Annotated in this window: 32 protein-coding genes, 6 tRNA genes and 1 riboswitch (1 of these 39 only partly in view); of the genes, 20 read left to right on the top strand and 18 right to left on the bottom strand. The window is 71.7% G+C overall.

The features are described from left to right. A partial coding sequence (locus ACZ5GT_RS18730) for a hypothetical protein (RefSeq protein ID WP_469024748.1) occupies positions 1-216 on the top strand: 216 nt, incomplete at its 5' end. A 275-nt stretch (positions 217-491) separates the two neighbouring features. Here the strand turns inward: ACZ5GT_RS18730 and ACZ5GT_RS18725 are convergent. Further along, a complete protein-coding gene (locus tag ACZ5GT_RS18725; protein ID WP_469024745.1) occupies positions 492-1,052 on the bottom strand; it encodes a MarR family winged helix-turn-helix transcriptional regulator in 561 nt (186 codons plus the stop codon). A gap of 139 nt (positions 1,053-1,191) precedes the next feature. Between ACZ5GT_RS18725 and ACZ5GT_RS18720 the strand changes: the two genes are divergently transcribed. Further along, positions 1,192-2,466 carry an MFS transporter gene (locus tag ACZ5GT_RS18720; protein ID WP_469024764.1) on the top strand — a complete coding sequence of 425 codons (1,275 nt, stop codon included), beginning with the start codon at positions 1,192-1,194 and terminating at the stop codon, positions 2,464-2,466. Positions 2,467-2,574: 108 nt separating this feature from the next. Here ACZ5GT_RS18720 and ACZ5GT_RS18715 read toward each other — a convergent pair whose 3' ends face one another. Continuing rightward, positions 2,575-4,287: an ATP-binding SpoIIE family protein phosphatase gene (locus tag ACZ5GT_RS18715; RefSeq protein WP_469024742.1), complete on the bottom strand. Its 1,713-nt coding sequence runs from the start codon at positions 4,285-4,287 to the stop codon at positions 2,575-2,577. 230 nt (positions 4,288-4,517) lie between these two features. After that, on the bottom strand, positions 4,518-5,927 hold the full coding sequence (locus tag ACZ5GT_RS18710) for an NAD(P)/FAD-dependent oxidoreductase (RefSeq protein WP_469024737.1): 1,410 nt from the start codon (positions 5,925-5,927) through the stop codon (positions 4,518-4,520). Positions 5,928-6,306: 379 nt separating this feature from the next. Here ACZ5GT_RS18710 and ACZ5GT_RS18705 point away from each other — a divergent pair, with 379 nt between their 5' ends. Further along, positions 6,307-7,065, top strand: a complete 759-nt coding sequence (locus ACZ5GT_RS18705; protein WP_469024734.1) for a TetR/AcrR family transcriptional regulator — start codon at positions 6,307-6,309, stop codon at positions 7,063-7,065. 770 nt (positions 7,066-7,835) lie between these two features. Here ACZ5GT_RS18705 and ACZ5GT_RS18700 read toward each other — a convergent pair. Further along, positions 7,836-9,935: an asparagine synthase-related protein gene (locus tag ACZ5GT_RS18700; protein WP_469024731.1), complete on the bottom strand. Its 2,100-nt coding sequence runs from the start codon at positions 9,933-9,935 to the stop codon at positions 7,836-7,838. Positions 9,936-10,619: 684 nt separating this feature from the next. Between ACZ5GT_RS18700 and ACZ5GT_RS18695 the strand changes: the two genes are divergently transcribed. From ACZ5GT_RS18695 to ACZ5GT_RS18680, 4 genes are all read left to right on the top strand, one after another. Next, entirely contained in the window at positions 10,620-12,044 is a 1,425-nt protein-coding gene (locus ACZ5GT_RS18695) for an MFS transporter (protein WP_469024728.1), read from the top strand. A 121-nt stretch (positions 12,045-12,165) separates the two neighbouring features. After that, positions 12,166-13,377 (top strand): L-2-hydroxyglutarate oxidase, encoded by a 1,212-nt coding sequence (gene lhgO, locus ACZ5GT_RS18690; RefSeq protein WP_469024725.1) that lies wholly within the window; start codon positions 12,166-12,168, stop codon positions 13,375-13,377. A gap of 362 nt (positions 13,378-13,739) precedes the next feature. Beyond that, complete coding sequence (trmB, locus tag ACZ5GT_RS18685; protein ID WP_469024719.1) at positions 13,740-14,624, top strand: tRNA (guanosine(46)-N7)-methyltransferase TrmB; 885 nt, start codon at positions 13,740-13,742, stop codon at positions 14,622-14,624. A 61-nt stretch (positions 14,625-14,685) separates the two neighbouring features. After that, a complete protein-coding gene (locus tag ACZ5GT_RS18680; RefSeq protein WP_469024713.1) occupies positions 14,686-15,990 on the top strand; it encodes a PrsW family intramembrane metalloprotease in 1,305 nt (434 codons plus the stop codon). 87 nt (positions 15,991-16,077) lie between these two features. Here ACZ5GT_RS18680 and ACZ5GT_RS18675 read toward each other — a convergent pair whose 3' ends face one another. From ACZ5GT_RS18675 to ACZ5GT_RS18665, 3 genes are all read right to left on the bottom strand, one after another. Continuing rightward, positions 16,078-17,091: a M23 family metallopeptidase gene (locus ACZ5GT_RS18675; RefSeq protein ID WP_469024707.1), complete on the bottom strand. Its 1,014-nt coding sequence runs from the start codon at positions 17,089-17,091 to the stop codon at positions 16,078-16,080. Positions 17,092-17,102: 11 nt separating this feature from the next. Beyond that, positions 17,103-17,260: riboswitch (cyclic di-AMP (ydaO/yuaA leader) on the bottom strand. A 277-nt stretch (positions 17,261-17,537) separates the two neighbouring features. Further along, positions 17,538-17,611 (bottom strand) — tRNA-Met (locus tag ACZ5GT_RS18670). 400 nt (positions 17,612-18,011) lie between these two features. Continuing rightward, positions 18,012-19,142, bottom strand: a complete 1,131-nt coding sequence (locus ACZ5GT_RS18665) for a dihydrofolate reductase family protein (RefSeq protein WP_469024700.1) — start codon at positions 19,140-19,142, stop codon at positions 18,012-18,014. A gap of 66 nt (positions 19,143-19,208) precedes the next feature. Between ACZ5GT_RS18665 and ACZ5GT_RS18660 the strand changes: the two genes are divergently transcribed. Both ACZ5GT_RS18660 and ACZ5GT_RS18655 read left to right on the top strand, forming a co-directional pair. After that, positions 19,209-19,724, top strand: a complete 516-nt coding sequence (locus ACZ5GT_RS18660; protein WP_469024697.1) for a MarR family winged helix-turn-helix transcriptional regulator — start codon at positions 19,209-19,211, stop codon at positions 19,722-19,724. A gap of 201 nt (positions 19,725-19,925) precedes the next feature. Then, on the top strand, positions 19,926-20,579 hold the full coding sequence (locus ACZ5GT_RS18655) for a GTP cyclohydrolase II (RefSeq protein WP_469024693.1): 654 nt from the start codon (positions 19,926-19,928) through the stop codon (positions 20,577-20,579). A 12-nt stretch (positions 20,580-20,591) separates the two neighbouring features. Here the strand turns inward: ACZ5GT_RS18655 and ACZ5GT_RS18650 are convergent, their stop codons facing one another. Continuing rightward, on the bottom strand, positions 20,592-21,134 hold the full coding sequence (locus ACZ5GT_RS18650; RefSeq protein ID WP_469024690.1) for an NADPH-dependent FMN reductase: 543 nt from the start codon (positions 21,132-21,134) through the stop codon (positions 20,592-20,594). A gap of 389 nt (positions 21,135-21,523) precedes the next feature. Between ACZ5GT_RS18650 and ACZ5GT_RS18645 the strand changes: the two genes are divergently transcribed. Then, on the top strand, positions 21,524-23,236 hold the full coding sequence (locus ACZ5GT_RS18645; protein WP_469024687.1) for a GAF domain-containing sensor histidine kinase: 1,713 nt from the start codon (positions 21,524-21,526) through the stop codon (positions 23,234-23,236). 222 nt (positions 23,237-23,458) lie between these two features. After that, entirely contained in the window at positions 23,459-23,941 is a 483-nt protein-coding gene (locus tag ACZ5GT_RS18640; RefSeq protein WP_469024684.1) for a DUF5994 family protein, read from the top strand. A gap of 24 nt (positions 23,942-23,965) precedes the next feature. Here the strand turns inward: ACZ5GT_RS18640 and ACZ5GT_RS18635 are convergent, their stop codons facing one another. From ACZ5GT_RS18635 to ACZ5GT_RS18610, 6 genes are all read right to left on the bottom strand, one after another. Further along, positions 23,966-25,159, bottom strand: coding sequence for a PP2C family protein-serine/threonine phosphatase (locus ACZ5GT_RS18635; protein ID WP_469024682.1), 1,194 nt, complete (start codon positions 25,157-25,159; stop codon positions 23,966-23,968). 17 nt (positions 25,160-25,176) lie between these two features. Then, positions 25,177-25,620: a DUF5994 family protein gene (locus tag ACZ5GT_RS18630; protein ID WP_469024678.1), complete on the bottom strand. Its 444-nt coding sequence runs from the start codon at positions 25,618-25,620 to the stop codon at positions 25,177-25,179. A 667-nt stretch (positions 25,621-26,287) separates the two neighbouring features. Then, a tRNA-Lys gene (locus tag ACZ5GT_RS18625) sits at positions 26,288-26,360 on the bottom strand. Positions 26,361-26,459: 99 nt separating this feature from the next. Continuing rightward, positions 26,460-27,995 (bottom strand): amino acid permease, encoded by a 1,536-nt coding sequence (locus ACZ5GT_RS18620; protein WP_469024675.1) that lies wholly within the window; start codon positions 27,993-27,995, stop codon positions 26,460-26,462. 210 nt (positions 27,996-28,205) lie between these two features. After that, a complete protein-coding gene (locus ACZ5GT_RS18615) occupies positions 28,206-30,362 on the bottom strand; it encodes a DEAD/DEAH box helicase (protein ID WP_469024672.1) in 2,157 nt (718 codons plus the stop codon). 949 nt (positions 30,363-31,311) lie between these two features. After that, positions 31,312-31,662, bottom strand: a complete 351-nt coding sequence (locus ACZ5GT_RS18610; RefSeq protein ID WP_469024669.1) for a metallopeptidase family protein — start codon at positions 31,660-31,662, stop codon at positions 31,312-31,314. Positions 31,663-31,747: 85 nt separating this feature from the next. Between ACZ5GT_RS18610 and ACZ5GT_RS18605 the strand changes: the two genes are divergently transcribed. The 4 genes from ACZ5GT_RS18605 (at position 31,748) to ACZ5GT_RS18590 (ending at position 33,682) form a co-directional block, all read left to right on the top strand. Continuing rightward, positions 31,748-33,319 carry a metallophosphoesterase family protein gene (locus tag ACZ5GT_RS18605; RefSeq protein ID WP_469024666.1) on the top strand — a complete coding sequence of 524 codons (1,572 nt, stop codon included), beginning with the start codon at positions 31,748-31,750 and terminating at the stop codon, positions 33,317-33,319. An 80-nt stretch (positions 33,320-33,399) separates the two neighbouring features. Continuing rightward, a tRNA-Glu gene (locus tag ACZ5GT_RS18600) sits at positions 33,400-33,472 on the top strand. A 37-nt stretch (positions 33,473-33,509) separates the two neighbouring features. Beyond that, positions 33,510-33,584: transfer RNA gene (locus ACZ5GT_RS18595), tRNA-Asp, on the top strand. A 24-nt stretch (positions 33,585-33,608) separates the two neighbouring features. After that, positions 33,609-33,682, top strand: a tRNA-Phe gene (locus ACZ5GT_RS18590). 160 nt (positions 33,683-33,842) lie between these two features. On the opposite strand, the gene ACZ5GT_RS18585 is transcribed toward ACZ5GT_RS18590, so the two are convergent. Then, complete coding sequence (locus ACZ5GT_RS18585; RefSeq protein WP_469024663.1) at positions 33,843-35,015, bottom strand: RNA-guided endonuclease InsQ/TnpB family protein; 1,173 nt, start codon at positions 35,013-35,015, stop codon at positions 33,843-33,845. A 168-nt stretch (positions 35,016-35,183) separates the two neighbouring features. On the opposite strand from ACZ5GT_RS18585, the gene hrpA reads away from it, so the two are divergent. From hrpA to ACZ5GT_RS18570, 3 genes are all read left to right on the top strand, one after another. After that, the gene (gene hrpA / locus ACZ5GT_RS18580; RefSeq protein ID WP_469024660.1) at positions 35,184-39,137 is read left to right on the top strand and encodes an ATP-dependent RNA helicase HrpA; all 3,954 of its coding nucleotides are present in this window, start codon (positions 35,184-35,186) and stop codon (positions 39,135-39,137) included. 93 nt (positions 39,138-39,230) lie between these two features. Beyond that, a tRNA-Asp gene (locus tag ACZ5GT_RS18575) sits at positions 39,231-39,305 on the top strand. 349 nt (positions 39,306-39,654) lie between these two features. Beyond that, positions 39,655-39,846: a DUF6274 family protein gene (locus tag ACZ5GT_RS18570; RefSeq protein WP_469024655.1), complete on the top strand. Its 192-nt coding sequence runs from the start codon at positions 39,655-39,657 to the stop codon at positions 39,844-39,846. Between the two features lie 495 nt (positions 39,847-40,341). Here the strand turns inward: ACZ5GT_RS18570 and bldC are convergent, their stop codons facing one another. Next, entirely contained in the window at positions 40,342-40,548 is a 207-nt protein-coding gene (gene bldC, locus ACZ5GT_RS18565; RefSeq protein WP_003949541.1) for a developmental transcriptional regulator BldC, read from the bottom strand. A gap of 607 nt (positions 40,549-41,155) precedes the next feature. Next, the gene (locus tag ACZ5GT_RS18560; RefSeq protein WP_469024652.1) at positions 41,156-41,998 is read right to left on the bottom strand and encodes a DUF8083 family protein; all 843 of its coding nucleotides are present in this window, start codon (positions 41,996-41,998) and stop codon (positions 41,156-41,158) included. Positions 41,999-42,221: 223 nt separating this feature from the next. Between ACZ5GT_RS18560 and ACZ5GT_RS18555 the strand changes: the two genes are divergently transcribed. Together ACZ5GT_RS18555 and ACZ5GT_RS18550 are read left to right on the top strand one after the other, a co-directional pair. Next, on the top strand, positions 42,222-43,319 hold the full coding sequence (locus ACZ5GT_RS18555) for a Leu/Phe/Val dehydrogenase (RefSeq protein ID WP_469024649.1): 1,098 nt from the start codon (positions 42,222-42,224) through the stop codon (positions 43,317-43,319). A 297-nt stretch (positions 43,320-43,616) separates the two neighbouring features. Further along, positions 43,617-43,874: a DUF3073 domain-containing protein gene (locus tag ACZ5GT_RS18550; protein WP_469024644.1), complete on the top strand. Its 258-nt coding sequence runs from the start codon at positions 43,617-43,619 to the stop codon at positions 43,872-43,874. Between the two features lie 67 nt (positions 43,875-43,941). Here the strand turns inward: ACZ5GT_RS18550 and purM are convergent, their stop codons facing one another. Then, a protein-coding gene (purM, locus tag ACZ5GT_RS18545; protein WP_469024638.1) for a phosphoribosylformylglycinamidine cyclo-ligase crosses the window boundary here: on the bottom strand, positions 43,942-44,147 show its final stretch. The gene runs 862 nt beyond the window's last position; 206 of the gene's 1,068 nt are visible here — the last part of the coding sequence; the start codon falls outside the window, past its right edge — the gene reads right to left on this strand; it ends in the stop codon at positions 43,942-43,944.

The following is a 44,147-nucleotide window of genomic DNA, read 5'->3' as shown; positions in this document are numbered from 1 at the left end:
GGCGTTGATTTTTGGCACGCTGTTGAGTTCTCAAGGAACGGTCGCTTCCTTTGTACTCACCCTCTCGGGCTTTCCTCCGGGCGCTTCCCTTCGGTCTTGCGTTTCCGACTCTATCAGATCTTTTCTCGATCCGATTTCCTCGGTGCTTTCCAGGTTCCCGCTCTCGCGTTTCCCTTTCCGGCGCTTCCGACTTTACCAGATCCTTTCGGCGTCTGATTCCCAGTCAGCGGGAGTTGTCTTCCCGGCCGTTGGGCCGTTCCGACGTCCGAAACCTTAGCGGATCCGGTCGGCAGGTCCTAATCGAGCTGCCGGCCCCCAATTCGAGCAGAATTCGAGAACGCCGAATTCATCCCGGCTGGGAAAGGTCCTGCTGTGGTTTGGTGCCGCTGGTGCGGCGGAGGTGCCGCCGCAGAAGCGTTACGCCCCGCGGCAACCCGAAGAACTTTACGGACTGCCGAGGGGGCTGTCAAGTGCCCTCTGTCAAGATCTTTTCAGTCGAGGTCGCTGAGACGCCCGCCGGCATCAGGCTGCGCGTGCTCGACCCTGCGCAGGAGGCGGGTGAGGACCTCGCCGAGGGCCGTGCGCTCCTGCGGGGTGAGGTCCTGGAGCAGGTCCTCCTCGAAGACCGTGGCGAGGCGCATCGCCTCGAGCCACTTCTCGCGGCCCTCCGCGGTCAGCTCGACGATCACGCGCACGCGGTTCGACTCGTCGCGTTCCCGGGTGACCAGTCCCTCGGTGACCATGCGGTCGATCCGGTGGGTCATCGCGGCCGGCGTCAGGCCGAGGCGCTTGGCGAGGTCGCTCGGGCCCAGGCGGTAGGGGGCGCCGGACAGGACGAGGGCCTTGAGGACCTCCCACTCGGCGTTGCTGATGCCGAGGGCGGCGGTCTGACGGCCGTAGGCGACGTTCATGCGGCGGTTCAGGCGGGACAGCGCCGAGACGATCTTCTCGACCTGGGGGTCGAGGTCCCGGAACTCGCGCTGGTAGGCGGCGATCTGCTCGTCGAGGGTCGGCTCGCCGCTGAGGCCGAGGGTGCCGGGTGTGTCGCCCATGGGCCAAGTATCGCACGGGGCCGGTTGGCGTTGAAGTCCTTCGAGATGTAATGTTTAGCTTCGAACTTTAGCTTTGAAGTCTTTGGTGCTAAGTACTGACCGCACCAACCATGTGAGAGAGGTGAACGTGACCAGGGCGATGGGCGCAGCGATGCGCCGGATCCACGTGGGCAACGCACTCAGCGCTTTCGGCCTCGGCTTCACGGTCCCCTACCTGTACGTCTACGTGGCGCAGGTGCGGGGACTGGGTGCCATGACGGCGGGACTGGTGCTCGCCGTGTTCGCGGTGGCCGCGCTGGTCGTGCTGCCGTTCGCCGGGCGGGCCATCGTCCGGCGGGGCCCGCTGCCGGTGCTGCTCGCCGCCCTGGTCACGGCCGCCGCGGGGGCGCTCAGCCTGGGGCTCGCGGGCCGGGCGGCGGCGGTCCTGCTGTCGGCCGCCGCGCTCGGCGCCGGGCAGGCCGTGATGCAGCCGGCGCTGGCGACGATGATCGTGGACTGCTCGACGGCCGACACCAGGTCGCGGGCGTTCGCCGTGCAGTTCTTCCTGCAGAACCTGGGGCTGGGCGTCGGCGGGCTCATCGGCGGCCATCTCGTCGACTCTACGCGCGTCGCGTCGTTCACTCTGCTGTTCTCCATCGAGGCGGCGGTGTTCCTGCTGCTGGCGGCCGTGATGGCGACGGTTCGGATGCCGCGCTCGCCGCGCGTCGAGGGCGCGCCGACGCGTTCGGCGCGGGGCAGCTGGAAGCAGCTGCTGGGCAACCGGGCCATGGTGCAGCTGTCGGTGCTGGGCTTCGTGCTGTTCTTCGCCTGCTACGGGCAGTTCGAGTCGGGGCTGGCCGCGTACGGGGTCGAGGCCGCCGGGATCTCGACGTCCGCGCTCGGCACCGCGCTGGCCGCCAACACGCTGGTGATCGTCGTCGCGCAGTTCGCCGTGCTGAGGTTCGTCGAGCGCCGGAGGCGGTCCCGGGTGATCGCGGCCGTCGGTCTGATCTGGGCCGTGGCCTGGGCCGTGGCCGGGTACGCCGGGCTCGGGCACGGCAGCCAGGAGATGGCGACGGCGGCGTTCGTCTCGACGTACGCCCTGTTCGGGCTCGGTGAGGCGATGCTGTCGCCGACGCTCGCGCCGCTGGTCGCCGATCTCGCGCCGGAAGGCATGGCCGGGCAGTACAACTCGGCGTTCGCCCTGGTGAAGCAGCTCGCGCTGGCCGTGGGGCCGGCGGTGGGCGGGCCGATGGCGGCCTCGTTGCACGGGCCGTACGTCGTGACGTTCCTGTTGTTCTCGCTGGGGATCAGCGTCCTGGCCGTGCGGCTGGGACGGCAGCTCAACCCCGTGCAGGACCATCCGTGGCGGGGCAGGAGCCGGGTGGTCACCCGGGGCGTGGCTGCCACGGAGGCCGTGGCCGCGGAGGCCTGAGCGGGCAGCGGGCCGAGCGGACGCGGGGCCGAGCGGACGGCGGCCGTCACCTTCGGGTGGCGGCCGCCTTCGCGTCCCGGTGCGGCGGCCGGCTCGGTGCGGTTCCGGTCAGGCCGCCGCCTTCGGCAGGACGAACTCGCACCAGACCGCCTTGCCGCCGCCCGGTGTCCTTCTCGACCCCCAGTTGGAGGCGATCGTCGCGACGATGGCGATGCCCCGGCCCGACTCGTCGCCCGGTTCCGCGCGGCGGCGGCGCGGAAGGTGGTCGTCGCCGTCGGTGACCTCGATGATCAGGCGGCGGTCGGTGCGGCGCAGACGCAGGCGCATGGGCGGGGTGCCGTGCTGCAGGGAGTTGGCGACCAGTTCGCTGGCGGCCAGGACGCCCAGGTCGTGCAGTTCGGTGGGGAAGCGCCAGCTGGTGAGGACGCCGGAGGCGAACGCACGCGCGCGTGGGGCCGCTTCCACCCCGCCGAGGAGTTCCAGGGCGGCGTTGCGGAACAGTTCGCTGTCCGGGCCCGAGCGGGCGGGGTGCTGCAGGACGAGGACCGCCACGTCGTCGTCGTGGCCCGCGGTGACGCCCGCCGAGCGGACCAGGCGGTCGCAGACGACCTGCGGGGAGCCCGTCGCGCCGGCCAGGGCGCGTTCCAGTGCCGCGATGCCCTCGTCCAGGTCCTCGTCGCGCCGCTCCACGAGGCCGTCGGTGTAGAGCACCGCCGTGGAACCGGGGCCCAGCGCGATCGAGCCCGACGCGTGCACCCAGCCTCCGGTGCCCAGCGGCGGGCCGGTCGGCTCGTCGGCGCGCGAGACGTCACCGTTCTCGTCGCGGACCAGGATCGGCAGGTGACCGGCCGAGGAGTACACCAGCCGGCCCTCGTTCGGGTCGTGGATGGCGTACACGCAGGTGGCGATCTGGTTGGCGTCGATCTCGATGGCGAGGCCGTCGAGGAGCTGGAGCACCTCGTGCGGGGGCAGGTCGAGGCGGGCGTACGCGCGGACGGCGGTGCGCAGCTGGCCCATGACGGCCGCGGCCCGTACGCCCCGGCCCATGACGTCGCCGATGACCAGGGCGGTGCGGCCGCCGCCGAGGGTGATGACGTCGTACCAGTCGCCGCCGACGGCGGCCTCCGTGCCGCCTGGCTGGTAGGTCGCCGCGATGCGCAGGTCGTCGGGCTGTTCCAGTTCCTGGGGGAGCAGGGAGCGCTGGAGGGTGACCGCCGTCTCGCGCTGCCGGCGCTCGCTGGCGCGCAGGCGTTCGGCGGCCTCGGCGTGGTCGGTGACGTCGGTCGCGAATACCAGGACACCGGGGCCACCGGGACCGCCGGGACCGCCGGGGCCACCGGACTCGCGGACCCCGTGGCCGCCCCGGCCCGCAGGGCCGCCTTGGCCGTCGCCCTCCGCCACCGGGGTGCAGGTGAAGGTGTAGGAGCGGCCGTCGGGGGCCTTGCGGGATTTCAGGGTGCGGGGTTTCCCGCTGCGCAGGACCTGGTCCAGGAGGGGCAGCAGGCCCAGCTCGTCGAGTTCCGGGAGGGTTTCGCGGGCGGGTGCGCCGAGGGGGCGGGCGCCGAAGGCCGCGGTGTAGTTGTCGTTGACGTAGGCGACGCGGTGGTCGGGGCCGTGGACCAGGGCGACCAGGGCGGGGACGCGGTCCAGGACGTCGCGGACGGGGAGTTCGTCGACGGCGGGCACGAGCGGGCGATCGTCGGTGAGGTGTTCGGCGCGGGCCGTGGGCACGGACCCCTCGCGGGTGATCACGTGGTCGGTCCGCGCTGCGGCGCGGCGCTGCGTTCCGGGGAGCCGGGCGCTCCAGCGCGTGAAGTTCACGAATCCTTGCCTCGTGTCGTCGTCTTCGGCGTCTTCGGCGTCATGGACCGGCTCCGGATGCGGCCTGGAGGTGGGGGGTTGGCGTCGCCGGGAAGCAGCACAGTGGAAAGCCTCTGGGTTCGAAGGGCGAGCGGATGCTCGCCCGAGCGGCGGGGATCAGTCTGGCAGGGTCGCCCACCGGGTCGACACCCGTCAGACGCCGACCCGGGCGCAGGAGTTCCTGGGTCCGGTCAGGACGACCCCTTCGGGTCCGACGTCGGGTCGGTAGGAGGCTTTCCACCGGCCGCGAGTTCGAACTCCGCTCGGGGATGTTCGAGCGATCCGAGGGAGACGATCTCCCGTTTGAAGAGGCCCGCCAGCGTCCATTCGGCCAGGACGCGGGCCTTCCGGTTGAAGGTGGGAACCCTGCTGAGGTGGTAGACGCGGTGCATGAACCACGCGGGGTAGCCCTTGAGCCTGCGCCCGTAGACGTGTGCGACGCCCTTGTGGAAGCCGAGTGAGGCGACCGAGCCGACGTAGCGGTGGGCGTACGTCTCCAGGGGCTCGCCGCGCAGGGAGTGGGCGATGTTGTCGCCGAGGACCCTGGCCTGGCGCAGCGCGTGCTGGGCGTTGGGGGCCGTCTCCTTGCCGGGTCCTCCCCCGGAGCCTTCCGCCGGGGAGGCGCCCCCGGCGGTGACGTCGGGGACGGCGGCGGCGTCTCCGGCGGCCCACGCGTGCGGGGCGCCCTCGATCGTGAGCTGAGGGGTGCATTTCAGCCGACCTCGTTCGGTGCGCGGGAGGTCGGTGGCGTCGAGGAGCGGGTGGGGTCTGACGCCGGCCGTCCACACCACCGTACGGGTGGGGAAGCGGGATCCGTCGCTGAGGACGGCGACGCGGTCGGCGCAGGATTCCAGCCGGGTGCCGAGGCGTACGTCGATGTTGCGCCGGCGCAGTTCGGAGACCGTGTAGCGGCCCATCTCCGGGCCGACCTCGGGCAGGATGCGGTCGGTGGCCTCGACGAGGATCCACTTCATGTCGCCGGGTTCCACGTTGTGGTAATAGCGCGTGGTGTAGCGGGCCATGTCCTCCAGCTCGCCGAGCGCCTCGACGCCGGCGAATCCGCCGCCGACGAAGACGAAGGTCAGGGCCGCGTCGCGGATCGCGGGGTCGCGGGTGGAGGAGGCGATGTCCAGCTGTTCGATGACGTGGTTGCGCAGGCCGATGGCCTCCTCGACCGACTTGAAGCCGATCGCGTGCTCGGCGAGTCCGGGGACGGGCAGGGTGCGGGAGACCGATCCGGGCGCGAGGACCAGTTCGTCGTACGTCAGCTGCGTGGGGCCCGTTCCCTCCTCCGCCGTGGCGAGAGTGGTGAGCGACGCGGTGTGCTTGGCGTGGTCGATGGACCGGACCTCACCGACGACGACGTGGCACAGGTCGAGGACGCGGCGCAGCGGGACGACGACATGGCGTGGGGAGATGGAGCCGGCCGCCGCCTCGGGGAGGAACGGCTGGTAGGTCATGTACGGGTCGGGGGTGACGACCGTGATCTCGATGTCGCCGCGCCTGAGCTCGCGTTTCAGCCTCGCCTGCAGACGCAGGGCCGTGTACATCCCGACGTAGCCGCCGCCGACAACGAGAATGCGCGCACGTTCCTTCACCATCCCATGACGCACCCGGCGCGTGCGTTTGTCCACAGCCTCGACAGGGTCAGTGAGCGGGGGCCGGCGCCGCACGGAGTTGGCCGAATCGCCGAAGTTCCCGGAAGGTGCCCAGGTCAGCGGGCGTGCGCCGGGGACGCCGAGGGGGACCAATCGGGACGTTCACGACCCGTGCTCCGATCGGGGGGCGCTCCGTGCGGAACCTCCCCCTTCTGAATTGACTCCCTCTCAACTATGTTCGTGACGACGGGGCGTAGGGGGATGCGCTCTTCGGATCCGGGGTCCGTGACGGGCGGACCGGCGGTCCAGGATTCCCCGCGCGCTCCGGCTTCAGCTGCGGGGAGAGTCTCCGGGGGGAGACGTCATTACCGGGGGATCACTTATGAGTATTCAGGACTCGCATTGGTCGGCCGCGTCCGCTCTCGCATCGGGCGGCGTGATGAGCGCGGCGGCGGGAGGCGGACGCGCGGACAGAGCGCGTACGACGCCGCTGCGTGTGGACGCACAGCGCAATCTCGAGCACGTACTGCGCGCGGCGCGCGAGGTCTTCGGCGAGCTGGGGTACGGCGCGCCGATGGAGGACGTGGCGCGGCGGGCACGGGTGGGTGTGGGCACGGTCTACCGGCGCTTCCCCTCCAAGGACGTCCTGGTGCGCCGGATAGCCGAGGAGGAGACCTCCCGGCTGACGGACCAGGCCCGGGCGGCGCTCGGCCAGGAGGACGAGCCGTGGTCGGCGCTGGCGCGCTTCCTGCGGACGTCGGTGGCCTCGGGCGCCGGGCGGCTGCTGCCGCCGCAGGTGCTGCGGGTCGGCGTGGCGGACGAGAGCGCCGTGGACGACGGGACGCCGGTGCCGCACCAGCGTGCGCAGGCCGGCTCCGGTGAGCTGCGGCTGGTCGCGGAGGACGGTGCCACGGCCGCCGCGGACGACGACACGGGGGCGGCGGAGCTGCTGGAGGTCGTGGGCCGGCTCGTGGAGCGGGCGCGCGCGGCGGGTGAGCTGCGGCCGGACGTGTCGGTCTCGGACGTGCTGCTGGTGATCGCGACGGCGGCGCCCTCGCTGCCGGACGCGGCGCAGCAGGCGGCCGCCTCGGCCCGGCTGCTGGACATCCTGCTGGAAGGGCTGCGGTCGCGCCCGGCCTGAGCCCGCGACCGCGATCCCGGACCGCTGGGCACCGGCGACGCGGGGGCCGACGGTGCGGGACCGGTGACACGGAGGCGGTGACGCGGGGCCCACGACAGGGGAACCGGTGACGCGGGACCGACGGTACGGAGGCCAGCGGCACCGGGGCCGGTGACACGGGAACCGGTGACACGGGACTCACGGCACGGGGCCGGCGGCACGGGGCCGGTGACACGGGAACCACAGCACGGAAGCCGACGGCACGGAAGCCGACGGCACGGAAGCCGGTGACACGGAGGCGGTGACACGGAGGCGGTGACACGGAGGCGGTGACGCGGAGGCGGTGACGCGGAGGCGGTGACGCGGAGGCGGTGACGCGGAGGCGGTGACGCGGGACCGACGGTACGGAGGCCAGCGGCACCGGGGCCGGTGACACGGGAACCGGTGACACGGGACTCACGGCACGGGGCCGGCGGCACGGGGCCGGTGACACGGGAACCACAGCACGGAAGCCGACGGCACGGAAGCCGGTGACACGGAGGCGGTGACGCGGGACCGACGGTGCGGAAGCCGAGGGCACGGGGTCGGTGACACGGGACCCACGGCACGGGGGTCGGTGACACGGGAACCCGTGGCGCCGAAGTCGGCGGCGCGGCGGAGGTGCCGGTCATCGCAGGCGCCTGCCGGATGGTGCCGGCGGGGACGCCGGTCGCAGGGGGCGCAGACGGCGTCCCGTAGCCGCCGTACGCCTTCCTCCGCGCCCAAGCTTCGGTCGCCCGCCGCCGCCTCCGCTAGACGCCCGCGCCCCGTCCGCCCGAGGCCAGCGCACCGCGCTGCGGGCTGATGCCAGCGGGCACCGCCCGCTGGCGGGCCGGGGTGCCGGTCCAGCAGGTGCCGCGGCGGGCGAGGAGGCGGCCGAGCCACAGTTCCAGGGAGACCAGGTCGGCCAGGCCGTCCAGCGGCAGCGGCTCGCCCTCGGCGGCCGCCCGCAGCGCCTTGCGGACCACCCTCGCCTCGACCAGACCGGCCTCCGCGAGCAGCGGCGTGGCGAACAGATCCATCAGCGAGTGCGCGGCCACCCGCAGCCCCGTGCGGGCGGCGACCGCCGCCGGCACCTGCGAGGGGGCGCCCCAGCCGGGCGGGAGGTCGCTGACGCCGGCGCCCTCCAGGACCGTACGCAGGATGGCGGCGCGGGCCCCCGGCTGCACCCGCAGGGCCTCGGGCAGGTCCCGGCAGGCGCGGACGACCTGGTTGTCGAGGAAGGGCGCGTGCAGGCGCTGGGAGCGGATCTCGGCGGCCTGTTCCAGGACGCGGAGGTCCGCCGCCTGCCGGGCCAGGGCCGCACGGGCGCGGTAGTCGCCGGGACGCTGGCCCGGTCCGACCCCGGAGCGGCTGGTGGAGGCCCCCAGGCGAACCGATACTTCAGCCAGCGCCTCCCCGGTCAGCCAGCGCGCCGCCGGTCCCGGTCTGGCCCACGTCAGCGCGGCCAGCGACGCCCCGACGGCGCCTCCGGGTTCGTCGAAGCGGCGCTGCATCAGGCGTTCGGCGAGCAGGTCGAGCCCCGCGCGGTACGGCGTCCGGGCGAGCTTGCGCGCCGCGGTGTACACGCGCGCGGGGACCAGCACCGAGCTGTCCGCCTTGGCGAGAGCGGCCACCGGGCGGACGAGGTGGCGGCGCTTGCGGTCCATCAGGAGGTCGGCCAGGCGCGCCGGGTGGGCGTCCAGGACCTGGCGGGCGCCGTATCCGGTGAAGTGGTCCGCGCTGCCGGCGGCCAGCCGGGCCCGGTGGCGGGCCGCGGTGACCAGGCTGGGGCCCGGCTCGTCCGTCAGCGGGCCGTCCAGGTCGGCGTACGGCAGCACCTCCTCGCCGCCGGTGACGACCACGTGGTGCAGGCGCGGGTTGGCGGCCAGGGTGCCCGCCCGCTCCAGTTCGGCCTCCCGGCCGCCGACGGCCAGGTCGTTGAAGGTGACCGCCAGCAGGCGCTCGCCAGCGCCGGTGCCGTGGCCCAGGAGGGTGCCGGGCCTGCCGGGCAGGCCGGCGGCGAGCAGCGCCAGGGTGCCGGAGGCGGGGCCGCCGGAGAGGTCGGCGCCGATCCCGGCGACCGGCATCCCGCGCGCGGCGCGCCGTTCCGCGGGTCCCATGCCGGGCACGGGCCCGGGGTCCATGTCGGCGCCGGGCACGTGCCGGGGCGCCGCCAGCCGGGCGCGTACCGCCTCCACCAGGGCGTCGCGGACCGCGTCGACCGCGCTGTCGGGGTCGGCGGGGGCCGCCGCCACCGCGAGGGAGGCGACCGGCTCGTAGCCGGCGATCTCGCGCGCCCCGGCGCGCAGGATCAGCGCGTGTCCCGGCGGGATGCGGCGTACGCCCTCGTAGGGCGTGGAGTCGTGCAGCGCGGCCGGCACGTCGGGGGCCGCCAGCAGGGCCGCGAGGTGACCGAAGTCGAGGTTCGCCTCGGTGAGGTCGGCCAGCGGCAGCGCGGCCGTCGCGTACGCCGTACCGCCCGCCCACGGGGTGTGGAAGACCGGGCGGGCACCCGCGAGGTCACCGCAGACGGTGATCCTGCGGCCGACCTGGAGGACGGCCGTGTAACTGCCCGGCCAGGCCGTCAGATGGCGCAGCGCGCCGCCGCGCGCGGCGAACAGGGCCACCCGCAGCTGCTCGTCGGAGGCGCCGCAGGTGCCGAGGACGGCGATCCGGGTCCGGGCGTCGGCCTTCACCACCCGCACCTCGTCGGGGCGCCAGTCGCCGACCGCCCACAGCGGATCGGGGTCGCCCCAAAGGAGTTGGGAGCCGACGGGGTGCACGGTCTCGCCGTCGTGCCCGGTGGCCCCCGCGGAACCGGTCCCGGCGGTCCCCGCGGCGGTGCTGCTCCATCCCACCAACCACCGCATCGACGCCTCCACAGACTGTGGACAACCAGTGCACCGTACGAACCGGTTCCCCATGCTGCCATGAAGGAGGCGCGCCGGAGGCGTGGCGACGCCGCACGAGATCCACCGGGCGAACACCCGCGCCGAATCGGCCGGGGCGCGGACACCCGCGCTGCGCAGGGCGTCTGCGACGCGAATGCGCCCCCGTAACGCGCCCCGAAAACGCCTTTCGCACCCTCAAGTTCCGTGGTGGGAGGGGTGATCGTCCGGAAAAGCGGGGGTCGATTTTCGGCCAAATCGGCGGCACGCGGACAGGCGTGGGCCACGCTCCGTACAGGCCCTGCGCACCGTACACCGCGCACGCGGTCCGGGAGACGGAGCCCGCCTCCCGGACCGTTCCACCGCCCGCGGGGATGAAGGCGGCGGTGTCCCCCAGCCCACTGGATCCAGTACAGCGGGCCGACCCACGCACGATCCATGCAAGCGCTCCACGGCCGGCCGCAGAAGAGCGCACGCACGGGCGCACGGCCACACGACCGGGAGCACGACGCAACTGCGCGTATCGGGCCCGCACTTCAGTACGGACCACAATCCCGCCATCCGGAACAAACCCCCTTAACGCTTGGGATGCGGCGAACTACGCTGGGTTTACGAATGCCGCGTGGTTATGCCAGCGCGGCAGCCGTCTGTGTCGAGGGGTGGCGCATGTCCAGGGAGCAACGCGGGCCGAACGAAAAACTCGGCACCGTTCTCGCCCTCGCGGGAATCAGCAACGCGGGCCTCGCGCGACGCGTCAACGACCTTGGCGCTCAACGCGGGTTGACCCTTCGCTACGACAAGACCTCGGTGGCGCGCTGGGTGTCCAAGGGGATGGTGCCGCAGGGCGCCGCCCCGCACCTCATAGCGGCCGCCATCGGGCAGAAGCTCGGCCGTCCGGTGCCCCTCCACGAGATAGGGCTGGCGGACGCCGATCCCGCGCCGGAGGTGGGCCTCGCCTTCCCCAGGGACGTCGCGCAGGCGGTGAAGTCGGCGACCGAGCTGTACCGGCTCGACCTCGCCGGCCGGCGCGCCGGCTCCGGCGGCATCTGGCAGTCACTGGCCGGCTCGTTCGCGGTGAGCGCGTACGCGACACCCGCCTCGCGGTGGCTGATAACCCCGGCCGACAGTTCGGTGGCGCGCGAGGCGAACTCCGCGGAGGGGTCCGGCGCATCACTGAAAGTCGGCCACAGCGACGTGCGGAAGCTGCGGGAGGCCGCCGAGGACGCCAGGCGCTGGGACTCCAAGTACGGAGGCGGCGACTGGCGTTCGTCCATGGTGCCGGAGTGCCTGCGGGTGGAGGCGGCGCCGCTGCTGCTCGGCGCGTACTCCGACGAGGTCGGCCGGGCCCTGTTCGGGGCGTCCGCCGAACTCACCCGCCTCGCGGGCTGGATGGCCTTCGACACCGGCCAGCAGGAGGCCGCGCAGCGGTACTACATCCAGGCGCTGCGCCTCGCCCGCGCCGCCGCCGACGTCCCGCTCGGCGGCTACGTCCTGGCGTCGATGTCCCTGCAGGCGACCTACCGCGGCTTCGGCGACGAGGGCGTCGACCTCGCGCAGGCCGCGCTGGAACGCAACCGGGGCCTGGCGACCGCCCGCACCATGAGCTTCTTCCGCCTCGTCGAGGCCCGCGCGCACGCACGCGCGGGCGACGCGCAGGCCGCCGGGGCGGCCCTGAAGGCGGCCGAGGGCTGGCTGGAGCGGTCCCGGGAGGGCGACAACGACCCGTCCTGGCTCGGCTTCTACTCCTACGACCGGTTCGCCGCCGACGCCGCCGAGTGCTACCGCGACCTGAAGGCGCCGCGGCAGGTGCGCCGCTTCACGGAGCAGGCCCTGTCGAAACCGACGGAGGAGTTCGTACGCTCGCACGGGCTCCGGCTGGTCGTCTCGGCGGTCGCCGAACTGGAGTCCGGCAACCTCGACGCGGCGTGCGAGCAGGGCGTGCGGGCGGTGGAGGTCGCCGGACGCATCTCGTCCGCGCGCACCACCGAGTACGTCAAGGACCTCCTGCACCGCCTGGAACCTTACGGGGACGAGCCGCGGGTGGCGGAGCTGCGGGAGCGGGCCCGGCCCCTGCTGATGGCCCCGGCGTAGCGGCCCGCGCGACCAGCCGCGTCCGAGGCACCGTATTCGAAGGCACCGCGTTTGTCGGGCAGCGCGTTTGAAGGCACTGTCAGTGGCGCAGTGCACTATCGGATGCGGGAGGTGGTGCCAGGTGCGGACCGGGAGGGTCTACGACTGCGACGTGCTCGTCGTCGGCGGCGGGATCGTCGGCTTGTCGACCGCGTTCGCGATCACGCGTGCCGCGCCGGGCACGCGCGTGACGGTGCTGGAGAAGGAGCCGGGCCCGGCCCGGCACCAGACGGGGCGCAACAGCGGCGTCATCCACAGCGGGATCTACTACCGCCCCGGGTCGCTGAAGGCCCGGTACGCGGTGCGGGGCGCCGCCGAGATGGTCAAGTTCTGCGCCGAGTACGGCATCACGCACGCCGTCACCGGCAAGCTGATCGTCGCCACGGAGCGGGCGGAGCTGCCCCGGCTGCACGCACTCGTCCAGCGCGGCCGGGAGAACGGCATCCCGGTACGGGAACTGGGCGCGGCGCAGATCGCGGAGTACGAGCCGGAGGTACGGGGCCTGGCGGCCATTCACGTCGGCACGACCGGGGTGTGCGACTTCGTCGGCGTGGCCCGGCAGCTGGCCCACGCCTCGGGCGCGGAGATCCGCTACGGCGCCCAGGTGGAGCGGATCGACCGGCGCCCGGAACGGGGCGTCGCCGTGCGGACCCGGGCCGGCGACGTCGTACGGGCGCGCGTGCTGGTGAACTGCGCCGGCCTGTACTGCGACGAGGTGGCGCGGCTCACCGGAGACGAACCGGACGTACGGATCGTGCCCTTCCGCGGGGAGTACTACGAACTGGCGCGGCCCGAGCTGGTGCGGGGACTGGTGTACCCGGTGCCGGATCCGGCGTTCCCGTTCCTCGGGGTGCACCTCACCCGCGGGATCGACTCCGGCGTCCACGTCGGACCGAACGCGGTGCCGGCGCTGGCCCGCGAAGGATACGGCTGGGGCGTCGTACGCCCGCGGGAGGTGGCGGGGACGCTGGCGTGGCCGGGGTCCTGGCGGATGGCCCGCGCGCACTGGCGCTACGGGGCGGGTGAGCTGCGCCGGTCGGTGTCCAAGCGGGCGTTCACGGCGGCGGTCCGCAGACTGCTGCCGGCCGTGACGGAGGACGACCTGGTGCCCACGGCGGCGGGAGTGCGGGCGCAGGCGGTGCTGCGGGACGGGACGCTGGTGGACGACTTCCTGATCCACGAGGGCCCCCGCGCGATCCACGTCCTGAACGCGCCCTCCCCCGCGGCCACGGCGTCACTCCCGATCGGCCGGGAGGTGGCCCGCAGGGCACTGTCCGCACTGGGCGGCGACTGAGCCCGGTCCGGGGCCCGGATGCCGCCACCGGCCGACCGGCTGCCGTACGCCCGCGACCCGCGCCCCGCGACCGCACGGCAGCAGAAGACCACAGCCGGTCAGCCCCCCGCCCGGCAGGAAAGACACCCCCGGACCGGCACGCACCCACCGGCCGGAACCGCACACCCACCCACCGGACGACCACGCACCCCCCACCCCCCACCCACCACCCACCACCTCCGGACGACCACGCACCCCCGACCGGATCCCCCACCCACCACCGCCGGACGACCACGCACCCCCGACCGGAACCGCGCCCTCACCACCCCCGACCGAAGCGCGCGCCCACCACCCCGAACCGCGCACGTAAAATCGACCGCACTGTGTCTGACTCCCGCAACGCCCCCGAGACCCCCCGCCCCGCCGCTCCGGCCGTCCCGGTGCCCGGCGAGCACCTCGCCCCCGCCTCCGCCCCCGGTGCGGGCGCGTCCTTCCGGCGTGCCCGGGGCAGGGGGGAACCCCGGTTCCCGGACGGGCCGCAGGCCGATCCCGCCGGGTCGCACTTCGAGCGGCGGATCCGGAGCTTCCAGCCCCGGCGCAGCAGGGTGACCGCGGGGCAGGCGGACGCGTTGCAGCGGCTGTGGCCCAAGTGGGGGCTGGACATCGACGGGCAGCGGGTGATCGACCTCGCCGAACTGTTCGGCGACACCGGTCCGGTGGTGCTGGAGATCGGGTTCGGCATGGGCGAGGCCACCGCGCAGATGGCCGCCGCCGACCCGGGGACCAACATCCTCGCCGTCGACGTGCACACCCCCGGCCAGGGCAATCTGCTCAACCTCGCCGACCAGGCCGGCCTGTCCAACGTCCGGGTCGGCAACGGGGACGCGATCATCCTGCTGCGCGAGATGCTCGTCCCGGACTCCCTCGACGGCCTGCGCGTCTACTTCCCCGACCCCTGGCCCAAGAAGCGGCACCACAAACGGCGCCTGATCCAGCCCGAGTTCCTCGATCTCGCCGCGTCCCGCATCAAGCCGGGCGGCATCGTGCACTGCGCGACCGACTGGGAGCCGTACGCCGAGCAGATGCTCGAGGTGCTCACCGCGCATCCCGGGTTCGAGAACACCCGGCCCGGCGGCGGTTTCGCGCCGCGCCCCGGCTTCCGGCCACTGACCCGTTTCGAGGGACAGGGACTGGACAAGGGACATGTCGTGAACGACCTGCTGTTCCGCCGCGTACAGCAGCACAACCAGCCCCCCGCCGGCGCCTGAAGCGTGCCGGACGCATCCCGCACCGTCGCGGGCGGCGCGCTGCCTCGTTAGGGTCGATGCCGTGGCCACCTTTCCCCCGTACCCGACGCATCCGCCGTACGCCGGCGGCCTGGCCGGCGGCGGGGCCAGGCACGCGCACTGGTGGCAGCGCAGGTGGGTGCGCTACGGCGCGCTCTGCACCCTGCTCGCGCTCTCCGGGCTCGTCATCCTGGCCCTGGTGCGCGAACAGACCGGCACCGAGGGGTTCCTGGTCGGGCTGGGACTCGCCGTGCTGCCGGTGCCGCTCCTGGTGGCCGCCTTCCGCTGGCTCGACCGGGTCGCCCCCGGCCCGTGGCGCAACCTGGTGTTCGCCTTCGCGTGGGGCGCCTGCGCGGCGGCACTGATAGCGATCGTCGCCAACAGCTTCGCGACCAGATGGATAGCGACGTCGACCGCGGACCCGGCGAGCGCGGACACCCTCGGCGCGACGGTCATAGCGCCGGTCGTCGAGGAATCCGCGAAGGCCGCGGCCGTGCTGCTGGTGTTCCTGTTCCGCAGACGGGACTTCGCGGGAATCGTCGACGGGGTGGTGATAGCCGGGATCACCGCCACCGGCTTCGCGTTCACCGAGAACATCCTCTACCTCGGCACCGCCTTCGGCACCGACCAGCTCACCGGCGACAGCGGCATCGCCTCCGTCACCGCGGCGACCTTCTTCGTCCGCGTCGTCATGTCGCCGTTCGCGCACCCGCTGTTCACCGTCCTGACCGGCATCGGTTTCGGCGTGGCCGCGCTCTCGGCGGAACGGCAGCACGTCCGGCGCGTGCTCGTCCCGCTCTCCGGGCTGCTGCTCGCCATGGGCATGCACGCGTTGTGGAACGGCTCGGCGACGTTCGGCCAGTTCGGGTTCTTCGCGGTCTACGCGGCCTTCATGGTGCCCGCGTTCGGGCTGCTGACCTGGCTGGTGATCTGGACGCGGCAGCGCGAACTGCGGACCGTGCGCGAGGAACTGCCGCCGTACGTCGTCGCGGGCTGGCTGACGCCGGCCGAGCCGTACGCGCTCGGCTCCATGCGGGCGCGGCGGGCGGCCCGCGAGTACGCCCGCCACCGCTTCGGCAAGCCGGCCAGGCGGACGGTGGCCCAGTACGAGGCGTACGCGACGTCGCTGGCGTTCCTGCGGCACCGGGGACGGCGCGGACGCGCGGACGCCGACTTCGTCGTACGGGAGCGGGAGTTGCTGGCCGAACTCTGGTGGCGGCGCGAGATCGCGCGGCCCGCGCTGGACCACGCGGCCAGGGTGACGGCTCCCCCCGTGCCGGTCGTCGCACCGCCCTGGCCGGCCTACGGACACCCCGCGAACCCCACGTACAACCCGTACCGCTACTGAGACCTGCCCGGAATTCCCGGACACGCCTGACCGGCAGTCCTGACGTCGGGGGGTTTGCCGCCAGGACCGCCGGGGATCAGGGAGAGATCAGGGGTTGAGTCCCTTGCCGCGCAGCCAGGCCATCGGGTCGATGCCACTGGCCTGCCCGCCCGCGTGGACCTCGAGGTGCAGGTGCGGGCCGGTCACGTTCCCGGTGGCGCCCACGCGCCCGATGACGTCGCCGGTGCTGACCTTCTGGCCCACGCTCACGCTGATCGACGACTGGTGGCAGAACCACAGCTCGGTGCCGTCGTCCAGGGTCAGGATCGTGCGGTAGCCGTACGCCCCCGCCCAGCCCGCCTCGGTGATGGTCCCGCTGTGGATGGCCTTGATGAGCGTGCCGGTCGGGGCGGCGAAGTCGAGGCCGGTGTGGTAGCCGGAGGACCACATGGAGCCGGCCTGACCGAAGGTCGAGGTGATGGTGTACGAGGAGGTCGGCAGCGTGTACTGCTTGGCCAGCTCGGCGAGGCGCGCGGCCTCGGCCTTCTTCTTGGCCTCCGCCTCCGCCTTGTCCTTGGCGGCGGCGGCCTTCGCGGCGGCCGCCTTCTCGGCCTGCGCGGCCGCGTCGGCGACCTGCTTGGCGACGGCGGCCTCGGTGGCCCGCTGCGTCTTGGTCTCGACCTGGACCTGCTGCGACTCGGCCTGCGCCATGATGCGGTCGCGCAGCGCCTCGCCGGCGTCCTTGGTGCTCTCCGCCGAGGTCACGCCGACGCTGCTGAGCGGAGTGGCGGACCCCTGCGGCTCGGGCTCGTCGTCGGAGATCAGCGAACCGACCGAGGGCAGGTCGGGCATGGAGATGGACACCGGCGGCTTGCCGGTGTTGGCGCTGGCCATGCCGCCCGCGCCGACGGCGGCTATGACGCCGACGCCGAGAACCGTGGAGCTGCGGGCGAGTCCCCCGCCGCGCTGCTTGGAGACGCGATGCCGGCCACGGACGGGACGGACGGAATCCTCAGTGGGGTTCCATGCCTCCCACGGGCCCTCGTCGGTGCGGTAGCCGCCGTAGCCGAAGGTGTCACTCGGCTGGAACGGGGCTGTCGGGGCAGGCGGGTTGGACGCCACGTGGGCGTGCTCCTTTCCTTCCTCCTCGCCTACCGGGTTAGCTGACGGGTTCGGAGCAGGAAGGTCTCCTACGCGCGTATATCGACCGTGCTTCCACGGCGGTATTCGCGCGATTCACCCCAGGGTGGTGGTTCCCCGGTTCCCTTGCGGGATTCGGCGCGTGCGCACGGAGCCGCCTCTTGTGACGGCTGGGACGACCGCGCTGCGTTATCGAACGTTAATAGACGCAGGGGCTCGTTTCCAAGCTGTTCCGCTTGATCATTAACGAATCCACGCCGGACGTACGTCCCCATGACCACCTAAAAACGGGCGAGTTGACCCCACCCTTCACCCCGGACGGCCCGTCGACCGCACTGCGCAGGGCGGTCACCCCATCACTCCCGGTGACCGACCGCGCGAAAACACCGACGGCCGGGATCATTTCGATCCCGGCCGTCGGCCTTGAGTAGCGGGGACAGGATTTGAACCTGCGACCTCTGGGTTATGAGCCCAGCGAGCTACCGAGCTGCTCCACCCCGCGTCGTTGTGTCACCAGTGTACGCCATGCGCGGGACCGCAAGCACACGCGTTTCTCCGCGGAGCGCGCCGTCGGCCGCCCACGGCGGGAAGGGGACGGGACGGGGGTGTCCGCCCGCAGCGGTTGGCGCGTCAACCCCAGCACCTCCGAGCCCACCGATTCCGCGCCGTTCCGAGGACGGACACCCCCGTCCCGGCCCCGACTTCCCCCCACCGTCGGCGCAACGCGCACCCCCCGAGACCCGCACAGGCGCCGCAGGCACTGGCGCACCCCCACCGACCGGCGACAAGCCGCCGCAGGCACTGGCGCACCCCCACCGAACCGCGACAAGCCGCCGCAGGCAGTGGCGCACCCCCACCGAACCGCGACAAGCCGCCGCAGGCACCCCGCACCCGGCGCCCCGCTACCCCACCAGATGCCGATTCGGCGCCGCGGCCCGCTCCGCGTACTCCGGCAGCACGACCACGTCGACCCCCTCCCCCGCCAACAGCCCGCTCCCGTCCGCGCTCTCGACGAACGTGTCGGGCTCCCGCCAAGCCGTCACCACCCGCCGCACCCCCGCGTCGAGGATCAGACGCGCGCACGGCTTCGGCCGGGACGCGCGCCGGGCGCACGGCTCGAGGCTGCTGTAGACCGTGGCGCCGGCGAGCCGGGGATCGGCCGGATCGAGCTTCGCCAGAGCCGCCTCCTCGGCGTGCACCACAGGATCGTCGCCCTCACGGGAGTACCCCCGGGCCAGCTCCGTGCCGTCACCGGCCACCACCACCGCCCCCACGCTGAACGCCGTCCGCGACGGCGGACACAGCTCCGCCAGCTCGCACGCGAGAGCCAGCCAGTGGCGGTCGGCGGCCACGGCGACCTCCCCGGCGCCGGGAGCCGTCGGCTCGTACCGCATGAGGACGACGTCCTCGATCCGCCGTGTCTCCAGCAGCCGCAGCCGCCCGCCCTGGTACGCCCCCGGACCGAACAGCCGCGGCGCGGCGGGGTCGCCCACGAACAGCGGCGCCAGCACGAGCTGCAGCTCGTCGGCGAGCCCCTGCTGGAGCAGCTGGGTGTGCACCAGCCCCCCGCCCTCCACCATGAGACGGCGCACCCCCCGGACGTCGTGCAGATGCCGCAGCAGCGGCCGCCAGCCGACCTCGTCGCCCAGCACGACGACGTCGGCGGCGAGACCCAGCGCGCGGGCCCGCTCGGCGCCCTCGCCCGTCGTGTAGAGGACCTTCTCGCCGCCCGTGTGCCAGAACCGCGCCGCCGGATCGAGTTCTCCGGACGCGCTGACCGTGACCTTGAGCGGGTACGCGGACCGCCCCGCGGACACCCGGTCGGCGCGACGCCGCTCCGAGTTGACCAGCAGCCGCGGGTTGTCGGCCCGGATGGTCCCGGCACCGACCAGGATCGCGTCGACGGAAGCACGCACCTCGTCGACCCGGTCGAAGTCCGCCGGGCCGGAGAGCAGGAGCCGCTCGGGGCCGGCGTCGTCGAGGTAGCCGTCCAGGGAGACGGCGGCGGACAGCAGGACGTAGGGATGCGGCATCGAGCGCGCTCACTCTCGGAGGCGGGCGGTCTTGGTTCAAGTTTGAAACAAACTTACACTGATGGCATGACACCCCGCTGGCTCACCCCGGACGAGCAGCGCGCCTGGCGCGCGTTCATCGCGGCGACGCACCTCCTGGAGGACGCGCTCGACCGGCAGCTCCAGCAGGACGCCGGCATGCCGCATCTGTACTACTCCATCCTCACCAATCTTTCCGAGGCGCCGGAGCGCAGGCTGCGCATGACCGACCTCGCCGAGAAGACGAAGATCACCCGCAGCCGTCTGACGTACGCGGTGACCCGGCTGGAGAAGGACGGCCTGCTGCGGCGCGAGAACTGCAGGTGGGACAAGCGGAGCAGTATTGCCGCACTGACCGACGAGGGCATGGCGGTGCTGGAACGCACGGCCCCCGGCCACGTCGAGACGGTGCGCGCGTCCCTCTTCGACCACCTCACCGAGGAGCAGGTGGCACAGCTGGAGGACATCTGCACGGGGATCGCGCGGGCGCTGGAAGGCCAGGATGCCCCCCGGCCAGCCCCCGACGAGGTCCCGTGGCGCCGCCGCTCCTCCCCTTGCTCCTGAGCCACGCCGCTTGTTCGTGAGCCACGCCCCTTGTTCGTGAGCCGCACCGCCGGCTCGTGAAACCTGTTGATTCAAATTTAAAGCATGGAGTAGGGTCCCCTCAGCGGATCTGCTTCAAATCTGAAGCACACCTCCCGTGCAACCGCGAGCACGGAAGCAGAGCACCCGTCCGCGCCGTCCACCCCGGCCCCGGAGGCCCGCATGCCCGACCCCGCCCCCGACTTCCCCGCCGCCACGCCGCGCACCCGCGTGCGGGTACCGCTGCGCTTCCACGACGGATACAGCGCCGACGCCGACCTGGTCACCTTCCACGGCCTGGCCGACGACCGCGAGCACGTGGCCGTGGTCCTCGGCGACCCGGCCCCCGGCACGCCCCCGCTGGTCCGCCTGCACTCCGAGTGCCTGACCGGCGACGTCTTCGGCTCGGCCCGCTGCGACTGCGGACCCCAGCTGCGCGAAGCGGTCGAGCGCATCGCCGACCGCGGCGGCGTCCTGCTCTACCTCCGCCAGGAGGGACGCGGCATCGGCCTCTACAACAAGCTCGACGCCTACGCGCTCCAGGACGACGGCCTGGACACCTACCAGGCGAACGCGGCGCTCGGCCTGCCCGAGGACGCCCGCGACTACACGGCGGCCGCCCAGATGCTGCGCGCCCTCGGCATCGGCGAACTGGACCTGCTGTCCAACAACCCGGACAAGGCGGAGCAGCTGCGCACCCTCGGCATCGACGTCCGCGACCGCGTGCCCACGGGCGTGTTCACCACCGCCCACAACGTCCGCTACCTGCGCGCGAAGGTTCTCCAGACGCGGCACACGCTGCCGTTGGACAGTCTCGCGGAGCTGACCGCGGGCTGAGGACAGCAGCCCTCAGCGGGCCGGGTCCGCCAACAGCCCGAGGACCCGCTCCAGCTCCCGCCGCGTCTCCGGGTCTGCGATCAGCCCGTCCGCCCCGATCGCCTGCCGGTCGACGGGCAGCCGCACGCAGGCGGACGGCACGACGGTCGCGCCGGTGTACTCCAGCACCGTCCGCAGCGTGGCCTGCGCGCCTTCGCCGCGGCCAGGAGCGGCGGCGTTGACCCAGGCGACCGGCTTGCCGCCGATCTCGGTCCCGCCCACCGTCCAGTCGAGCAGGTTCTTGAACGAGCCCGGCAGGGTGCCGGCGTACTCCGGCGTGCAGACCAGGATCCCGGCCGCCCGGCCGATCGCCGCCCGCAGCCCGGCCACCGGCGCCGGCAGCGGGTCCCGGTCGTCGTCGGGGTTGAAGTGCGGCAGCCGCGCCAGGCCGTCGTACAGCTCCGTGCGCACCGGCACGGACGGGGCGACGGCCTGCGCGGTGCGCAGCACGGCCTCGTTGCCGGAACCGGCCCGCAGGCTGCCCGACAGCAACAGGATCGACGGAAGCGAGGACATCCGCCCAACCTACGACAGAACCCGACCGGCACGCCCCTCCCCCCTCGCTCTCCCCGCACCACACCCCGAAGTCGGGCAATCCGCCCACAACATGTGTAACTCCCACACATCGGGGGACTTGTGCATGGATGCGGACCGCCCTGTGTCCGTCTCTGGCCGTGGAGACAGGGCGAGTCCGTGGCGGCTCCCGCGGGACGTCCGTCCGGCCAAGCAGCCGGCGGTCGGGGCGGGCGGCTGTGGGCGCGTCGGCCGGAACGGGCGGTGGCCACAGCACGGCGCGGCCACCGCGGTGCCGTCACCGCGGGGCACCGTGCCGTTGCCGTTGCGGTCCGGTGGGGCTGTCTGCGCATGCTGGAGACGTACGCCGGTTCGGGAGGTGAGGCGGCTCCGTGAACGACCGGTCGGGCACGAACAGTGAGGGCTCTGACCAGCGGCTGCCCAGCAGGGCGTCGCCGGACGGGCGGCGAGAGCCCGCCCGGGGGGTCCTCGACGGCCGCGACCGGATGCAGACGCTGCTGGACGCCGTCGTCGCGATCAGCGGAGACCTGGACCTGGAAGACCTGCTGCGGCGGATCGTGCAGTCCGCGGCCGACCTGGTGGACGCCGGCTACGGTGCGCTCGGCGTCCTGGGCGAGGAAGGCCGGATACGGCAGTTCGTCACCGTCGACCGCGGCACCGACTGCGACCAGGAGCCGACGATCCGGCATACCGGACCCCGCCCCCGGAGCCAGGACCTCCCCGACCCGCCGCCCGACCTGCCGACCGACCCGCTGATTCGCGAGCCGCGTTCCCTCAGCTTCCTCGACACCGCCGTAAAGGTCCGTGGCGAGGTGTACGGCACCCTGTACCTGGCCGGCAAGCGGGACGGCCGGCCGTTCGACGCCGACGATGAAACGGTCCTGCGCAGCCTGGCCGCCGCGTCGGGCGTGGCCATCGACAACGCCCGCCTCTACGACGAGAGCCGGCACCGCGAACGCCGGCTCGCGGCCGGTGCGGACCTGACACGCGCCCTGCTGTCCGGGGAGCACCCCGCACGGACCCTGCGGTCGCTGGCCGACACGGTGCGGGAGATGACCGGCGCGGACCTGGTGACCCTGGCCCTGCCGGTGGGCGACGGCGAGGAACTGGTCGTGGAGGCGGCGGCCGGCCGTTCGGCCGACCGGGTGCGGGGCCTGGCGCTGCCCGACACCACCGTGGCGGCGAAGGTCTACGCGACGGGACAGACCGTCAGCAGCGCATCCCTGACCGTCGATTCCCGCATCGCGGGCGGCAGCGCCTCCGTCGTCCCGCTCGGACCCGCCTTCTTCGTCCCGGTCGCCGGCCGCGAGCGGGTGCGCGGCGTGCTGCAGGTGGCCAACGAACCCGGCGGCGCCCCCTTCGACGAGGCGGTGGTGGAGATGGTCTGCGCCTTCGCCGACCAGGCCGCCCTGGCGCTGGAAATCGCCGAACACCGCCGAGACGCCGAACAGCTCACCCTGCTGGGGGAACGCGACCGCATCGCGCGGGACCTGCACGACCTGGTCATCCAACGGCTGTTCGCCGACGGCCTGAGCCTGCAGGCCGCCCTCGGCCGCCTCGGCGACCGACCGGACGCCGCCGAACGCGTCCAGCGGGTCGTCGACGACCTGGACGACACCATCAAGGTCATCCGCTCCACCATCTTCGGGCTGCAGCACCAGGACCAGCCGGGCCGCCGCGACGGCCTGCGCTCCCGGCTCGTGGCGCTGAGCGCCGAGGCCGCCGCGGCCCTCGGCTTCACCCCGGCACTGCGCATGACCGGCCTGCTCGACACCGACGTGTCCGCGCACCACGCCGACCACCTGCTGGCCGTGCTGCGCGAAGCGCTGTCCAACACGGCCCGGCACGCGCTCGCCACCGCGGTGGAGATCACCGTGGAGGCGTCGGACGCGACCCTGCGGCTGACCGTCGCCGACGACGGACGCGGCATCGACCCCGCCGTCACCCGCCGCAGCGGTCTGGCCAACATGCACAGCCGCGCCGGGGAACTCGGCGGACACCTCGTCGTCGGCCGCCGCGAACCCTCCGGCACGGTGCTGGAGTGGTCCGTGCCACTGCCCGCCTACGGTCCGGACGCCACCTGACCGACGCTCCGGGCGTCGTACTCGTTCACAGCCTCCGCCGCCGGGGCGCCCCGCGCGCAGCCCCTCATGCGGCTTCCCTCGCCGTATGCATGCGGCTTCCCTCGCCGTATGCGCGCGTCCCGGCGATTCCCGGCGACGCCGGTGCTCGCGGTGATGGGAGTAGCGTGGTCAGAAGCGAGGCGCATCCCGTGTTCGCACCGCATCTCGAACGGGTGGCCCATGATGACCGACTCCGACGCATCCCCTTGTTACCGGCACCTGCCGAGCGGTGTGCACCACGCCGTGCGGCCAGGGAGCGCACTGCTCCGGCTGGAGACGACCGCAGCGCGCGAAGGCGTCCTCGACGGGGCGTGGTGGCCGCGGTCGCGTGACATCGCTGCCGAGCTGCCCGCGCTGCTGAGCGCCCTCACCGAGCACCTGGGACCTCTGACCCGCGTCGGGCTGGACGCCACGGCCTGGGAGGGGCTCCCGACACGGATCGTCGTCGACGACCACGTAGTACACGTGGACTCCTTCCCGGTGGGTGACGGCACGGTCCTGATCACCCGGGGCGACCGGGAACTCTTCTCGCTGCTGGTGGTCCCACCGGACACGCCGCCCGAGGCCGCCCGCGCGGCGATGGCACAGGCTGTCCTGGCCGGCAACGTCAGCGAGGCGGAGCAGATCCTCATCGACGCGGGAAGCGGTGAGAGGCCGTCCGGCTGACCTTCGTCGCGGCGGGTGGTGCGGTCAGCCGCGCCACTCCACCAGGAGCAGCGTGGCGTCGTCCGTCGTGTGTCCGCCCCGCGCCTGCTTGAGGGTGTGCGACAGGGAGCGCGCCACCGCCCGGACCCCGCGGCCGGTCCTCTCCAGCCGGTTCACCCAGTCGATCAGGCGGTCCTCCCCGAACTGCTCCTCACCCGCCGCATGCTCCTCGATCAGTCCATCCGTGAAGCAGAGGACGCGGTCTCCACGCTCCAGGTCCAGCTCGCTGACCTCTGGCTCCGGGCCGCCCAGGCCGACCGGGAGGGTCGTGGGGGCGACCAGCCGGCGCGCGACGCGGTGATCGCGCACGAGTATCGGCGCCGGGTGTCCCGCGTTGACCAGGTGCATCCGCCCCGTGGTCGTGTCCAGCCGCAGCATCTGGGCGGTGACGAATTGATCCGGGCCGAACTGGTGCGCCACGGCTCCGTCCATGGCGGCGTAGATCTCCGACAGGCCGATGCCGAGGCGGCGGGCGTGACGGTAGGCGCCGATGGCCACGGTGGCCATCGTGGCCGCGCCCAGGCCGTGCCCCATCGCGTCGATCATGGCCACGTGGAGGATGTCGCCGTTGAGCGCGTAGTCGAAGCTGTCCCCCGCCACGTCGTAGGCGGGCTCCAGGATCCCGGCGACCGCGACTCTCGACATCACCATGGCCAGAGGCGGCAGCAGGGACCACTGGATCTCGGCGGCGACGCTCATCGGTTCACCGCGGCGGGTGGAGAAGAACAGGTCGGAGTAGCCGTGCTTGGTCACCAGCAGATCGGCGACCAGGCCCGAGAGCCTGGCCAGCAGCCGTCGGTCGTCGTCGTCGAGCCGGTCCAGCGTCACAGCCATGACGCCCACCTGGTCGCCGCCGTCCAGCAGCGGCAGGTGGACCCGTACGCCGCCGTCCTCGGGCACCTCGACGAGCTGGGCGTCGAGAAAGCACCGGCCCGCGGTCGAGGCGTCGATGTCCTGCGGCTCCCCGCCCACGAGGCCCTCACCGCCCAGAGGTACGAGCAGCAACTGCCCGTAGTCCTGGAGCAGCACCTGCGGACGGCGGCCCCCCAACCGCTCCATCACGTCGGCGACCAGCGGTCCGATGAGGTGGGGCGGGAGCTCGTGCGCCCGGTCGAGAACCGCCCCCAGAAGGGCTTCCCCGAAGCTCTCGGAGCGGTCCGTGCCCGGTTCGGCCGTCATCTGCCCGTCCCATCACTTCAGCACGGTCCGTGCTGCTCCCCCGCGCTCTCCTGACCGGAGCCGCCCTCGACACGTGCGAAGGTGCGCTGAGCCGACTGCGGGTTCCACGGATCGGCGGCGGCGGTCAGCAGGCGTGCGGCGGTTCCGGCCGGCTCGTCGGACGGGACGACCAGCAGCTCCCAGCGCCCCACGGTGCCGCAGTCCAGGGTGATGGCGTGCTCCTCCGCGGTGGCGTCGCTCAGAACGACCTCGATCACGTGGTCGGGCGCCGACACGGTCAGTGGCGCGTCAGGCCAGGCCGCAGCACCCACCGTGACGCGGGTGACCGTGCCACGGCCGGGGTCGAGCGAGCCCACGAGCGCGGGCAGCTCCAGTTCCAGGGCGTCACAACGCGGCCACCACGCACCGTCCAGCGGGCCGTGGCCGGCCTCCGGCGTGAGGCTCAGCCGTGCCAGCGGCATGCTGTACGTGTGCGCGTCACGCGGTGGTGCGCCCCCGGCAGGCGGTGTGAGGGAGTCCATCGTGCGATCCCGTCCGGGCGGCCTGGAGCCGCCCTCGTTCGTCACTCGCCGGGAACGGCGCTGCCGTGACCGTGCGCCCGACATGCTCTCGGTATCTCCCAGGCTACGCCCGCCCTGGACCGGCGGCCCGAGACACAGGCAGCGAAGATCCGCTCTCCCGGGACAGGGCCGGCACGCGAGGAGCGCACCGACCGGGCAGCCCGGCCATCTCCCCGTGGTTCCGCCGGCCCCAGGAGTCGTGGACGGCCTGTCCGACCCGTCGGCCGGATGGAGCAGGGCCACTCCGAGTTCGACACGCCCATCGGACCCGTGCGCCGCCGGCCGCCTCGAGCCGCAGCAGCGGGCGGGCTCAACGCACGAGCGCACCGCCTGCCGAGCACTCATGGAGATATCCGGGGCAGACGGCCCACTCGTGAGGCACACTGCCGTACCTCACGCCCGCCGGGTATCCGCTGCGGGCGGTCTCACACGAACCCGCCGCGTGGCCGCGCTTCCCGCTCACGCGCCGCACGCAAGGAGCCCGGAAACGAAGCAGCGTCCGAGCCGGCCGAAGCCGACGCGGACGCTGCACAGCAGGTCAGGGGTCATATACCCCGCCTACCAGCCGTAGGCCCTGTGGGACTCGAACCCACAACCAATGGATTAAAAGTCCACTGCTCTGCCAATTGAGCTAAGGGCCCTGGCGATGTTGCCTCCCCGAGCATAGCCGGACGTGGCCGTGTCTCCGATCGGGTATCGCGGACACGGCCGCGTCGGAACCGCGGCCGGGGCCGGGAGTGTTACGGATCGACCTTTTCGGGCGCCCCCGCCCGGGCCGTCTCACGGGCGAGGGTGCGGGCGTGTTCGGGGTTGAGGAACCAGTGCCGGGCCGACGCCAGCCACCAGGTCGCGGCAAAGCCGAGCACCACCAGCACGGCCACGGGAGCGTAGTTGAACGTCTCCGTGGTGACCGGGGAGACCTGCGGCAGCATGAACAGCACCGTGATCACGCCGACCCACGCCACCGCCACCACACCCACCAGCTGCGACCAGCGGCCCAGGTGCCACGGCCCCCGCTCGAAGTCCGCGCCCTTGCGCACCCGCAGCAGCGTCGGAATGACGTAGGCGATGTACAGGCCGATCACGGCGATCGACGTCACCGCCGCGTAGGCCGTCACGTTGATCAGGTACGGCAGACCGAGGACCAGCGCCCCGGCCGCCGCCAGCCACACCGCCGCCACCGGGGTGCGCGTGCGCGGGCTGACCGTGTGCCAGACGTGCGAGAAGGGCAGCGCCCCGTCCCGCGAGAAGGCGTAGATCATGCGGCTGTTGGCCGTCACCGACGCCATCCCGCAGAACAACTGCGCGCCGATCACCACGAGCAGCAGCAGCTTCCCGGCCGTCGCGCCCAGCGCGTCGAGCAGGATCTGGGCCGGCGGCGCCCCGGTCGGCGACGCGAGCTGTCTGTCGTAGGACTGGATGGCGAAGGTGAAGCCCAGCAGGAGCACGAAGCCCGCGATCCAGGACGTCCAGATCGAGCGGACGATCCCCTTCGGGCCCGCCGTGGACGCGTCGTGCGTCTCCTCCGTCATGTGGGCCGAGGCGTCGTACCCGGTGAACGTGTACTGCGCCATCAGCAGACCGAGCAGGACGACGTACACCCCGCTGCCCCAGCCCGTGTTGTTCACGAACTCGCCGAACACGAAGGACGCCGACTGATGCTTGTCCGGGACGAAGGCGAGGGCGCCGACGATCACCGCCACGCCCAGCACGTGCCACCACACGCTGACGCTGTTGAGGAGGGCGACGATCCGCACGCCGAACGTGTTCAGCAGGCCGTGCAGCAGCAGGATCGCCGCGAACAGCAGGACCGTGCGGCCGGGCGTGACCTCGAAGTCGAACTGCAGGTTCAGGTACGCGCCCAGGAAGGACGCGGCGCCGAAGTCGATGCCCGCGGTCACGGCGACCTGGCCCAGCACGTTGAACCAGCCCGTGAACCACGCCCAGGCGGCCGCCGTGCGCGGCGGAGCGAGCCGGTGCGCCCAGAAGTACAGGCCGGCCGATGTCGGGTAGGCCGAACAGATCTCGGCCATGGCGAGGCCCACGAACAGCGTCATCAGGCCGACCGCGACCCAGCCCCAGGTGATCACGGCGGGGCCGCCGGTGTTCATGCCGAACAGGTACAGCGTCAGGCAGCCCGACAGGACCGAGATGATCGTGAAGGAGACCGCGTAGTTGGAGAACGCCGACATGCGGCGGGCAAGGACCTGGGTGTAGCCGAGCTGGGCAAGCCGTTCTTCGTCCGACAGCCCAGTCGCGATGGCGTCATCTGTCATGTCCCCAGCGATTCCCGCACCGGAGGCGTGACATGCGTCACAGCATGGCCAAAAATTGCCCCTGCCCGTCGCCGCGCACTCTAAGCGGCCGCACCCGAAGGGCCGTACGCGAAGCCGCCCGCACACGAAGAGGCCCGCACGACGCCGAGTCGTACGGGCCCCTCGATGATCACCCCGTGTCACAGCCGGTGGTACCGGCCGGCCGACGGATCAGCCGTTGCGCTTCCAGCGCGGCTTGTCGTCACGGCGACCGAAGGAACCGGCCCCGCGGTGGTCGGTCCCACGGTGGTCGTCACGGCGGCCGACCGGACGCTCGTGACCGCCCGCGCGGAAACCGGGACGGTCGTCACGGCGGTCGCGGTTGAACGGACGGTCGCTGCCACGGTGCCCGCCGCGCTCGTCACGCCGCTCGAAGGAACGCCCACCCGGACGCTCGTCCCGGCGGAACCCGCCACGGTCGTCACGACGCTCGAACGAACGCCCAGCGCGGTCGCCACGGTCGTCACGACGCTCGTCCCGACGGAAGCCACCACGGTCGCCGCGGTCGTCACGGCGCTCGTCGCGACGGAACCCGCCACGGTCGTCACGACGCTCGAACGAACGCCCACCACGGTCGTCACGGTCGTCACGACGGAAGCCACCACGGTCGTCACGCCGGTCGTCCCGACGGAACCCGCCACGGTCACCACGGTCCTCGCGACGGAACCCGCCACGGTCGTCACGCCGGTCGTCCCGACGGAACCCACCACGGTCACCACGGTCGTCACGACGCTCGAACGAACGCCCACCACGGTCGGCCCGGTCACCCCGGTCGTCCCGGCGCTCACGCCGCTCGTACGACGACGAGCCCCCCGAATTCTCCGAACGCTCCTCGCGCTCGGCGGCGTCCACGTCCCGCGCGGCCGGCTGCTCCGGCACCGACACCTCGACGGCTTCCGCCACCGCGGCCGCCTGCGCCTCGGCGAGCGCCGTCTCCGGGTCCTCACCCCGCTCACGGGCGGCCCGCGCGATCAGCCGGTCCGCCTCCTCCCGCAGCTCCGCCGCACGCCGCTGCGCCCGCTCCAGCTGCTTGGTCAGCTGCGCGACCTCACGCTCGGCCTGCTGAGCCGCGTTGCCCGCGGACTCCGCCTGGACCTCCGTCATCGAGCGGGCGCCGGTGATCTCGGCGACCTCCGGCTCGAAGGCCGTACCCGAGTTGATGATGTGACGCGAGGCGTCGACGCCCGCGTCCTCCATCAGCCGGAAAATCTGACGGCGCTGGTGCGGCAGCGACAACGACACGACCGTGCCGGTGCGGCCCGCACGGGCGGTACGGCCGGCGCGGTGCAGGTAGTCCTTGTGGTCGCCGGCCGGGTCCACGTTCAGCACCAGGTCGATGCCGTCGACGTGGATACCGCGGGCGGCGACGTCGGTGGCGACCAGGACGTTGACATACCCGTCCTTGAAGTCGGCCAGCGTCCGGGTCCGGGCGCCCTGAGTCATACCGCCGTGCAGCGCGTCCGCCTTCACCCCGGCGTCGCACAGCTGCTCCGCGACACGGTCGGCGCCCAGCTGGGTGCGGACGAAGATGATGGTGCGGCCCTTGCGGGAGGCGATCGCCGAAGTGACCGGCGCCTTGTCCTTGGGCTTCACGACCAGGATGTGGTGCGACATGGTCGTCACCGCGCCCTGCGCCGCGTCGACCTCGTGCGAGACCGGGTCCTTCAGGTAACGGTCGACGAGGGTCTTGATCTCGTTCTCCATGGTCGCGGAGAACAGCATCCGCTGACCGCCCGCCGGCACCTGGTCGAGCAGCTCCGTGACCTCCGGCAGGAAGCCGAGGTCGGACATCTGGTCGGCCTCGTCCAGGACGGCGATCTGCACGTCCTCCAGGGAGCAGGCGCCACGGCCGATGATGTCGCGCAGGCGGCCCGGCGTGGCGACGAGGACGTCGACGCCGCGCTCCAGGGCGTAGATCTGGTTGCCCATCGACGTGCCGCCGCAGACGACCTTCATCTTCAGCCCGAGAACGTCGCCGTAAGGCTGCAGCGCGTCCGCCACCTGCATGGCCAGCTCACGGGTCGGTGTGAGGATGACAGCGCGGGGCTTGTGCTTCTCGGTGCGGCCGCCGGCCAGCGTGGCCAGCGTCGGCAGACCGAAGGACAGGGTCTTGCCGGAGCCGGTGCGGCCCCGGCCCAGGATGTCCTTGCCGGCCAGGGCGTCCGGGATGGTCGCCTGCTGGATCGGGAAGGGGGTGGTCACGCCGTTCTGCGCGAGCTTGCGCACGACGCCCTCGGGCAGACCGAGGTCCGCGAAAGTGACCTCGGGGGTGTCGGTCGCCTCGTCGTTCTCGGACACGACGACGTGATCAGCACTGGAAATGGACATGCGTAAGCGAAACCTTCCGGAGTCTCGTCGGCACGCGCCCGTCAACTCCGTGATTCGCAATACGACCGCCTCTGTGCGGTCAGCCACGGCAAGGGAGAGTACGCGCCACACGGCGCGCTCTGCGTTGGCGCCGGGCAAATGGGATCAAACGATCTACCACCATACGCACCCACCGCCCCCCAAGGCAAACCGAGCCTCCGGGACGTCCGTCACACCCCGCCCCGCACCACACCGGCGCCCCTGCCCCCGCACCACACCGGCGCCTCTGCCCCCGCACCACACCGGCACTTCGCCCCTGCACGAGCGCCCCGCCGCCCCGCCCTAGACCGGCACCCCCGCGGCCGGCGCCGGCTCCCGCCCCGCCAACTGCGGCCCCGCCTGCTCATGCGCCGACGACGACGGCTCGGCCGACGGCGGCGGCTCCGGCGCCGAGGACGACGGCTCCTGGGTCGGCGTGGGCTCCGTCACAACGGACCGCGTCGGCGTCGGCTGCTGCCCCCTCGTCGACCCCGGAACTCCCGGCCCGGAACTCACCCCCGGCCCGCCCGGACGCGCCGACTCGCCCGCCCCCGCCGACGGCGAAGCGGCAGCGGACTCCCGCTCCTCCCCCTTCTTCCCCCCGCCCTTCCCCTTCTCCCGGCCCTTCCGGCCTTCCCCGTGCCCGCCGCCGGCCGCCGCACCGACCCCGGCTCCGCCCCCGGACATCGCCGTCCCCCCGCCCGGCGCCGCACCGCCCCGCTCCCCCACGGAACGCGACGGCCTGACGCTCCCACCCCCGCCGTCACCCACACTCATACAGCCGGCGGCCGCGGTGACGGCCACGACCGCGGCGGCCAGACGGACGGACACGTTCAAGGGGCGCACGGGCAGCCACCTCCGAGGGGGACGAAGTCGACCTGCCCAACTCCCGCCGCCCACAAGAGGACACGCGCAACGCGCCGACGACGGCCTACCCGTAACCGAGCGCGTGCAGCCGGGCGTCGTCGATCCCGAAATGGTGCGCGATCTCGTGGACCACCGTCACCTCCGTCTCGGCGACCACGTCGTCCCGGGTCTCGCACATCCGCAGCGTGGGCCCCCGGTAGACCGTGATCCGGTCCGGCAGCACCCCCGCGTACCATTCGCCCCGTTCTGTCAGCGGGGTACCCTCGTACAACCCGAGCAATTCGGGATCATCCACCGGAGGCTCGTCCTCGACGAACACCGCCACGTTGTCCATCAACCGCGTCAACTCCGGCGGAATCCGGTCGAGCGCCTCGGCGACCAATTCCTCGAACTCCTCGCGTGTCATCTCCAGCACACGCCCATTGTCAGCCACGACCCACCACAACGAGAGCCATGCGCAGCACCGCATATCCAGCCGCACACCTGGGCATACGCGACCAATGGCCCGCGTCCCCGCCGTCCCCGCCGTCGCCGCGACCGTCGTGAACCGGATCCGCAAGGCCCCGCGCCCCCTCGCCCGCCGCCACCGCACCCACCGCCCGCACCCCACCATGGAGCTGCCGGCGCGACCCCGCCCCTGGATACGCGCCCTCGGCCTGATCACCGTCGTCATGCTCGGCGCCTGGCTCGGCCTGCTCATAGTGGGCAACGTCCGCGTCCCCGTCGGCCCCATGGACACCACCATGACCCTGCGCCCCTCCCTCACCGGCGGGACGAAGATCAACATCTCACCGCTCGGCGCCCTCCACCTCGACAGCCACCACGCCCCCGTACGCCTCGACGTCAACGTCGACCAGCTCGACCCGGTCCGCGCCCAGGCCCTCGTCGACCACCCCGAACGCCTCTCCGGCCTCCAGGACGAGGTCGCCCGCGACATCGAGCACGGCACCCGCGACCTCGCCCTGCGCTCCGGCGTCGCCGTCGTCTCCGGCGCCACCGCCCTCGGCCTCGCCGTCTACCGCCGCCCCCGCCGCGCCCTCGCCGCCGGCGGCCTCGCCCTCGCCATCCTCGGCGCCTCCGGGGCATCCGCGTACGCCACCTGGAACCCCGAATCCGTACTCGAACCCAAGTACTCCGGCCTGCTCTCCTCCGCCCCGTCCCTGGTCGGCAACGCCCGCAGCATCGTCACCGAGTTCGACGTCTACCAGAAGGAACTCGCCCGCCTCGTCACGAACGTGACCAAGCTCTACGACGTCACCTCGACACTCCCCGCCTACCAGCCGGACCCCAGCACCGTCCGCGTCCTGCACGTGTCCGACATCCACCTCAACCCGGCGAGCTGGAAGATCATCGCCTCGCTGGTGGACCAGTACAAGGTCGACGTCATCGTGGACACCGGCGACACGATGGACCACGGCACGGCCGCCGAGAACGGCTTCCTCGACCCCATCAAGGACCTGGGCGCCCCGTACGTCTGGGTCAGGGGCAACCACGACTCCGCCGCCACCCAGCGCTACCTCTCCCGCATGGGCAACGTCCACGTCCTCGACAACGGCCGGGCGCAGACCATCGCCGGACTGCGCTTCGCCGGCATCGGCGACCCCCAGTTCACCCCCGACCGCTCGAAGGCACCAGGAGCCGAAGCCTCGGAGCAACTGGCGGGCGCCCGCCTCGCCGCCGCCCTGCGCGACCAGACCAACGCGGGCACCCCCGTCGACATCGCCCTCGCCCACGAACCGTCCGCGGCACGCGAGACGGACGGCACCGTGCCGCTGGTCCTGTGCGGACACCTGCACCACGAGGGCGACGAGGTCATGCGCTACGGCACCCGCCTGCGCATGGAGGGCTCCACCGGCGGCAGCGGACTGCGCGCGCTGGAGCGCCAGTACCCCGCGCCGATCGAGGCGTCCGTCCTCTACTTCGACCGGGACACCCGCCGACTACAGGCCTGGGACTCGATCAAGCTCGGCGGCCTGGGCGAGACGACGGCGGAGGTCTCCCGCCACCTCCCGGACGAGAACAAACCGGGCGCCACTCCTTCCCCTCCCGCCCCTTCCACCTCCAGCCCGTAAACCGTTTTGGCGATACCTCCCGCCATCCCATATGCTTCTCACGTCCCCGACGCGCTGAGAAGCGCCCAGGCGGGCCGATAGCCCTCATCGTCTAGCGGCCTAGGACGCCGCCCTTTCAAGGCGGTAGCACGGGTTCGAATCCCGTTGGGGGCACGCAGTACGGTGTGCGACACTGTCGTACACAAAGCTTGGTCCTGTGGAGCAGTTTGGAGTGCTCGCCACCCTGTCAAGGTGGAGGCCGCGGGTTCAAATCCCGTCAGGACCGCTGAGGTTTCACGTGAAACCTTGCGGCTGGGTAGCTCAGTTGGTACGAGCGTCCGCCTGAAAAGCGGAAGGTCGCCGGTTCGACCCCGGCCCCAGCCACAGCAAAGGCCCTGATCTTCGGATCAGGGCCTTGTTGTCTGTGGCTGTCTGTCCTGCTGGATCACTCGTACGAGCGATCGCGTCCGCTGCCGGAGAGCTGCACTCCCCGGCTTGCAGCTCGGCCCCGCCGATGGCTTCGGCGGGACCGGCGCATCCAGCCCTACGCGATCAGCGTGAGGGCAGGGACCTGTGACTCGGCCCCGCAGACCCACACCCACCAGCCGCGCCGGCTGATGACGTGGGACGCATTGAGGTCCGCGTGCTCAACGAAGCCGCAGGACCTGCAGATGAACACGGCCTGACTGGGCCGGTTGCGTCGGTCGATGTGGTGGCAGCGCGAGCACTCCTGACTGGTGTACGCGGGGTTCACGTGGACCAGGGGGACTCCGGCCCGGCGCGCCTTGTAGGCGATGAAGGCGCCGAGCTGGTGGAAGGCCCAGGAGTTGATCGTGACGCGTTGGGGCTTTTTCAGCCGTGCCCGTTCGCGGATGCCCTTCAGGTCTTCGAGGGCGATGCCGCGGCCGGTGCGTTGAGCCTCCGCCACGATGTGCTTGCTGATCTTGTGGTTGATGTCGCGGGTGCGTCTGGCTTCTCTGCCCGCGTGGCGTTTGGCCCGTCGTTTCGCGGACCGTGTGCCTTTCTTCTGGAGTTCGGTGCGCAGCTTCCGGTCGTTGGCGCGGGTGCGGTTGAGTCGTCTGCCGCTGTGCCGGTGTCCGGTGGAGGTGGTGGCGATGTCGGCGATGCCGAGGTCGACGCCGATGAATCCGTTCGGGGCGGGGTTCTGTGGGGGGTCGGGGATGTCGAGGGTGGCCATGAGGTACCACTGGCCGTTGTGGGTCAGCAGGTCGGATTCGCCTCGGCGGTACTGGTCGAGCAGTCGGAGGTGTTCTTCGCTGCCGGTGTAGGGGAGGTGTTTGATGCGGCCTGCGGTGGTCCAGATGGAGACGGTGCGTCGTTCCGTCTGCCAGGAGAGCATGCGGTCGTCGTAGGGCTGGGCCGCGTGGGTGCGGAAGGTGAGGGGTTTTCCGGTGGCTGCCTTGTGTCGCCGGGTGCCGGGCTTGCCGAGGTTGCCGGCTTTGAGGTTGCTCCTGAGGGACGCGTAGGCGTCGCTGGTCTTCTTGATGACGTGCTGGGCGGCTTGGGCGCCGAGGTTCCAGTTGTTCTTGAGGTGGGTGTAGGTCTGGGCTCGGAGGGCTCGGTTGTCGCTGGTGCCGCCGGCGTGGGCGATGGCGGAGACGTGGTTGGCGGCTTGGTTGCAGGCGCGGAGGGTCGCGTCGAGGGCCGATGCCTGTGGGGGCGTCGGGAGCAGCTTGATCCGCAGCACCAGTTTCACGAACAGGGAATCTAGGTCGTGATGGCTGTTCGATCGCGGGTTTCGTCGCTGTTTCGCCTGGATGGGCGGCCGCTCGAACCTGTGTCGGGCTTGTGGTCGCGGGCCGTGTGGGCGTCGCGGGCAAATCGGTCGCCAGGAATTTCTTCGGGATGAGATCCTGGAACGCGTATGTCTACGCACCCTGCCCCCGCCGCACCGGTCCTCGGCGTGCTCGCCTCCCGGCTGACCGAGTTGTCCCTGCGTGACGCGCACCGGCTCGGGCGCCGGCTCGAGGGCGCGCGCAAGATCCGTAAGCCGGAGGCCCGGGCCGCCGTCCTCGCCGAGATCGGGGAGGAGATCGGCAAGGCCGAGGAGCGGATGGGTGAGCGGCGTGCCCGCGTGCCCGCCGTCACGTATCCCGAGCAGTTGCCGGTCAGTCAGAAGAAGGACGTCATCGCGGAGGCGATCCGCGATCACCAGGTGGTGATCGTCGCGGGTGAGACGGGCTCCGGGAAGACGACGCAGATCCCGAAGATCTGTCTGGAGCTCGGCCGGGGGGTGCGCGGCATGATCGGGCACACCCAGCCGCGCCGTATCGCGGCTCGTACGGTCGCGGAGCGGGTCGCGGAGGAGCTGGAGACCCCGCTGGGGGAGTCCGTCGGCTGGAAGGTGCGGTTCACCGACCAGGTGAGCCCGGAGGCCACCTTCATCAAGCTGATGACGGACGGCATCCTGCTCGCCGAGATCCAGACGGACCGGGAGCTGCGCGCCTATGACACGATCATCATCGACGAGGCCCACGAGCGGTCTCTGAACATCGACTTCCTGCTGGGGTACCTGGCGCAGTTGCTGCCGCGCCGGCCGGACCTGAAGGTCGTCATCACGTCCGCGACGATCGATCCGGAGCGTTTTTCGCGGCACTTCGGTGACGCGCCGATCGTCGAGGTCAGCGGGCGGACGTATCCGGTGGAGGTGCGGTACCGGCCGCTGCTGGAGGAGGACGGCGACGACTCGGACCGGGATCAGATCACCGCGATCACGGACGCGGTCGAGGAGCTGATGGGCGAGGGCCGGGGCGACATCCTGGTCTTCCTGTCCGGCGAGCGGGAGATCCGCGACACGGCGGACGCGCTGGAGAAGAAGAAGTACCGGTTCACGGAGATCCTGCCGCTGTACGCCCGGCTGTCGCACGCCGAGCAGCACCGGGTGTTCCAGCCGCACACGGGGCGCAGGATCGTGCTGGCGACCAATGTCGCCGAGACGTCGTTGACCGTTCCCGGTATCAAGTACGTCATCGATCCCGGTTTCGCCCGTATCAGCCGTTACAGTCACCGCACCAAGGTGCAGCGGCTGCCGATCGAGCCGGTCTCGCAGGCCAGCGCCAATCAGCGCAAGGGCCGTTGTGGCCGTACGAGTGACGGTGTGTGCATCCGGCTGTACAGCGAGGAGGATTTCCTCGCCCGGCCGGAGTTCACGGACGCGGAGATCCTGCGGACGAATCTGGCCTCCGTCATCCTGCAGATGACCGCGGCCGGTCTGGGGGAGATCGAGAAGTTCCCGTTCATCGATCCGCCGGATCACCGGAACATCCGTGACGGTGTGCAGTTGCTGCAGGAGTTGGGCGCGCTGGATCCGGCGCAGAAGGATCCGCGCGAGCGGCTGACGCAGACGGGCCGCAAGCTGGCCCAGCTGCCGGTCGATCCGCGGTTGGCCCGCATGGTGCTGGAGGCGGACCGCAATGGCTGTGTCCGCGAGGTGATGGTGATAGCGGCCGCGTTGTCCATCCAGGACCCGCGTGAGCGCCCCGCCGACAAGCAGACGCAGGCCGACCAGCAGCACGCCCGTTTCAAGGACGAGAGCAGCGATTTCCTCGCCTACCTCAACCTGTGGCGCTACCTCCGCGAGCAGCAGAAGGAGCGGGGGTCCAGTTCCTTCCGGCGGATGTGCAAGCAGGAGTACCTGAACTTCCTGCGGATCCGCGAGTGGCAGGACATCTACACCCAGCTGCGTACGGTGGCGAAGCAGATGGGCATTCACCTCAACGAGGACGACGCGCCCGCCGACCGCGTCCATGTCTCGCTCCTGGCCGGGCTCCTGTCCCACATCGGGATGAAGGACGTGAAGGACGGCAACAAGAACGAGTACCTGGGGGCGCGGAACGCCAAGTTCGCGATCTTCCCGGGTTCGGCGCTGTTCCGGAAGCAGCCGCGTTTCGTGATGTCCGCGGAGCTGGTGGAGACGTCGCGGCTGTGGGCGCGTGTCAACGCCAAGATCGAGCCGGAGTGGGTCGAGCCGCTCGCCGGGCATCTGCTGAAGCGGACGTACAGCGAGCCGCACTGGGAGAAGGACCAGGCGGCGGTGATGGCGTACGAGAAGGTGACGCTGTACGGCGTCCCGATCGTCGCCCAGCGCAAGGTGAATTACGGCCGTATCGACCCGGAGGTGTCGCGGGAGCTGTTCATCCGCAACGCGCTCGTCGAGGGCGACTGGCGTACCCACCACAAGTTCTTCGCCGACAACCGCCGGCTGCTGAGCGAGGTGGAGGAGCTGGAGCACCGGGCGCGGCGCCGGGACATCGTGGTCGACGACGAGACGCTGTTCGACTTCTACGAGCAGCGGGTGCCCGGACATGTGGTGTCCGGGGCGCACTTCGACTCGTGGTGGAAGCGCAAGCGGCAGGAGCAGCCGGACTTCCTCGACTTCGAGCGGGAGATGCTCATCCGGGAGTCGGCGGAGGCGGTGACCAAGGCGGACTATCCGGACTCGTGGCGGCAGGGTGATCTGAAGTTCCGGGTGACGTACCAGTTCGAGCCGGGTGCCGACGCGGACGGTGTGACGGTGCACATCCCGTTGCAGGTCCTGAACCAGGTCACGGACGAGGGCTTCGACTGGCAGATTCCGGGGTTGCGGGAGGAGTTGGTGACGGAGCTGATCCGTTCCCTGCCGAAGCCGGTCCGCCGTCACTACGTCCCGGCGCCGAACTACGCGAAGGCGTTCCTGGAGAGGGCGGTTCCCCTTCAGGAGCCGTTGACGGTGACGATGGCGCGGGAGCTGCGGCGGTTGGTCGGGGTGCCGTTCGAGGCGGAGGACTTCGACTGGTCGAGGGTGCCGGATCATCTGCGTGTCACTTTCCGCATCGTCGACGAGCGGCGCCGCAAGCTGGCCGAGGACAAGGATCTGGAGGCTCTGCGGCTCCGGCTGAAGCCGAGGGCGCGCAAGGCGCTGTCCCAGGCCGCGGCGGCCACCGCGGAGCGGCAGGGCGGGGAGTCGCTGGAGCGTGAGGGTCTGACGGACTGGACGATCGGCACGCTCGACCGGGTCTTCGAGACTCGGCGGGCCGGTCAGCCGGTGAAGGCGTACCCGGCGCTGGTGGACGACGGGGACACGGTGTCGGTGCGGCTGTTCGACACGGAGGCCGAGCAGGCGGAGGCGATGTGGCGGGGTACGCGCCGGCTGATTCTGCGCAACATCCCGGTGAACGCGGCCAAATTCGCGAGCGATCGCCTGACGAACGCCCAGAAGCTGGCGCTGTCCGCCAATCCGCACGGTTCGGTGCAGGCTCTGTTCGACGACTGCGCGACGGCGGCGGCCGACAGGCTGATCGCGGACTTCGGCGGTCCGGTGTGGGACGAGGAGTCGTATCGGAAGCTGTACGACAAGGTGCGCGCGGAGATCGTCGACACGACCGTCCGCACGGTCGGGCAGGTGCAGCAGGTGCTTGCCGCCTGGCAGGCCTGTGAGCGCCGTCTGAAGGGTGTTCGCAGCCCCGCCTTGCTGGCAAACCTCCAGGACGTGCGAGGGCAGTTGGACGGCCTGGTGAAGCCCGGTTTCGTGACGGAGGCGGGGCTGCGGCGGCTGCCGGACCTGATGCGGTACCTGGTGGCCGTCGACCGGCGGCTGCAGCAGATGCCGACCAATGTGCAGCGGGACACCACGCGCATGGAGAAGGTGCGGGAGATGCGGGACGAGTACCTGTGGCTGCTGGAGCAGCTCCCGAAGGGCCGCCCGGTTCCCGCTTCGGTGCTGGACATCCGCTGGATGATCGAGGAGCTCCGGGTCAGCTATTTCGCGCACGCGCTCGGGACGGCGTATCCGGTCTCGGACAAGCGGATCGTGAAGGCGATCGACGCGGCGGTGCCGTAGCCGGGCGGGTACGGTGGGTGAGTTCGACCAGGGGGCTCACCCTCCTGTACAGTCCTTCTCGCAGCGCAACGCACGGATGGCGCTGCGAAACCTGGTCCTGTGGAGCAGTTTGGAGTGCTCGCCACCCTGTCAAGGTGGAGGCCGCGGGTTCAAATCCCGTCAGGACCGCAGTAGAGAAAGTGCCCGCACCCCGTCAGGGGAGCGGGCACTTTCACGTTCCCCTCCCCGTCCATCCCCCCCCGTCAGGGGGCGGGCGGCTGCCGCGTCTCCCCCACTCACCGCCCACCCACCGCCCACCCGTCACGCCCGCCGCCCCGGCAGGGAGGCGGGCGCTTCGCTGTTGGGGCCGGGAGAGGACCCCGGCTGCGGATGCTGGCGGTTTCGCCGCTGCTTTCGTCGCTGTGGGCCCAGGGGCCGCTTCAGGCGCGTGGGCGCCGCAGGCGGTCTTGACGGCGTCACATTCGCTCGGTACCCAGAGACCAGGGCGCGTTCCCGCGCGGCCCCCTGGAGGTGGCGTATGGCGGCATCGGCTGGGCACGCGACGCGGGCGTTGCTCCGGGCGCATCTGTCGGCCGCGTCGTCGTACGGGCATCTGACCCGTCACTGTCCGATCTGCCACCGTCTGCAGCGCCTGGCGATGGATTCGCCGCCGCGTCCCGTGCAGGTGCCGGAGGAGCCGGCCGGGGACGAAAGACCTACCGACGCGTGACCTTCGGCGCACTCCGGCAGCGGCTGCGGCGTGGCAAGGTGGAATGTAGCCTTCCGTTCGTGTGTGCTCTATGGAGGCGACCGGGGCTCCGGCATGTGACGGGTGTCACTGCATGAGTTTCTGAAAGCGCGGTATTTACGCCTCGCCTACAACTGGTCAATTTAATATGTGCAATTGCACTCTCCGGGAGGGTCGCCCCGCGGCCCCGCCCGGCTCCTGCCCCGAGGTCTTCCACAGCAGTTCCGACAGCCCTCCCCAGACTTCGACAAGCCCGCTCACAGACCTGTCGGCCGCCGGGCCCCGGGCGCACAAAAAAGATCGCGCCGGACCCGGCGGGGTCCAGCGCGATCGACGACGCACCCTGTCACGTACTGGGAGGGCTCCCATCAGCCCGGGCGAAGGCCCTGTTGGGGCAGGACCCGCGTCGCTTGGAACTGGGGTTCGGGCTCCTCGGCACGTTGGGGGACCTGCCGATTTGCCCGGTCATGCGGTTGTTCAGGCCTCGCTGCGCTGCTGCGGGATACCCGCGAGCAGTGCGCGGACCTCAGCCTCGCGATAGCGGCGGTGCCCGCCGAGCGTACGGATCGACGTGAGCTTGCCGGCCTTCGCCCACCGCGTGACCGTCTTGGGGTCGACACGGAACATGGTGGCGACCTCAGCCGGGGTCAGCAGCGGCTCGGCATCAGGGGTGCGAGCGGTCATGAGCGGCCTCCTCGGGAGAACCGAACCTTCTCGGTTCTTTCCTCTAAATTCTGCACCTTGACCCGCGTTGCCCGAAATGGCGGACGCGAGTCGAGTCGGTTATAGGACGAACGGCTTGTCCTCGGCACTACAACTACACCATCTGTCCAGCCCCGTCGGCCAAACCGATGGAATTGCCCTCCAGGTGTTCATCACCGACGGAAGCCGATGGACCATGCCATAGCGGACAGTCACGCCACTGTGACGATCAGTCACAGGGCGATCAGGAGTCACCAGACCCCCCAAAGCACGCAATGCTGAGATTCCGCCCGCCGTGGAACGTAGCGGGACGGACAGAGTCCTCCCCGGACTCCTTGTCCTATTTTGGCATGAGGAGGGGGAAGGGACGCAAGGGGCGTGTAAGTGCGGTCCGTCACGCTTGACGCTTTGGCCCGGATCCGGGTCGTACGTCCCATGTTGACGTCGCCTCAGGCACCCGCAGCGCCCGTGGGAGCACCAGCCGGAGCATCGGTCGGTGCGAGTCGGTCGGTGCGAGGACGAAACCCCAAAACGGGCGCCACGTCAAACGCCAGTTCGCCGACCGGATCCGGGAGTGAGGACTCAGGACTCAGTTGGCCGACCGCAGGTCCCTGACCGACCGCCACCGCTCCACCAGCCGCGCGTAGGCCGCCCCCGCGGCCGCCCCGTCGCCCTGCCGCAGCGCCTCGATGCCCTCGGCCACGTCCGCCGCCGAGTGGTCGCCCTCCAGCTCGCCGGCCGGCAGCAGGTGCACCAGCCCGCCGTAGTCGAGCTCCACCAGCGAGCGGGGGTGGAACTCCTCCAGCCAGCGCCCCACGTCGACCAGGCCGTCGATGAGCGGCCCCTCGTCGACGGTGTCGCGCAGCGCGCGCAGCGCCCTCGCCACCCGGCGCCGGGCCTGCACCATCGGCGTCCGGTAGCGCAGCATCGGCGGGATCTCGCCGGAGCCCTTGTCGAAGCGCCGTTCCCCGTCGGAGACCAGCACGAACCAGTGCAGCGGCACCTGCCAGGTCGAGGTGCGGATCCACGGGCGGGCGTCGGGGTTGCGGCTCAGCCAGCGCTCGTAGTCCCGGGCCGCCTGCTCGCGCACGACCTCCGGCAGCACCGCGTCCAGCACCGGCTTCGGCAGTTCCCCGGACAGCTCGCCCAGGGCCTGCCAGCCGCGCAGCCGGGTCCGCCAGGGGCACACGCACACCACCCCGTCGACGTCGAGCACGAAGGCGTCGCTGCTCTCGTGGACCGGCACCGGTACCGGCGGGGTGGGCACCAAGTCGGCCAGGGACCGGCGCAGTTCGTCCTGGTACGACGGCCGGTCGGGGCGGCGGGCGTAGCGCGCCCAGTGACCGCGCTCCGGCTCCGGGAAGGCGGCCAGCGGCTCGTACACGCGCAGGTACGTCGTGTACGGGACGATCACCGAGGACACCTTGGGCACGCCTGCTCCCTCCCCTGCCCATCACCGGGAAAACCTGCGGGACCCGCCCGGGACGTGCGGGAAATCCCTCCAAATCGTCGCACGTCCGTACTCTGCCAGGGGAAGATCCCCGGCGGTGCGCGGCGCAGGTGCGCGGGCAGGCTCTAATCTCATGCTCACAGCAGCGCCCACCACCCCAGGGGAGCTGCTCTCCAACCGCCGCTACTCTCCAGGAGTCACCACAGTGACCGACGTAACCGGCGCACCTGCTGATGTACTGCAGACCCTGTTCCACTCGGACCAGGGCGGTCATGAGCAAGTCGTGCTCTGCCAGGACCGCGCCAGCGGCCTGAAGGCCGTCATCGCCATCCACTCCACCGCGCTGGGCCCCGCGCTCGGCGGCACCCGGTTCTACCCGTACGCCACCGAGGCGGAGGCCGTCGCCGACGCGCTGAACCTCGCGCGCGGCATGTCGTACAAGAACGCCATGGCCGGTCTCGACCACGGTGGCGGCAAGGCCGTGATCATCGGCGATCCGGAGCGGGTCAAGACCGAGGAGCTGCTGCTGGCCTACGGCCGGTTCGTCGCCTCCCTCGGCGGGCGGTACGTCACCGCGTGCGACGTCGGCACCTACGTCGCCGACATGGACGTCGTGGCGCAGGAGTGCCGCTGGACGACCGGGCGGTCCCCGGAGAACGGCGGCGCCGGCGACTCCTCGGTGCTGACCGCGTTCGGTGTCTACCAGGGCATGCGCGCCTCCGCCCAGCACCTGTGGGGCGACCCGTCGCTGCGCGGCCGCAGGGTCGGCATCGCCGGCGTCGGCAAGGTCGGCCACCACCTGGTGACCCACCTGCTGGACGAGGGCGCCGAGGTCGTGATCACCGACGTGCGCGAGGAGGCCGTGCGGCGCATCCTCGAGGCGCACCCGGCGGGCGTGAGCGCGGTCGCCGACACGAACGCGCTGATCCGCGTCGAGGGCCTGGACGTCTACGCCCCGTGCGCGCTGGGCGGGGCGCTGAACGACGTCAGCGTGCCCGTGCTGACCGCCGCGGTGGTCTGCGGCGCCGCCAACAACCAGCTCGCCCATCCGGGCGTCGAGAAGGACCTCGCCGACCGCGGGATCCTCTACGCGCCGGACTACGTGGTGAACGCCGGCGGCGTCATCCAGGTCGCCGACGAGCTGCACGGCTTCGACTTCGACCGGTGCAAGGCGAAGGCGGCGAAGATCTTCGACACCACGCTCGCAATCTTCGCTCGTGCGAAGGAGGACGGTATTCCGCCGGCCGCGGCGGCCGACCGGATCGCCGAGCAGCGGATGGCGGAGGGCCGCCGGGGCCTCTGATACGGGGCCGTCCGGCGGGTTTGGCCGGTACCCGCCGACGGACACTTGGAGAGAACTCTCACGTTCGTCGGCGGGTCGACCTCCGATAAGTGGTTAAAATCGCGGTTGACCAGCGAGGACGGGGCGCCTCGAAGGTCCTGTGCACACGCGCGGGGTGCGGGCGACGTACCGTATGGGCGTGGGCTCAGGTACCGTGGAAGCCCTACGGACCGGCCTCTCCACGGAGAGTCCGTTCCGGATCATGAACGCGTGTCAGACTCTGGGGCCGTCGAGCCCCGTCGTTGAGGGGGTCGAGCCATGGGGCGCGGCCGGGCCAAGGCCAAGCAGACGAAGGTCGCCCGCCAGCTGAAGTACAACAGCGGTGGGACGGACCTCTCACGCCTGGCCGAGGAGCTGGGCGCATCGACGTCGAACCAGTCGCCGCCGAACGGCGACCGTTTCGAGGACGATGAGCATGACGACGACGACCTGTACTCACGTTACGCCGACCTCTATGAGGACGACGACGAGGAGGACGAGGACAGCCAGTCCTCACAGCATCGTCGCGGCGCTTGACCTTGTACTGAGCACACCCGGTCGGTGACTCCGGTCACCGACCGGGTTCTGTGCTGCCCACAAGGCCTCAGCCCGCGTAGTCCCCGACCAGTGCGGCACCGGTGGGGTGCTCACCCCTGTCCGTGATCTCGCCGGCGACCCAGGCGTTCACCCCGCGGTCGGCCAGCGCGGTCAGGGCCACGTCCGCCGACTCCTCGGGCACGATCGCGATCATGCCGACGCCCATGTTCAGGGTCTTCTCCAGCTCCAGGCGTTCCACCTGGCCGGTCCTGC

The sequence above is a fragment of the Streptomyces sp. NPDC031340 genome, from assembly GCF_055569945.1.
Note: the sequence above shows the minus strand (reverse complement) of the source record. Positions and strands in the feature narration are given on the sequence as shown.

Bases quoted from the DNA above. Each gene is read 5' to 3' on its own strand.
- ACZ5GT_RS18725 (WP_469024745.1), bottom strand. From the start codon at position 1,052: ATGGGCGACACACCCGGCACCCTCGGCCTCAGCGGCGAGCCGACCCTC.
- ACZ5GT_RS18630 (WP_469024678.1), bottom strand. From the start codon at position 25,620: ATGCCGCTGGCACGGCTGAGCCTCACGCCGGAGGCCGGCCACGGCCCG.
- ACZ5GT_RS18710 (WP_469024737.1), bottom strand. From the start codon at position 5,927: ATGGTGAAGGAACGTGCGCGCATTCTCGTTGTCGGCGGCGGCTACGTC.
- hrpA (WP_469024660.1), top strand. From the start codon at position 35,184: ATGTCTACGCACCCTGCCCCCGCCGCACCGGTCCTCGGCGTGCTCGCC.
- ACZ5GT_RS18640 (WP_469024684.1), top strand. From the start codon at position 23,459: ATGACCGACTCCGACGCATCCCCTTGTTACCGGCACCTGCCGAGCGGT.
- ACZ5GT_RS18705 (WP_469024734.1), top strand. From the start codon at position 6,307: ATGAGTATTCAGGACTCGCATTGGTCGGCCGCGTCCGCTCTCGCATCG.
- ACZ5GT_RS18550 (WP_469024644.1), top strand. From the start codon at position 43,617: ATGGGGCGCGGCCGGGCCAAGGCCAAGCAGACGAAGGTCGCCCGCCAG.
- ACZ5GT_RS18695 (WP_469024728.1), top strand. From the start codon at position 10,620: ATGTCCAGGGAGCAACGCGGGCCGAACGAAAAACTCGGCACCGTTCTC.
- bldC (WP_003949541.1), bottom strand. From the start codon at position 40,548: ATGACCGCTCGCACCCCTGATGCCGAGCCGCTGCTGACCCCGGCTGAG.
- ACZ5GT_RS18660 (WP_469024697.1), top strand. From the start codon at position 19,209: ATGACACCCCGCTGGCTCACCCCGGACGAGCAGCGCGCCTGGCGCGCG.
- ACZ5GT_RS18650 (WP_469024690.1), bottom strand. From the start codon at position 21,134: ATGTCCTCGCTTCCGTCGATCCTGTTGCTGTCGGGCAGCCTGCGGGCC.
- ACZ5GT_RS18635 (WP_469024682.1), bottom strand. From the start codon at position 25,159: ATGACGGCCGAACCGGGCACGGACCGCTCCGAGAGCTTCGGGGAAGCC.
- ACZ5GT_RS18700 (WP_469024731.1), bottom strand. From the start codon at position 9,935: ATGCGGTGGTTGGTGGGATGGAGCAGCACCGCCGCGGGGACCGCCGGG.
- ACZ5GT_RS18655 (WP_469024693.1), top strand. From the start codon at position 19,926: ATGCCCGACCCCGCCCCCGACTTCCCCGCCGCCACGCCGCGCACCCGC.
- ACZ5GT_RS18570 (WP_469024655.1), top strand. From the start codon at position 39,655: ATGGCGGCATCGGCTGGGCACGCGACGCGGGCGTTGCTCCGGGCGCAT.
- ACZ5GT_RS18620 (WP_469024675.1), bottom strand. From the start codon at position 27,995: ATGACAGATGACGCCATCGCGACTGGGCTGTCGGACGAAGAACGGCTT.
- ACZ5GT_RS18615 (WP_469024672.1), bottom strand. From the start codon at position 30,362: ATGTCCATTTCCAGTGCTGATCACGTCGTCGTGTCCGAGAACGACGAG.
- ACZ5GT_RS18605 (WP_469024666.1), top strand. From the start codon at position 31,748: ATGGCCCGCGTCCCCGCCGTCCCCGCCGTCGCCGCGACCGTCGTGAAC.
- ACZ5GT_RS18665 (WP_469024700.1), bottom strand. From the start codon at position 19,142: ATGCCGCATCCCTACGTCCTGCTGTCCGCCGCCGTCTCCCTGGACGGC.
- ACZ5GT_RS18720 (WP_469024764.1), top strand. From the start codon at position 1,192: ATGGGCGCAGCGATGCGCCGGATCCACGTGGGCAACGCACTCAGCGCT.